The organism is Bradyrhizobium sp. SZCCHNS3016, from assembly GCF_032484535.1.
Lineage (GTDB): Bacteria > Pseudomonadota > Alphaproteobacteria > Rhizobiales > Xanthobacteraceae > Bradyrhizobium.
Genome location: NZ_JAUETE010000005.1, coordinates 1 through 56516, shown reverse-complemented (window position 1 = coordinate 56516; position 56516 = coordinate 1). Strand labels below are relative to the sequence as shown.

53 protein-coding genes, 1 tRNA gene and 1 pseudogene (1 of these 55 running past the window's edge) are annotated in these 56516 nt (G+C 65.9%); 35 read left to right on the top strand and 20 right to left on the bottom strand.

Annotation, left to right across the window (positions count from 1 at the left end):
* Positions 1–748: the 3' portion of a bifunctional serine/threonine-protein kinase/universal stress protein gene (locus tag QW881_RS12090; RefSeq protein ID WP_316158411.1), read on the top strand. 710 nt of this gene lie to the left of the window's left edge; only the last 748 of its 1458 coding nucleotides appear in the window; its start codon lies off the left edge, out of view; it ends in the stop codon at positions 746–748.
* Between the two features lie 49 nt (positions 749–797).
* Here QW881_RS12090 and QW881_RS12085 read toward each other — a convergent pair whose 3' ends face one another.
* The 3 genes from QW881_RS12085 to rpe are packed head-to-tail and all read right to left on the bottom strand — an operon-like array spanning position 798 to position 2874.
* Positions 798–1628 carry a bifunctional allantoicase/(S)-ureidoglycine aminohydrolase gene (locus QW881_RS12085; protein ID WP_315759225.1) on the bottom strand — a complete coding sequence of 277 codons (831 nt, stop codon included), beginning with the start codon at positions 1626–1628 and terminating at the stop codon, positions 798–800.
* Positions 1629–1671: 43 nt separating this feature from the next.
* Positions 1672–2157, bottom strand: coding sequence for an ureidoglycolate lyase (locus tag QW881_RS12080; protein WP_315759226.1), 486 nt, complete (start codon positions 2155–2157; stop codon positions 1672–1674).
* 15 nt (positions 2158–2172) lie between these two features.
* On the bottom strand, positions 2173–2874 hold the full coding sequence (gene rpe / locus QW881_RS12075) for a ribulose-phosphate 3-epimerase (protein WP_315759227.1): 702 nt from the start codon (positions 2872–2874) through the stop codon (positions 2173–2175).
* Between the two features lie 226 nt (positions 2875–3100).
* On the opposite strand from rpe, the gene QW881_RS12070 reads away from it, so the two are divergent.
* Positions 3101–3868: an EF-hand domain-containing protein gene (locus QW881_RS12070; RefSeq protein WP_315759228.1), complete on the top strand. Its 768-nt coding sequence runs from the start codon at positions 3101–3103 to the stop codon at positions 3866–3868.
* A gap of 2 nt (positions 3869–3870) precedes the next feature.
* On the opposite strand, the gene QW881_RS12065 is transcribed toward QW881_RS12070, so the two are convergent.
* Entirely contained in the window at positions 3871–4869 is a 999-nt protein-coding gene (locus QW881_RS12065) for a P1 family peptidase (RefSeq protein ID WP_315759229.1), read from the bottom strand.
* Between the two features lie 168 nt (positions 4870–5037).
* Positions 5038–5403: pseudogene (locus QW881_RS12060) on the bottom strand (response regulator); the annotation flags it as partial.
* Positions 5404–5596: 193 nt separating this feature from the next.
* Here QW881_RS12060 and QW881_RS12055 point away from each other — a divergent pair.
* Positions 5597–5998: a response regulator gene (locus QW881_RS12055; protein WP_315750016.1), complete on the top strand. Its 402-nt coding sequence runs from the start codon at positions 5597–5599 to the stop codon at positions 5996–5998.
* A 150-nt stretch (positions 5999–6148) separates the two neighbouring features.
* Here QW881_RS12055 and QW881_RS12050 read toward each other — a convergent pair whose 3' ends face one another.
* From QW881_RS12050 to QW881_RS12015, 8 genes are all read right to left on the bottom strand, one after another.
* Complete coding sequence (locus QW881_RS12050) at positions 6149–7267, bottom strand: branched-chain amino acid ABC transporter substrate-binding protein (RefSeq protein WP_315737407.1); 1119 nt, start codon at positions 7265–7267, stop codon at positions 6149–6151.
* A 161-nt stretch (positions 7268–7428) separates the two neighbouring features.
* Positions 7429–8160 (bottom strand): ABC transporter ATP-binding protein, encoded by a 732-nt coding sequence (locus QW881_RS12045; RefSeq protein ID WP_315737408.1) that lies wholly within the window; start codon positions 8158–8160, stop codon positions 7429–7431.
* Positions 8157–8990 (bottom strand): ABC transporter ATP-binding protein, encoded by an 834-nt coding sequence (locus QW881_RS12040; RefSeq protein WP_315759230.1) that lies wholly within the window; start codon positions 8988–8990, stop codon positions 8157–8159. Before QW881_RS12040 ends, QW881_RS12045 begins: the two co-directional genes overlap by 4 nt.
* Positions 8987–10315 (bottom strand): high-affinity branched-chain amino acid ABC transporter permease LivM, encoded by a 1329-nt coding sequence (gene livM / locus QW881_RS12035; protein ID WP_315759231.1) that lies wholly within the window; start codon positions 10313–10315, stop codon positions 8987–8989. The genes QW881_RS12040 and livM overlap by 4 nt, the downstream gene beginning before the upstream one ends.
* Before the next feature lie 13 nt (positions 10316–10328).
* Positions 10329–11246, bottom strand: coding sequence for an ABC transporter permease subunit (locus QW881_RS12030; protein ID WP_315737411.1), 918 nt, complete (start codon positions 11244–11246; stop codon positions 10329–10331).
* Positions 11247–11847: 601 nt separating this feature from the next.
* Complete coding sequence (locus tag QW881_RS12025; protein WP_315759232.1) at positions 11848–12960, bottom strand: hypothetical protein; 1113 nt, start codon at positions 12958–12960, stop codon at positions 11848–11850.
* A gap of 10 nt (positions 12961–12970) precedes the next feature.
* Positions 12971–14941, bottom strand: coding sequence for a glycosyltransferase (locus QW881_RS12020; RefSeq protein WP_315759233.1), 1971 nt, complete (start codon positions 14939–14941; stop codon positions 12971–12973).
* Entirely contained in the window at positions 14941–16146 is a 1206-nt protein-coding gene (locus QW881_RS12015) for an HlyD family secretion protein (protein ID WP_315759234.1), read from the bottom strand. The genes QW881_RS12020 and QW881_RS12015 overlap by 1 nt, the downstream gene beginning before the upstream one ends.
* Positions 16147–16664: 518 nt before the next feature.
* Between QW881_RS12015 and QW881_RS12010 the strand changes: the two genes are divergently transcribed.
* Positions 16665–17210, top strand: coding sequence for a hypothetical protein (locus tag QW881_RS12010; RefSeq protein WP_315737415.1), 546 nt, complete (start codon positions 16665–16667; stop codon positions 17208–17210).
* A 22-nt stretch (positions 17211–17232) separates the two neighbouring features.
* Here QW881_RS12010 and pcaD read toward each other — a convergent pair whose 3' ends face one another.
* A complete protein-coding gene (pcaD, locus tag QW881_RS12005) occupies positions 17233–18015 on the bottom strand; it encodes a 3-oxoadipate enol-lactonase (protein ID WP_315759235.1) in 783 nt (260 codons plus the stop codon).
* Positions 18016–18246: 231 nt separating this feature from the next.
* Here pcaD and QW881_RS12000 point away from each other — a divergent pair, with 231 nt between their 5' ends.
* From QW881_RS12000 to QW881_RS11915, 18 genes are all read left to right on the top strand, one after another.
* Positions 18247–18693, top strand: a complete 447-nt coding sequence (locus QW881_RS12000; RefSeq protein WP_315759237.1) for a carbon monoxide dehydrogenase subunit G — start codon at positions 18247–18249, stop codon at positions 18691–18693.
* Positions 18694–18824: 131 nt separating this feature from the next.
* Positions 18825–19310: a (2Fe-2S)-binding protein gene (locus QW881_RS11995; protein WP_006612357.1), complete on the top strand. Its 486-nt coding sequence runs from the start codon at positions 18825–18827 to the stop codon at positions 19308–19310.
* Positions 19311–19358: 48 nt separating this feature from the next.
* The gene (locus tag QW881_RS11990) at positions 19359–20216 is read left to right on the top strand and encodes a xanthine dehydrogenase family protein subunit M (RefSeq protein ID WP_315759238.1); all 858 of its coding nucleotides are present in this window, start codon (positions 19359–19361) and stop codon (positions 20214–20216) included.
* Positions 20217–20247: 31 nt separating this feature from the next.
* Positions 20248–21156, top strand: a complete 909-nt coding sequence (locus tag QW881_RS11985; protein ID WP_315759239.1) for a MoxR family ATPase — start codon at positions 20248–20250, stop codon at positions 21154–21156.
* A 171-nt stretch (positions 21157–21327) separates the two neighbouring features.
* Positions 21328–22533, top strand: a complete 1206-nt coding sequence (locus tag QW881_RS11980) for a VWA domain-containing protein (RefSeq protein WP_315759240.1) — start codon at positions 21328–21330, stop codon at positions 22531–22533.
* 13 nt (positions 22534–22546) lie between these two features.
* A complete protein-coding gene (locus QW881_RS11975) occupies positions 22547–22870 on the top strand; it encodes an XdhC family protein (RefSeq protein WP_315737422.1) in 324 nt (107 codons plus the stop codon).
* A 2-nt stretch (positions 22871–22872) separates the two neighbouring features.
* On the top strand, positions 22873–23574 hold the full coding sequence (locus QW881_RS11970) for an XdhC family protein (protein ID WP_315737423.1): 702 nt from the start codon (positions 22873–22875) through the stop codon (positions 23572–23574).
* Complete coding sequence (locus QW881_RS11965; protein ID WP_315759241.1) at positions 23571–25175, top strand: molybdopterin-binding/glycosyltransferase family 2 protein; 1605 nt, start codon at positions 23571–23573, stop codon at positions 25173–25175. Before QW881_RS11970 ends, QW881_RS11965 begins: the two co-directional genes overlap by 4 nt.
* Before the next feature lie 227 nt (positions 25176–25402).
* Positions 25403–25807, top strand: coding sequence for a DUF4189 domain-containing protein (locus tag QW881_RS11960; protein ID WP_315737425.1), 405 nt, complete (start codon positions 25403–25405; stop codon positions 25805–25807).
* Between the two features lie 125 nt (positions 25808–25932).
* On the top strand, positions 25933–26346 hold the full coding sequence (locus tag QW881_RS11955) for a DUF2000 family protein (RefSeq protein ID WP_315759242.1): 414 nt from the start codon (positions 25933–25935) through the stop codon (positions 26344–26346).
* Between the two features lie 122 nt (positions 26347–26468).
* On the top strand, positions 26469–27494 hold the full coding sequence (gene adhP, locus QW881_RS11950) for an alcohol dehydrogenase AdhP (protein ID WP_315759243.1): 1026 nt from the start codon (positions 26469–26471) through the stop codon (positions 27492–27494).
* Positions 27495–27591: 97 nt separating this feature from the next.
* The gene (locus QW881_RS11945) at positions 27592–28872 is read left to right on the top strand and encodes an alpha-glucosidase/alpha-galactosidase (RefSeq protein WP_315759244.1); all 1281 of its coding nucleotides are present in this window, start codon (positions 27592–27594) and stop codon (positions 28870–28872) included.
* Positions 28873–28995: 123 nt separating this feature from the next.
* Entirely contained in the window at positions 28996–29670 is a 675-nt protein-coding gene (locus QW881_RS11940; RefSeq protein WP_315759245.1) for a TetR/AcrR family transcriptional regulator, read from the top strand.
* A complete protein-coding gene (locus QW881_RS11935) occupies positions 29667–30458 on the top strand; it encodes an efflux RND transporter periplasmic adaptor subunit (protein WP_315759246.1) in 792 nt (263 codons plus the stop codon). The genes QW881_RS11940 and QW881_RS11935 overlap by 4 nt, the downstream gene beginning before the upstream one ends.
* Positions 30455–31393, top strand: coding sequence for an ABC transporter ATP-binding protein (locus QW881_RS11930; protein WP_315759247.1), 939 nt, complete (start codon positions 30455–30457; stop codon positions 31391–31393). The genes QW881_RS11935 and QW881_RS11930 overlap by 4 nt, the downstream gene beginning before the upstream one ends.
* The gene (locus tag QW881_RS11925; RefSeq protein WP_315759248.1) at positions 31390–32547 is read left to right on the top strand and encodes an ABC transporter permease; all 1158 of its coding nucleotides are present in this window, start codon (positions 31390–31392) and stop codon (positions 32545–32547) included. The genes QW881_RS11930 and QW881_RS11925 overlap by 4 nt, the downstream gene beginning before the upstream one ends.
* Positions 32548–32586: 39 nt before the next feature.
* Positions 32587–33903, top strand: a complete 1317-nt coding sequence (locus QW881_RS11920; protein ID WP_315759250.1) for an adenylate/guanylate cyclase domain-containing protein — start codon at positions 32587–32589, stop codon at positions 33901–33903.
* A 92-nt stretch (positions 33904–33995) separates the two neighbouring features.
* Positions 33996–35681 (top strand): tannase/feruloyl esterase family alpha/beta hydrolase, encoded by a 1686-nt coding sequence (locus QW881_RS11915; protein WP_315759252.1) that lies wholly within the window; start codon positions 33996–33998, stop codon positions 35679–35681.
* Positions 35682–35685: 4 nt separating this feature from the next.
* Here QW881_RS11915 and QW881_RS11910 read toward each other — a convergent pair whose 3' ends face one another.
* Both QW881_RS11910 and QW881_RS11905 read right to left on the bottom strand, forming a co-directional pair.
* The gene (locus tag QW881_RS11910; protein ID WP_315759253.1) at positions 35686–36147 is read right to left on the bottom strand and encodes a DUF488 domain-containing protein; all 462 of its coding nucleotides are present in this window, start codon (positions 36145–36147) and stop codon (positions 35686–35688) included.
* Between the two features lie 15 nt (positions 36148–36162).
* Positions 36163–36987, bottom strand: a complete 825-nt coding sequence (locus tag QW881_RS11905) for a DUF72 domain-containing protein (RefSeq protein ID WP_315759254.1) — start codon at positions 36985–36987, stop codon at positions 36163–36165.
* A gap of 157 nt (positions 36988–37144) precedes the next feature.
* Between QW881_RS11905 and QW881_RS11900 the strand changes: the two genes are divergently transcribed.
* From QW881_RS11900 to QW881_RS11890, 3 genes are all read left to right on the top strand, one after another.
* The gene (locus QW881_RS11900) at positions 37145–37345 is read left to right on the top strand and encodes a hypothetical protein (RefSeq protein ID WP_315737437.1); all 201 of its coding nucleotides are present in this window, start codon (positions 37145–37147) and stop codon (positions 37343–37345) included.
* A 264-nt stretch (positions 37346–37609) separates the two neighbouring features.
* Positions 37610–38743 carry a glycosyltransferase family 2 protein gene (locus tag QW881_RS11895; RefSeq protein ID WP_315759255.1) on the top strand — a complete coding sequence of 378 codons (1134 nt, stop codon included), beginning with the start codon at positions 37610–37612 and terminating at the stop codon, positions 38741–38743.
* Positions 38740–40257 (top strand): glycosyltransferase family 39 protein, encoded by a 1518-nt coding sequence (locus tag QW881_RS11890; protein ID WP_315759257.1) that lies wholly within the window; start codon positions 38740–38742, stop codon positions 40255–40257. Before QW881_RS11895 ends, QW881_RS11890 begins: the two co-directional genes overlap by 4 nt.
* Positions 40258–40265: 8 nt before the next feature.
* Here the strand turns inward: QW881_RS11890 and QW881_RS11885 are convergent, their stop codons facing one another.
* Positions 40266–41066, bottom strand: a complete 801-nt coding sequence (locus QW881_RS11885; RefSeq protein ID WP_315759258.1) for an FkbM family methyltransferase — start codon at positions 41064–41066, stop codon at positions 40266–40268.
* Positions 41067–41720: 654 nt separating this feature from the next.
* Between QW881_RS11885 and QW881_RS11880 the strand changes: the two genes are divergently transcribed.
* The 6 genes from QW881_RS11880 (at position 41721) to QW881_RS11855 (ending at position 47696) form a co-directional block, all read left to right on the top strand.
* Positions 41721–42881, top strand: a complete 1161-nt coding sequence (locus tag QW881_RS11880) for a DUF2778 domain-containing protein (RefSeq protein WP_315759259.1) — start codon at positions 41721–41723, stop codon at positions 42879–42881.
* 1198 nt (positions 42882–44079) lie between these two features.
* Positions 44080–44268 carry a hypothetical protein gene (locus QW881_RS11875; RefSeq protein WP_315759260.1) on the top strand — a complete coding sequence of 63 codons (189 nt, stop codon included), beginning with the start codon at positions 44080–44082 and terminating at the stop codon, positions 44266–44268.
* Positions 44269–44311: 43 nt separating this feature from the next.
* A tRNA-Asp gene (locus QW881_RS11870) sits at positions 44312–44386 on the top strand.
* Between the two features lie 39 nt (positions 44387–44425).
* The gene (locus tag QW881_RS11865; protein WP_315759261.1) at positions 44426–44962 is read left to right on the top strand and encodes an HNH endonuclease; all 537 of its coding nucleotides are present in this window, start codon (positions 44426–44428) and stop codon (positions 44960–44962) included.
* A 667-nt stretch (positions 44963–45629) separates the two neighbouring features.
* Positions 45630–46970, top strand: coding sequence for an RtcB family protein (locus QW881_RS11860; RefSeq protein WP_316158412.1), 1341 nt, complete (start codon positions 45630–45632; stop codon positions 46968–46970).
* A gap of 153 nt (positions 46971–47123) precedes the next feature.
* The gene (locus tag QW881_RS11855) at positions 47124–47696 is read left to right on the top strand and encodes a 2OG-Fe(II) oxygenase (RefSeq protein WP_316158413.1); all 573 of its coding nucleotides are present in this window, start codon (positions 47124–47126) and stop codon (positions 47694–47696) included.
* Positions 47697–48025: 329 nt separating this feature from the next.
* On the opposite strand, the gene groL is transcribed toward QW881_RS11855, so the two are convergent.
* Both groL and groES read right to left on the bottom strand, forming a co-directional pair.
* Positions 48026–49666, bottom strand: a complete 1641-nt coding sequence (gene groL / locus QW881_RS11850) for a chaperonin GroEL (protein WP_315714737.1) — start codon at positions 49664–49666, stop codon at positions 48026–48028.
* An 88-nt stretch (positions 49667–49754) separates the two neighbouring features.
* The gene (gene groES, locus QW881_RS11845; protein WP_008966485.1) at positions 49755–50069 is read right to left on the bottom strand and encodes a co-chaperone GroES; all 315 of its coding nucleotides are present in this window, start codon (positions 50067–50069) and stop codon (positions 49755–49757) included.
* Positions 50070–50448: 379 nt separating this feature from the next.
* Between groES and QW881_RS11840 the strand changes: the two genes are divergently transcribed.
* The 3 genes from QW881_RS11840 to QW881_RS11830 all read left to right on the top strand — a co-directional run bounded on the left by QW881_RS11840 (position 50449) and on the right by QW881_RS11830 (position 53741).
* Positions 50449–50733 carry an usg protein gene (locus QW881_RS11840; RefSeq protein ID WP_316158414.1) on the top strand — a complete coding sequence of 95 codons (285 nt, stop codon included), beginning with the start codon at positions 50449–50451 and terminating at the stop codon, positions 50731–50733.
* A 186-nt stretch (positions 50734–50919) separates the two neighbouring features.
* On the top strand, positions 50920–51498 hold the full coding sequence (locus tag QW881_RS11835; protein WP_316158415.1) for a cupin domain-containing protein: 579 nt from the start codon (positions 50920–50922) through the stop codon (positions 51496–51498).
* 221 nt (positions 51499–51719) lie between these two features.
* Positions 51720–53741: an acyltransferase family protein gene (locus QW881_RS11830; protein ID WP_316158416.1), complete on the top strand. Its 2022-nt coding sequence runs from the start codon at positions 51720–51722 to the stop codon at positions 53739–53741.
* Here the strand turns inward: QW881_RS11830 and QW881_RS11825 are convergent.
* On the bottom strand, positions 53679–54926 hold the full coding sequence (locus QW881_RS11825) for a NupC/NupG family nucleoside CNT transporter (RefSeq protein WP_315759266.1): 1248 nt from the start codon (positions 54924–54926) through the stop codon (positions 53679–53681). The genes QW881_RS11830 and QW881_RS11825 overlap by 63 nt on opposite strands.
* Positions 54927–55043: 117 nt before the next feature.
* Here QW881_RS11825 and QW881_RS11820 point away from each other — a divergent pair, with 117 nt between their 5' ends.
* Positions 55044–56270, top strand: coding sequence for an MFS transporter (locus QW881_RS11820; protein ID WP_315759267.1), 1227 nt, complete (start codon positions 55044–55046; stop codon positions 56268–56270).
* Positions 56271–56516: the final 246 nt, after the last annotated feature.

Here is a 56516-nt window from a genome sequence, read left to right as displayed (position 1 = left end):
GCTCAAGCCGGACTATCCACCGTGGCTGCAGGAGATCGTGCTGCGCTGCCTGGAGATCGAGCCGGTGTGGCGCTATCCGACCGCGGCGCAACTCGCCTTCGATCTCGGCCATCCCGACCAGGTCAAGCTCACGGCGCGTTCGGCGAAGGTGACGCGCGATCCGATCACCACGGTGTGGCGCCGCCGCTTCAACCGCGGCCTGGTGCAGCCGGAACAGAAATCATCCGACGTCGCGGCGCAGATCGCCTCCAGCCCGATCGTGGCGGTCGCGATCGACACCGTGGAAGGCGGCGAGGAGCTCAACGGCGCGCTGCGGCTGACGGCGCAGCGCATCCTCGCCACTTTGCCCGCGGCGCGGCTCGCCTGCGTCAACGTGCTGAAGCTCGGGCGCCTCACCATCGACCGCACCCTGGACGAGGAGGGCAACAACAAGCACATCGACCGCATGGTCGCGCTGAAGCACTGGGCGACGCCGCTCAAGCTCGACGCCAGCCGGCTGACGGTGCACGTGCTGGAGGCCGTCGATCCGGCCGCCGCCATCATCGAGTTCGCCGAGGCCAACCAGGTCGACCACATCATCATCGGCGCCCGCCGCGATTCCGTGTTGCGCTCGCTGCTCGGCAGCGTCTCGGCGAAGGTCGCCGCGGAGGCGGGCTGCACCGTCACGGTGGTGCGCACACGCCACGTGGTGCGCGAGGCGGATGAGGAGGATGACGACGCGCCGGCGAAGGCGGTGTCGGGGACGTGAGCGTCAGAGTTGAGATTGAAGTCCGGTTCCGATCGCGCGCCCGCGCCTCTCACCGGAACGGTCGCAGCTTCATGTGCCGGTTGGCGTCCTTGTAGAGCAGATAGCGGAAGCGGCCGGGGCCGCCGGCGTAGCAGGCCTGCGGGCAGAAGGCGCGCAGCCACATGAAGTCGCCGGCCTCGACCTCGACCCAGTCGCGGTTGAGCTTGTAGACCGCCTTGCCCTCGAGCACGTAGAGCCCGTGCTCCATCACATGCGTCTCCAGGAACGGGATCACGGCGCCGGGCTCGAAGGTGACGATGTTGACGTGCATGTCGTGGCGGACGTCGAGCGGATCGACGAAGCGCGTGGTGGCCCAGCGGCCCTGCGTCTCCGGCATCGCGGCAGGGGCGATCGTCGCCTCGTTGGTGACGAAAGCCTCGGGCACGGGGATGCCGGGGACGGCCTCATAGGCCTTGCGGATCCAGTGGAAGGTCGCGGGCGCCGGGCTGTCGTTGCGCAGCGTCCATTTGCCGGCCGGCGGCAGGAAGGCGTAGCCGCCATGGCCCAGGCGATGCTCTTTGCCGGCGATGGTGAGCAGGATCTCGCCGCCGACCACGAACAGCACGCCCTCGGCCTCCGGATCCGGCTCGGGCTGGGAGCTGCCGCCGCCGGGCGAGACCTCGACGATGTATTGCGAGAACGTCTCCGAGAAGCCCGACAGGGGGCGCGCGATCACCCAGGTCCGCGTCTTGTCCCAGAACGGCAGCGCCGAGGTGACGATGTCACGCATCACGCCTTTGGGGATGACGGCGTAGGCCTCGGTGAATACGGCGCGGCCGGTAAGAAGGTCGGTCTGCGGCGGGTGGCCGCCCTGCGGCACGAAGTAGTTCGGCTTGTCCATCGTCGTCTCTCCTGCGCACGGATCAGCCTGCGCGCGCCACCATTCAGGGGATGCTTAGAAACAGCGGCTGCTCGAGCCACAGCTCCTCGAGATTGTCGGGGCTGATGCGGTCGACCACCATGAAGCGCGAGCCCTCATCGAACACCAGCAGCGGATGGTGCCAGACGTTGCGGGCGTAGTTGACGCCCTGGCGTCCGTTGGCCGTGAAGGCGCGGTAGCTCGCGGGATCGCGCGGGTCGTCGCAGACCAGCACCAGCCACGGTCGGTCCTGCAGCGGCATGAACAGCTGCGTGCCGAGCGGATGCCGCTCCATCAGCTTGATCTCGATCGGTTGCGGCCGCGGCTTGGCCTCGAACAGGCTGATGTTCACGGCTGTGCCGCCCGACGTCACGTCGATCGCGGCGAGGCCGTTGCAGCGGCGGGCGAAGCCCTGGTTGATCTCGATGGGTTGGGCGCCGTCGGTCTCGACGACGTCGCCGAAATCAGCAAAGGCCGCCTTGGTCAGCGGCTGCGGCGTGAGCGTGTGCATCCCGCCCCGCGTGCCTCAGATCGCTTCGCCGCGCGCCGACGCGGCGGCGCTGCGGATCGCGGAGATGTTGCTGCGGTAGGCCTCCGTCGTGCCGCCCTTGAATACGGCGGAGCCGGCGACGAAGGCGTTGGCGCCGGCCGCGGCCAGCGCGCCGGCATTGTCGCGGCCGACGCCGCCATCGACCTCGATATCGATCGGCCGGCCTGCGGTCATCGCGCGCAGATCCTGGATCTTGCCGATCGCCGAGGGAATGAAGGCCTGGCCGCCGAAGCCGGGATTGACCGACATGATCAGCACGAGGTCGACGAGGTCGAGCACGTATTCGATCACGTTGAGCGGGGTCGACGGGTTGAGCGAGACGCCGGCCTTCTTGCCGAGCGCGCGGATCGCCTGCAGCGAGCGATGCAAGTGCGGACCGGCCTCCGCATGCACCGTGATGTGGTCGCAGCCGGCCTTGGCGAAGGCCTCGAGATAGGGATCGCACGGCGTGATCATCAGATGCGCGTCGAAGATCTTGGTCGTATGCGGGCGCAGCGCCTTGATGACGTCGGGGCCGTAGGAAATGTTCGGCACGAAGTGGCCGTCCATCACGTCGAGATGGATCCAGTCGGCGCCGGCGGCATCGACGGCGCGCACCTCCTCGCCGAGCTTGGAGAAATCCGACGCCAGGATCGACGGCGCAATGACGAGCGGGCGCGGCGTGAAGGACTGTGTCATGGGCGGCTGTTCCAGTGCGATCGGGATTGTCGCCGTATCATGCGGGCGCGGTTGCGGCAACGCGAGCGGGAAAAATCTGCCGAGGGCGGCATGAACTGCCGGGTTTGGGCATCCGCAACATCGCGAAATATCCGGACATATCAGCGGTTTGGCGCTGGCACGGGGATTGCGACGGAGAGATCCGACGTTGTTTCGCCGCGCATTGCGGCCACCTCGGAGTTTCGCCATGTGGTTTGCATTGGGGGCCGCCTCGTCGGCCCTGGAAGCCCTGCAGTCGCTTGGGTCGACGAAGTCCGGTTCCGGCAAATCGGGCAATGCCGGCGGCGGCGTGTTCAGTCTGAACGGCGGCAGCTCGAGCAGCTCCGGCAATTTCAGCCCGTGGTCGAGCTCCGGCAGCAGCAGTTCGGGGCAGATCGCGCCGGAGACGATGAACGCGCTGCTCGCAGCGCAGAGCCAGTCCGGCACATCGGGTGCGAACGCCTCGACCAGCCCGCTGCAGGACCTGTTCTCGCAGATCGACGGCGACGGTGACGGCAAGATCACAAAGTCCGAATTCGAGACCGCGCTCGGCGCCGGCGGCACCAACCTCGCCAATGCCGACAAGGTATTCGGCAAGCTCGACAGCAACAGCGACGGCAATGTCAGCATGGACGAACTGACATCGGCGCTGCAGGGCGCGCGCGGCCGCCGTGGTCATCATCATCGTGCTGGAGCCGGGGAGGCTGGCAGCTCCGGCAATTCGTCAGGGGCAGGGGCGGACGCGCTGATGCAGGCAATGTCGGGCGCGTCGAGCTCCTCGTCGACCAACAGCGACGGCTCGACGACGACCACCATCACCTATGCCGACGGCTCCAAGGTGACGCTGACGACGCCGGCGGCCACCACCGCGTCGAACGCCGCCACGTCGTCCTACAATCTGATCGAGAAGCTGATCCAGCGGCAGTCGAAGATGCTGTCGGCCTCGACGTCCTCCACGACCGCGGTGAGCGCCTAGGCTCAGCCGCCGAAGCGGCCTTGCCAGGACGGCAGCGCGCCGGCGAACGGCAGCGGTCTCGCGTGATAGACGCCGCGTGCGATCGCGCGGGCCAGCACATTGGCCGCGACCATGCCGAGCTCGCTCAGCTCGACCAGCGGCTCGATCGGCTTGGCGCAAGTCGCCGCCGTGAACACGATGTCGCCGTCGAGCGGCAGATGCACCGGATAGATCGCGCGCGCCATGCCGGTCTGCGCCATCATCGCGAGCCGCTTGGCCTGCGCCTTGGTCAAGACGGCGTCGGTCACGACGAGGCTGATGGTCGTGTTCTCGGAGGCTGACGCCGCCGGGCCGCCCTTGATGCACATCGCCAGCATATCCGGCGTGAACGCGGCCGGCAGGCCGCGGCCGCCGAACTCGCCGTCGACCTCGTACGGCGCCGCCCAGAACCACGGGCCGTCGCCGACCGTGACGCTGCCGACGGCATTGACCACCGCGATGGCAGCGACCTTGATCCCACCTGTCGTCGTCGCCGCCGCCGAGCCGAGCCCGCCCTGCAGGTTGGCCGTGGTGGCGCCGAGCCCGGCACCGACGCTGCCCAGCGCGAAGCTGGTATCGGCGGCCGCTGCGGCCGCATAGCCGAGCTCGCGATAGGGCGCGTAGCGGCCCCAGGCCTTGTTGCCGCCGTTCAAGAGGTCGAACACGATCGCGCCGGGGACGATCGGGATCAGCGCGTCGCGCACGGCAAAGCCGCGACCCTGTTCCGCCAGCCAGGCCTGGATGCCGCTCGCGGCCTCCAGCCCGAACGCCGAGCCTCCCGACAGGGCGATGCCGTCGACCCGCTCCACCGTATTCGCAGGATCGAGCAGCGCATCCTCGCGCACGCCGGGTCCGCCGCCCCGGATGTCGATCGCGGCCACCGCCGGCTGATCGAACAGGATCGCGGTCACGCCGGACGCGAGCGCTGCGTCCTGGGCATGGCCCACGCGTACGCCCGCGATGTCGGTGAGGAGGTTTTGCACGGTCGCCCTCGCGGCAGGTGATGATGCTGGATGGATAGCGCGGCTGGCGCGAGGGCTCAATGCGACACCCGCGCGTCCTCGTAGCCCGGATGAGCGCAGCGATATCCGGGCTCTCACGCGCTGTCTCGGTGAAACCCGGATATCGCTGCGCTCATCCGGGCTACGGCCTCACACCTCCAGCGCAATGCGGATCATGCGAGCGAGCTCGGGCTTGCGGTAAGGCTTGGGCAGCAGCACGCCGGCGTCGAGGCGGCCGCGGTGCACGATTGCGTTCTCGGTGTAGCCCGAGGTGAACAACGTCCGCAGCGCCGGCCGCCGCACCCGTGCGGCGTCGGCGAGCTGGCGGCCGTTCATGGCGCCGGGCATGATGACGTCGGTGAACAGCAGGTCGATCTCCGGATGGCGCTCCAGCACGTCGAGCGCCTCGGCGGCATTGGCTGCAGCCAGCGTGGTGTAGCCGAGGCTGCCGACCTGGGCGATCACGTGCTGGCGTACCAGCAGATCATCCTCCACGATCAGGATCGTCTCATTGCCGCTGCGCGTCCGGCGCGCGAAAATTTTCTTTATTCCAGTAAAGGTTGTATGGTACCAGATCGCGACGTTCTGTAGAATGAGTCGATAGTTGAAGTAACTGCACCTTTACCGCCAATGGGATAAATATACTGGTAGTTGTGCTCGATTTCCTTCTAGGTTGTAGGCTGTCCAACGGAAAATTCTGGAGAAGTTGATGCCACGGATTCTGGTGGTCGACGATCAGAAGGATGTGCGCGCCATGATCTGTATGGTGCTGCGCGTCAATCAGTTCGACGTGGTCGAAGCGGGAACCGCTGCGTCCGGACTGCAGTTGTTCCGCGACCAGGCGTTCGATGCCGTCATCGTCGACATCTATCTCGATGATTCCAACGGGCTCGATCTGGTCAGCAGTATGCGCGCGCTGGTTCCCGACGTGCCGGTGGTCGCCGTCTCCGGCATGACCGCCTTCGATGGCGCGTCGATGTCGGACGAGCTGACCCGTGTCGTTTACCTGCAGAAACCGTTCCGCCCGGCCGAGCTGATGCGTGCCGTCGAAACGGCCCGTGCGGCAGTGGCGGCGAAGGGAGCCCCATCGCTTTCGGCCTGTGCCGGCTGAGCCGGCCTGTTACTTACTCTCCGTACGACGTGGCTCCCCACTGTCCTGCAGGCGCTTCAACGACGAACCAAGCTCTCAGCAGAACGCCCCGGTCCAGGACCGGGGCGTTTGCATTTTGCTGATGATGATCGAAGCGGATCAGGAGTTCTATCAGGAGCCCTTGCCGCCGAGTTCGGCGTAGCCGCCCTTGGCGTCCCACTTGTAGACGACGTAGTCGATCTGCTTGATGTCGCCCTTGGCGTCGAAGCCGAGCTTGCCGAGAACGGTGTCCCACTCGCCGGCCTTGATGGTGTCCATCACCTTCTTGGCGTCAGTGGTGTTGGCCTTCTTCACCGCCTGCGACCAGACCTGGATCGCGGCGTAGGTGTAGAGCGTGTAGCCCTCGGGGTCGATGTTCTTGGCCTTGAACTTGTCCACGATCGCCTTCGCGGTCGGCTTGTTGCGCGGCTCGGGGCCGAAGGTGAACAGCGTGCCTTCCGCGGCCGGGCCGGTGATCGAGGCGAACTCCTTGTCGTTCATCGCGTCGCCCGCCATCAGGATGGTCTTGAGACCCTGGTCGCGCATCTGGCGCAGGATGAGGCCGGCTTCCTGATGATAGCCGCCGACATAGACGAGATCGATGTTGTCACGCTTCAGGCGGGAGACGATCGCGTTGAAGTCCTTGTCGCCCTTGTTGTAGGACTCGAACATCTTCTCGGTGACGCCGGCCTTGTTGAGCGCCTTCTTGGTCTCGTCGGCGAGACCCTTGCCGTAGGTGGTCTTGTCGTTGAGGATCGCGATGTTCTTGCCCTTGAAGTTCTTCGCGATGTAGTTGGCGGCGACGAGACCCTGCTGGTCGTCGCGGCCGCAGACGCGCGCCACGTTCCACAGCTTGCGCTCGGTGAACAGCGGGTTGGTCGACGCGGGCGTGATCTGCAGGACGTTGCTGTCGGCATAGGCCTCGGAGGCCGGGATCGACGACGACGAGCAGAAATGGCCGGCGACGAACGGAATGCCGGAGCCGGCGAGCTTTTCGGCAACCGAACGCGCCTGCTTCGGATCGCAGGCATCGTCACCCACCTGCAGTGCGAGCTTTTTGCCGAGCACGCCGCCGGCAGCATTGAGGTCGGCTACCGCCATCTCGGCGCCGTTCTGCATTTGGCGGCCGAAGGCCGATTCACTGCCGGTCATGGGGCCGGCCACGGCGATGTTGATGTCTTCGGCGAAAGCAGCGGTCGAGAGCGCCAGCGATGCGCCCAGAGCCAAGCCGATGAGTTTGAGTGGTTTCATGAGAAATCCTCGCGGGGGGGGGTAGGTCGACACGGAACGGCCCGAACGGCGGGCCGCAGACCGCGCGCATTGTGGCTGATTTTCCGGCGAAGTCACCGGCAATTTTCGACGACACCTACGAAGGACTAATGTCATTTCGGCCGGATTTTGAGGGCTCCGCCTCAGTGGCGGCCGCCCTCCAGATAGGCAGCGCGGATCTCCGGCCGCTGCAGCAGCTCGGTGCCGGTGCCCGACAGCGTAATCAGGCCGTTGACCAGCACGTAGCCGCGATGGGCGAGCTTCAGCGCGTGATTGGCGTTCTGCTCGACGATCAGCACGGTCAGACCGTCTTGGCGGTTGAGTGTCCGAATGGCGTCGAAAATCTGGCGTGCGATCAGCGGCGCCAGGCCGAGCGAGGGCTCGTCCAGCAGCAGCAGCCGCGGCCGGCTCATCAGCGCGCGCCCGATCGCCAGCATCTGCTGCTCGCCGCCGGACAGCGTGCCGCCGCGCTGGTCGATGCGCTCCTTCAGGCGCGGGAACAGCGCGAATACGCGCTCCAGCATGCTGGCCCGCTCCGCGTCGGTCGTCTCGCCGGCGTCGGCGCCCATCTGCAGGTTTTCCGCGACGCTCATGCGCGGAAAGATGCGGCGTCCCTCCGGCGACTGCGCGATGCGCAGCTGCGCGATCTGATGCGTCGGCACCTGTGTGATGTCGTTGCCGTCGTAGACGATGTTGCCGGAGCTCGCGCGCGGCCGCCCGAAGATCGACATCATCAGGGTCGACTTGCCGGCGCCGTTGGCGCCGATCAGCGCGACGATCTCTCCGGGCTTGATGTCGAGATCGACGCCCTTGAGCGCTTCGATCTTGCCGTAGGAGGCACGCAGGCTGCGGATTGCGAGGAGGGACGCGCTCACGCCTCGGCCTCCATCACGGCTGCGGCCTCTTCCTCGTCGGTGCCGAGATAGGCCGCGATGACCTTGGGATCATCCCTGATCTCGCGCGGCGTGCCTTCCGCGATCTTGACGCCGTAGTCCATCACGACGATCCGGTCGGAGATTTCCATCACGACGCTCATGTCGTGCTCGATCAGCAGGATCGACGTGGCGTGATCGGCTCGGATCGACAGCAGCAACTCGCTGAGGGCCGCACTCTCGCGCGCGTTGAGGCCGGCGGCCGGTTCGTCGAGGCAGAGCAGGGCCGGTGAGGTGCACATCGCGCGCGCGATCTCCAGCCGACGCTGGTCGCCATAGGCGAGATTGCCGGCTGCGTCGTCGGCGCGGTCGATCAGCCCGACGCGCTTCAGCCAGAACACGGCCGCATCGATCGCGTTCTGCTCGGCCGCGCGCCACGAGGGCACGCCGAGCAGCCCGAGCACCGTCATGCCGGACGCGCGCATCAGCGCGTTGTGCTGCGCGACCATCAGGTTCTCGAGCGCCGTCATGCCCGGAAACAGCCGGATGTTCTGGAACGTCCGCGCCACCTTGGCCTGCTTCGAGATGTTGAAGTCCTTGAGCTTCTGCATCTCGAATTGCGCGCCGTCATCATGGGTCAGGCGGATGACGCCGGAGGTCGGCTTGTAGAAGCCGGTGATGCAGTTGAACACGGTGGTCTTGCCGGCGCCGTTGGGGCCGATCAGGGCCGTGATCTGCGTGCGTTGCGCGGTGAACGACAGCGCATTGACGGCGACGATGCCGCCGAAGCGCATGGTGAGATTTTCGAGTGCGAGAATGGGAGCGGAGCTCATCCGTGGCCTTCCTTGACGAGGTCCGAAGAGATGCTCTTGGATTTTTCCAGGAATACGGTCGGCGCGCGATGGCCGACAATGCCGCGCGGCCGCCAGATCATCACCAGCACCATGGCGAGACCGAACACCAGCATGCGGTAGCCCTCGAGGCTTCTGAACAGCTCGAAGCCGCCGATCATGGCGAGCGCCGCCAGCGCCACGCCGAGCTGCGACCCCATGCCGCCGAGCACGACGATGGCGAGCACCAGCGCCGATTCCTGGAAGGTGAAGGATTCCGGGCTGATGAAGCCCTGGCGCGTGGCGAAGAAGGCGCCGGCGAAACCGCCGAACATCGCGCCGGTCGCAAATGCGGTCAGCTTGGTGGTGGTGATGTTGATGCCGAGCGCGCGGCAGGCGACCTCGTCCTCGCGCAGAGCTTCCCAGGCCCGGCCGATCGGCAGCCGGCGCAGCCGGATGGTGACCCAGTTGGTCAAGAGTGCCAGCGCCAGGATCAGATAGAACAGAAACACGATGCGATGCGTCGGCGAGAACGGGATGCCGAGCATCGATGCAAGGCCGCCTTCGCCCGGTGTGAGCGGAATGCCGAACAACGTCGGTCGCGGAATCCCGGAGACGCCGTTGGGACCGCCGGTCACGTCCTGCCAGTTGATGAGGACGAGGCGGATGATCTCGCCAAAGGCCAGGGTGACGATGGCGAGGTAGTCACCGCGCAGCCGCAGCACCGGAAAGCCGAGCAGCACGCCCCAGAATGCGGCGAGAATACCGGCGAGCGGCAGGCAGACCCAGAACGACAAGCCGAAGGTGGTCGAGAGCAGGCCGTAGGAATAGGCGCCGACCGCGTAGAACGCGACGTAGCCGAGGTCGAGCAGGCCGGCGAGACCGACCACGACGTTGAGGCCCCAGCCCAGCATGACGTAGGTGAGGACCAGGATGCCGAGGTCGAGAATATAGCGCTGATTGTAGAAGATCACCGGCACCAGGAAGGTGAAGATCAGCAGCGCCGGCGCGAGATAGCGGCCGGCTACCGACATGCCGCTCTGCACGGACGGCGGCACGAAGCTGCCGAGGCCGCCGCGCGGTCCGAGCCACAGCCGCAGCAGCTCGACCGCGATCGAGCCGACGAACACCGCCACAACCAGGCTGGCGAGGTCGCCAAAGCGGGTCCAGTATACGAGCTGGCCGCTCTGCCCCGCTTCGGTGCGGACGCCGACCATCAGGGAGAACAGACCGAGAGCGACCAGCGCACTGAGAAAGGCCTTCTTGAGGATGAAGGCGGCTCCGACCGGTTCGGAGCCTTTCGACGAGGCGGGAAGGGACGCGCTCACGCGGACTCCATCTTCAGACTTTTTCGACTTCGGGCCGGCCGAGCAGGCCGGTCGGCAGGAAAATCAGCACGACGATGAGGATCGAGAATGCCGCGACGTCCTTGTACTCCACCGAGAAATAGGCCGACCAGAACGTCTCGATCAGTCCGATCGCGAGGCCGCCCAGCATCGCCCCCGGCAGCGAGCCAATGCCGCCGAGCACCGCCGCCGTGAACGCCTTGATGCCGGCGACGAAGCCCATGAAGAAATCGACCAGGCCGTAATACAGCAGGTACATCATGCCGGCGACGGCAGCGAGCGCCGCGCCGATCACGAAGGTCATCGAGATGGTGCGGTCGACGTCGACGCCGAGCAGTGCCGCCATGGTCTGATCCTGCTCGCAGGCGCGCATGTCGCGGCCGAGCCGCGTGCGGGATACCAGCCAGGTGAACAGCGCGAGCAGAACGATGGTGGTGATGACCACCACGATCTGGATGTTGGAGAGCTGGACGACGAAGCCGCCCGCACCCTCGTGCAGGGTATAGCCGCCGGTGATGATCGGCGGCACCGGCTTGACGCGCGCGCCCTGCGACACCTGCGAATAGTTGGTGAGCACGAACGACATGCCGATGGCGGACAGCATCGGCGCCAGGCGGAAGGAGTGCCGCAGCGGGCGATAGGCGATGCGTTCGACGGTCCAGCCATAGAGCGCCGTGATGGCCATCGAGACCAGCAGCACGATCAGCAGAATTACCGGAACCGCAGTCAGGCCTAGCGACACCAGGACCAGGAACGAGATCAGCGCGATGAAGCCGCCGATCATGAAGATGTCGCCATGGGCGAAATTGATCATGCCGACGATGCCATAGACCATGGTGTAGCCGATGGCGATCAGGCCGTAGATCGAGCCAAGGACGAGGCCATTGATGAGCTGTTGCGCGAAATAATCCATGAACTGCCGTGAGTGAGACTGCCGATACCGGTTCGCAACGCGGCGGGGGCCTTGCAGAGCAGGTGCTGGTATGCCTAGAGATCGCACCCGCGCCCAAGGCGACGCGTGGGCCAGTACTAACAGCTAGGAACCGGGTGCCGCAACAGCGTGCAGTGCCACAATTGCGGGCTTATCCCGCCTCCTTTGACAGCGCGGTTCCCATGCCTTCCTCGGGTCCGGCCATCGCCATCAAATGACCACCGCGGAACACAGCACCTAGCGCCGAAGGGGGGGCTCTCGCACTGGTTGCGCGCGGTAGCGAAGCGAGAACCCCATGAGCAGGCTGGCGGACAAGAACCAGGGGCACCAGAGTCCGGCCGAGAGACCGATCCGGCAAGATGAGGGACACGGAGGGGCAGCCGCGTCCCGGCCAGCAATACCAGGACCCGCGTCTGCAGGACCGCTGGTTGGCGTGGACTCTGGAGGATTCGCTTTCAGTTCGGAGTCCCTCGCCGCCGCTCGTGCCAGCCGCCGAGGCCAATGATGGCGACGGAGGCGCGAGCGATGAGCGCCGCAACCTTCGGCGTCAAGCGCATCGAGCTGATCGTGTCGCTGGCGCCGCTCATATGCCGCTACCGTAGTCTTCCGGCGGGCTACGCACTTTTGCCATCAGCTTCGACTGAAGCCTGACCAAGGCGTCGCGCAGCCGCGTCGCCTCATCGTACCGGGTTTCCCGAGCCACCAGGCCGGAATACGGATCTTTCACCATGGTCTCGGCGGCCTGGGCAAGACGGCGCATCGGCGTCGCCACCCATTTCGCGGCGAAATTGAGCAGCACCAGGATCGAGAACACGCCACCGGCAACGTTGAACCAAAACGAGCGCACGAGCTGGCGGGTCGGCGCCATCGCGGCAACGGCGTCCTGCCGGATCAGAAGGGACCAGCCGAAGCTCGGCAGATCGGCGGACTTCACGGTCGGGAACGCGACGGTGAAATAGTCCTTGCCGTCGGGCCATCGCTCGATGAGTGCGACCGGGGCCGCGCGGCTTGCGGCCTGCGCCGAGCCGATCGTCAACTGCTTGCCGACGAGATCCGGCGGGCCGAACAGCACGATGCTCTCGCGCGACAGCAACACCAGATCGATGTTGCTCGACGCCAGCGCCGCGACGGATTCGATCACCCATTTCCAATCGATCTGGGCCCCGATGACGCCGGCGGGGGCGCCGTCGTGCATCAGCGGAGCCGACATGGCGATCAAGCGGTCCGGTCCCGAAGCGGCCTGCAACATCCGGCTCAGGGCCTCTGGTTCGCGGTCTTCGACCGCCGTCGGCCCCCCGAGACCCTGCCGGAACCAGCGCAGGCCGGCAACGCTTTGTCCTTCCAGCACCCGGTCCTTGCTCGCGATGACCGTGCCGCCGGGGTCGGCGATGCCGAGCCAAGCATAGCGCTGCTCGAACTGGCTCATGAACTGGATCTGTCGGCGCGCCTCGGCGATGTCGGCGGCGTCGATGATCGCGGCGAGCCGCGACAGGTCGATCCACGTGCCGTCCAGCTGTCGCGCCAGCAGGTTTGCGCTGAGCTCGCCGCGCGTCCTCAGTTGCTCGATCGCGAGCTCCTCGCCGCGCCGCTGCAGCGACGCCGAATAGAGGATGGCAACGGCCAGCGCCGTCACGACGATCAGTGTCGTGCCGCCGAGGAACACCGCCGTCTGTAAGCTCCACCGTCGCCTCGTCATCGTCTTCTCCTCAATCGGCCACGGCTCGCGCGAGTGCCTTCAGCATGCGGCCGAGATCGCCGCTGTCGGCGCCCGGCACTCCGCTCGCGGTGTGCAGCCGCTCGATGATCTGGGCGCGCTGCTGCGGCGTCACCGTAAATATGAGCCGGTAGCCGTCGTTCGTCGGAGCCGCGACCTTGGCCGGGATATCGCCGATCAGGGGCAAAGTGAGCGTGCCGATGGCGCCGGTCGCAAGGCCGACCGGACCGCTGACGCGTGCGCCGCCGGGGCCGAGATTGACGATCCAGCCGCGTTGCGGCTCGCCGTCGACCGTCAGGGTTATCGGCTCGACGATCTGGCGTTGCGGCCGGTTGTAGCGTGGACGGTCGATGCACACGGCGATCGCCACCGACAGCACCAGAATGTTGTAGATCGTCCAGAACATCACGACGATGACGCCGTCTCCCGCGGTCCCCGTGGTATTGAAGACGAAATCGGACGTCAGCGACACGATCATGCCACCGATCGTCAGCGCCATCAGGATCAGGAAGGGCCGCATCAGCGGCCATTGGACGATGATCTTGGCGCGATCGCCGCCCTTGGCGGTCACCGAGAATTTGTGCGGACCGGGGGAGAGCAGGCCGAGAGCGGCGGCGCGGAGCACGGGCCAGGCGGCGACGATCTGCGAGACATCGTTGACGATCGGAATGAACAGTCCCTTGGACAGCCAGTTCAGCGTGTACATGATCGAGAGATAATAGGGGCCGTAATACCGGATGATGTCGGCGATCGAGGCGTTCACCACCGTCACCCCGCCCCACCAGTAGAGCAGTGGACAGATCAGCGCGGCGAGGCGGAACGGATAGGTCGACGTCCAGTAGAGCAGCGAGTCGAGCACGCTGAGCCGGTGGAAGAAACCCAGACCATGGGAGCCGAATGGATTGTAGACGTTGCGCACGATCTGCATGAGGCCGAGGCACCAGCGGCCGCGCTGCGTGACGTATTCCGCAAGGCCTTCCGGCGCCAATCCCTCCGACAACGCCTCGTTCAGGTACACGGTCTGGTAGCCGTGCGCGGACAGGCGCAGTGTGAGCAGGAAATCCTCGGTGACGCTCTCGGTCGGCACGCCGCCGATCATCTCCACGGCGTAGACGCGGAATATCGAGGAGGTGCCGCAGCACATTGCGATGCCCCAGGCGTCGCGCGCCGGCTCGACGTTGTCGAAGAAGTGGCGCTGCTCGTCGGGATAGGCCGCGCCGATGCCGAGATTGTGCTGGATCGGGTCCGGGTTGAAGAAGTGCTGGGGCGTCTGTACGAGGCCGACAGCCGGATCGTGGAACAACGCGAGCGTCCGCTCGACGAAGTCAAGATGAGGCACGAAGTCGGCGTCGAGAACGGCGACGAAATCCGGCCGGTCCGCATCCGCCGCGCGCAGCCGCAAGGCATTGTTGATGTTGCCGGCCTTGGCGTGCGACTTGTCGGTACGGGCGACATAGCCGATGCCGTGCTCGGTGCAGTAATCCCGGAGCCAGGCCCGGCTGCCGTCGTCGAGGACGAAGACGCGCAATGCCGCATAGGTGATCGCCTTGGCGCCGACGATGGTTCGCTCCAGGACCTCGAGCTGCTCGTTGTAGGTGGTGATGAAGATGTCGACCCGAGGCGGCGGCCTCGGAAGCCACCAGCCGGCATGGCGATCAGCCTCCGTCGTCCGCTCCTTGGTCCTGGTCAGGATCAGGAAGGCGAAGGACGACGAAACAACGGTGAGCGCTTCGAGAATGGCGAAGCCCCAGCTGAGGATCCCATCCGGCGTGAGGCCGGGCGGAGCAAGGGTCTCGGTGAAGCGCCAGGCGACATAGCGCCAGGCCAGCAGGATCGAGCCGCTGAGGAGCAGGGTCCGCCAGTACCATATCTTCGGGTCCAGGAGGGGCAACGCCAGGACGCGCAGCCCTACGATGATCGCAACGACTGCGAACGCGGACAGGAATGGTGACAGCGTCGGCATCAGTAGCCGTACCGGGCGACGAAGCCGCGCAATGCCGCGATCGGTCCGCTGGTGAAGATCACCCGGCCGGTGCGCCCGATGGCGCAGGACAGATCCGGCTGCTTGGCGAGATCTGGCACCGCAACGGTGACGTCGAAGCGCTGCAAGTGCTGCGGCGTCGGGCCGACGGCGAGATTGGCGTAGAGTTGCGAGGCGCCCGAGCCGCCGAGACGTGTCACCGTCCCATCGAATATCCGGTCGTCTCCGAACAGACGGAACTGCACCGGGGCGCCGATCGACAGGCTGGCGTAGAGACTTTCGGGAACGCTCGCGGTCACCACGAGACTGTTGCAGTCCACCAGCTTGACGAGATCCTGACCGCGACGGGCATATTCGCCGTCGTCGACGAGGAAATCCCAGGCCATGCCCGGGACGCGGGCCCTCAGCGTCGCCGAGGTCAGTCGGTTGATCCGGACGCGTTCGGCGTTGATCTGCTGCTCGTATTGGACCAGGCGGGATTGGATCTGCTGCTCGTCCACGGCAAGTTCGGCGAGGCGCAGGTCGAGCTCGTGAATGCGCTGCATCGAGAACGGCACGTCGTTGTAGGAGTCGCCGATGAAGACCCCCGATTGCGCGGAGCCGAGCTCGGTCTCGACATAGTTGGTGCGCTGTTTCGCGCTTTCCAAATCCTGCTTGGCGATATCGAGCGAGGCGCTGGCCTGGTCGAGGCCGGCGACCGTCTGGACCCCGCGTTCCTTCAGCTCGTTGGCCCGCGTGAAGGTGAGATCCGCGAGCTTCAGCCGGGCGGCCGCGGCATCCTCCGCTGCCTTGGCCTCGGCGATGCGCGCCGCGATCTGGCGGACGCGGCCGGTCTTGTAGTTAGCCGACTGGGCCGCGAAGGCGGCCCGCGCTTGCTCGAGCGCCGAACGCTGCGCCGGAACCCGCTTGAGCGCGATCTTCTGCTCGTCACGGTCGCGCTCGAGATTGAGTAGGCGCGTGGTGTCGAACCGGTCGTCGACGATCTCGGCCATGAGTTCCCCGGCGTTGACCCTGACGCCGATATTGCTCACCCCCAGCGTCACGCGGCCTTCGATCGGCGCGCGCACGACGTAAAGCCGGGCATTGACGGTCGCGTCGCCTGAAGTTCCGGCGAAATGCTCGCCGACCAGGATGTAGAGGCCGCCGGCCAGCAGGAGGATGCCGATGAAGATCCGAGCCAGTCTCATGCAGTACTCCCGCTCGGCGGCTGCCTGCCGCATCACGATCGAGCTGTGCGAAACGCAGCAGCACTCGTCTTAAGATAGTATGACATTGTCAAGCTACTTTGACGCTAGTCAAAGGCAACGATGGTGCGGCGCACATAATTGCGGTGCAGCGGCCATCGACGCGATCGGACTGCCGGCGCATCGATGGTGACCCCGATGCAGGCGTCGGTTACGGCGATCATTCAGCGGAGCAGCCGCATCGCGGTGCTGAAGACGAAGCGGGCGCGCAATGTCGGATGCGATGCAGATGTTCGAGGAGGCGTTGATGGCCGGGAAGGCCGCCGTCACGCGGGAAGTCGAGGCCTGATCGGCGAGGTCATCGGCACGGTCTCTTGGACGGTGACCGTTAGTGGATCGCGCCCGTCGCCACCCTGTTAAGGTAAACGAATGGTTTAAATTGCCGGGCGCGTTTGCCGCGCGTTAGCTCGTCTGGAAATCGGTCGGGCGGGCGGTTTGTGGGATGGAAAGGTGGGCGTGACATGATCAAGGATTGCGTGATCAGGAATTGGCGGCTCAGTTGTGTCAACGGTGTGCTGCTGGCGCTCTATTTCGTGCCCGCCTGGACCATCATCGCGTTTCAGATCATGGTGTCGCCGATCCAGGGGCTGTTCGCGCGGCCCAATATTGCGGTGGCCTTGTTCATCAGCGACTACCTGCAGCTGTCGGGCATCGAGACGGTCCGCGCCGCCTGGCTGCTTGCGCTGGCGCGACTGACGGTCGCAGGCTTCTTCGCGATGTTTCTGGTCCTGATCCTGGTTCCGCGGGTGCGAAAGGTGGCCGGCTATGTCGAGGCGCTGTCGATCGGGCTCGCTTTCGGCAGCATGCTCGCCTTCTTCAGCATGATCATGGCCGCCAAATTCGGGGAGCCCCAGGCACTGCGTCTGCATGCCACGGAACTCCTGATGCTGCTCGGCACGGCCATCGTCATGCTGGTGGAGAAGCCGTCGACGCAAGCCTCGCCGTCCTCCGCATCCGCTCCGCCGAAGATGGGGCCCACGGCGACGCCGGCGCCGCAGCAGGCGTAACGCCCTGATCCATCGCGGTGCGTCAGCGCTGGGTCAGAAAGCCCAGCACGGCATCGTTGAACTGGCCCGCCGCTTCGACATTCGAGATGTGCGCGGCATCGACGATGGTCATGCTGGCGCCGGGGATCCGGCTGCGGATCGCTTCCGCCATCGCGATCGGCGTCGACTTGTCGTAGCGGCCGGCCACGACGAGGGTTGGGCTTTTGATGGCCGGCAGGTCCTCGCGCAGGTCCAGCGCCCGCAGTGCTTTGCAGCAAGCGAGATAGCCCTCGACCGGGGTGGCCACGAGCATTGCCTTCATCCGGTCGGCAACGTCGGGATTGTGATCACGAAACTCCTGAGTCAGCCAGCCGGCGATGACCGTGTCGGCGATTCCAGCGAGTCCGCTGTCCTCGACCGCCTTGATGCGGGCGTCCCAGATTGCCGGATCGGGGTAGTAGCAGGTGGTGTTGGCGAGCACGAGCTTGCCTACACGTTCAGGAGCGTGGGCCGCGAGCCACTGCCCGACCATGCCGCCCATCGACACGCCGCACCAGTGCACCTTCTCGATGTTGAGGTCGTCGAGAATCGCCAGCGCATCGCGGCCGAATCGCTCGATCGAGTAGGGCCCGGGCGGCACTTGCGACTTGCCATGACCGCGCCGGTCATAGCGGATCACGCGGAACACCTGCGTGAAGGCGCGCATCTGCGGCTCCCACATCTGCAGCGTCGAGCCGAGCGAGTTCGAGAGCATCAGGGTCGGTCCGCCGTCGCGGCCCTCGACGGTGATATTCAACAGACAGCCGTCGGCATCGATCATCGGCATAGGCGGAATCCTTGTCGCAGGCGGCCGCGCCGCCGGAGGAATCGTGCAGATTCGATGGCGAACTAACCACCCCCACCGCCGTCTGCCAATCAAAACTCAACGGCGGCGAGATCCGGAATGCTGCGGTGCTCCGGCTTTTCTGCAACGCTTCCGGTCGCTGCTCGCCCTTCCTTTTGGACGTTCGGTGCTTTACTTGAATGCCTCTAACCGCGCCAATCGGGGGAGATGCACATGGCAATGACGATGACGGGCGAGGTCCAGCTGGCCGCTCCGCGAGAGCAGGTCTGGGCCAAGCTAAATGATCCGGAGGTGCTCAAGGCCTGCATTCCCGGCTGCGAGGAACTGGAGAAGACCGAGGACGGTGGCTTCCGTGCCGTCGCCAAGATGAAGGTCGGACCGGTCTCCGCGCGCTTCAAGGGCAAGGTCACCTTGAGCGATCTCGATCCGCCGAACGGCTACAAGATCTCCGGCGAAGGTGAGGGCGGCGTCGCGGGATTCGCCAAGGGCGGTGCGGTCGTTGCGCTGGCGGACAAGGACGGTGGCACGCTGTTGACCTACAATGTCGAGGCACAGATCGGCGGCAAGCTGGCGCAGCTCGGCCAGCGGCTGATCAACGGCACCGCCAAGAAACTCGCCGACGAATTCTTCGCCAACTTCGCCAAGGCCGTTCAAGGCTGACCGCAACCGACCCATGCGCGGCCGGGGGCGAGGTTGCCCGCCGCCGGGAGCGCCCATATGATGGTTTTCGACCGATTTTGCTGGGCTGCGCTGCAGTGCAACGCTGTCGCGCGGATAATAGAGAGTCCTGAATGGCCAAGATTTCCATGATTGTGAACGGTAATCCCGTCACGGCGAACGTCGACCCGCGGACGCTGCTGGTGCAGTTCCTGCGCGAGAATCTGCGCCTCACCGGCACCCATGTCGGCTGCGACACGTCGCAATGCGGCGCCTGCGTCGTCCATCTCGATGGCAAGGCGGTCAAGTCCTGCACGACATTGGCCGTGATGGCCGATGGTCATGAGGTCAGAACGATCGAGGGGCTCGCCGCCGACGGCGCGCCGCTGCATCCGATGCAGGAAGCGTTTCGCGAGCACCATGGCCTGCAATGCGGTTTCTGCACGCCCGGCATGATCATGACCGCGGTCGATCTCGTCCATCGCAAGGGACATGAGCTCAGCGAAGAGACCATCCGCGAGGAGCTGGAAGGCAATCTCTGCCGCTGCACCGGCTATCAGAACATCGTGCAATCGATCGCCGCCGGCGCCAAGGCGATGGCCAAATCGGACCTCGCCTAAACGTCTGACCTCGCCCCAGTCGGCCCGCTGCGCACAGGACATTTCCCCATGTACGAATTCAAATATCATCGGCCGGCGACCGTGCGCCAGGCCGCCAATCTCCTCACCAAGAACGAAGACGCCAAGCTGGTCGCCGGCGGCCACACGCTGGTGCCGGTCATGAAGCAGCGGCTCGCGAGCCCGCCGCATCTGGTCGATCTCTCCCATGTCGAGGGGCTCGATACGATCGAGGTGAAGGGCCGCAACCTGGTGATCGGCGCGATGGCGCGTCATGCCGACGTCGCCAACTCCGCAACGGTCGGCGAGGCCATTCCGGCGCTCGCACATCTGGCGAGCCTGATCGGCGACCCCGCGGTGCGTCATCGCGGCACCAGCGGCGGTTCGATTGCCAACAACGATCCGACCGCGGACTATCCGGCAGCATGCCTCGCGCTCGGCGCCACCATCGTCACCAACAAGCGCAAGCTGAAGGCCGAGGAGTTCTTCCTCGGGCTGTTCACGACCGCGCTGGAGCCGGACGAGATCATCACGAAGGTGAGCTTTCCGCTGGCGAAGAAGGCAGCTTACGTGAAGTTCCGCAACCAGGCCTCGCGCTATGCGCTGGTCGGCGTGTTCGTCGCCCGTCGTCCCTCGGACGTGCGCGTCGCCGTGACCGGCGCCGGCGGCAATGGCGTGTTTCGCGTCACTGCTTTCGAGGAAGCGCTGCAGAAGCGTTTCTCGCCGAAGGTGCTGGAGGGAATTTCGGTCTCGGCCGAAGGCCTCAACAGCGACATTCACGGCAGCGCCGAATATCGTGCCCATCTGATCGGTGTGCTGGCGCGCCGCGCGGTGGATGCGGCCAATGCCGGCGCCAAGGTGTCAACCGCATCGGAGGGAGCCGCCGAACCGGAGGCTCCGGCTTCGTGACGGACGCGTGAGGAAGGAAGCGGTCTCGCCCATGAGTTCTCCGGCCCTGCCAGCATCGGTCGACGCGATGCTCGAATTGTTGTCCTCGCGCGGCTATCTGGCCGAGCGATCGCTGGCGACGGTGACCTATCTGTCGCTGCGGATGGGCCGGCCGCTGTTCCTCGAGGGCGAGGCCGGCGTCGGCAAGACCGAGATTGCCAAGGTCTTGTCGGCCGCGCTCGGCCGCAAGCTGATCCGGCTGCAGTGCTACGAGGGTCTCGACGTCGCCTCCGCCGTCTACGAATGGAATTCAGCGGCGCAGATGATCGCGATTCGGCTGGCGGAAGCGGGCGGCGAGGTCGACCGCGATCAATTGACGTCGGACATCTTCGCCGACCGCTATCTGATCAAGCGCCCGCTGCTGCAGGCGCTGGAGCCGGATGTCGCAGGCGCGCCGGTTCTTCTCATTGACGAGCTCGACCGCGCGGACGAGGCGTTCGAAGCCTATCTGCTGGAGATACTCTCCGACTTCCAGGTCACGATCCCGGAGTTCGGCACCGTCAAGGCGCCGCATCCGCCGATCGTCATCATCACCTCGAACAGGACTCGCGAGATCCATGACGCGCTGAAGCGGCGCTGCCTGTATCACTGGGTCGATTATCCCTCCGCCGAGCGCGAGCTCGCCATCGTCAAGACCCGGCTGCCCGGCATCTCGCAGCGGCTGTCGCAGCAGATCGTGCGCTTCGTGCAGGCGCTGCGCGACCAGGACTTCTACAAGTCGCCAGGGGTCGCCGAGACCTTGGACTGGGCCACGGCGTTGACCGAGCTCGATGCGCGTTCGCTGAATGCCGAGGTCGTCGGCGACACGCTGGGCGCGCTGTTGAAGTATCAGGACGACATCGCCCGCATGCAGGGTGATGCGTTGCAGAAGGCGATCAAGGACGCGACCAGCGAGACTTGAGCCGCGGTCGCGTCACAGCGAAGGTCGTCATTCCGGGATGCGTGCGCAGCACGCAGGCCCGGAATCCATAACCACGACCGTGAGTATGGATTCCGGGCTCAGCCCTTTGGGTTGCCCCGGAATGATGAACTCAGTTTGAGGCACGTCCCGGAATGACGAGGGGATAGACCGATGCCCACGCCCATCAATCACCTCGCGCCGCCGACCGGCGGCATCGCCGACAACATTGCGGGCTTTGCGCGGGCCTTGCGCGCCGCCGGCCTTCCCGTCGGGCCGGGCGCCGTCATCGATGCCATGACGGCCCTCGAAGTCATCGACATCGGCAAGCGGTCCGACGTCTTCACCACGCTCGAATCGATCTTCGTCAAGCGCCACGAGCATGCGCTGATCTTCGCCCAGGCCTTCGACCTGTTCTTCCGTCCCGCCGAGGAATGGAAGTCGATGCTCGATTCGGTGCCGTTGCCGGACCACGCCAAGAAGAAGCCGCCGCCGGCCTCGCGCCGGGTCCAGGAGGCGATGTCGCGGCCGCAGACCCATGAGGAGCCGAAGGCCCAGGAGCAGGACCTGCGGCTGTCGGTGTCCGACCGCGAGGTGCTGCAGAAGAAGGACTTTGCCCAGATGAGCGCGGCGGAGATCGCCGAGGTCGCGCGCGCCATCGCCAAGATGCGGCTGCCGCAGGCCGAGCTGAAGACCCGCCGCCACACCGCCGATCCGCGCGGCCATCGCATTGACATGCGCAAGACGCTGCGTCAGGCGCTGCGCACCGAGGGCGAGATCATCAACTTCCATCGCCTGGGGCGGATCGAGAAGCCGGCGCCGATCGTGGCGCTGCTCGACATCTCCGGCTCGATGAGCGAGTACACCCGCCTGTTCTTGCATTTCCTGCATGCCATTACCGATGCGCGCAAGCGCGTCTCGGTATTCCTGTTCGGCACGCGGCTGACCAACGTGACGCGGGCGCTGCGCCAGCGCGATCCCGACGAGGCGCTGGCGAGCTGCTCGGCCAATGTCGAGGACTGGGCCGGCGGCACGCGGATCGCCACCTCGCTGCAGACCTTCAACAAGCAGTGGGCGCGCCGCGTGCTCGGGCAGGGCGCGATCGTGCTCCTGATCTCCGACGGGCTCGAGCGCGAGGCCGACAGCAAGCTCGCCTTCGAGATGGACCGGCTGCACCGCTCCTGCCGGCGGCTGATCTGGCTCAATCCGCTGCTGCGCTATTCCGGCTTCGAGGCGAAGGCGCAGGGCATCAAAACCATGCTGCCCCACGTTGACGAATTCCGCCCGGTACATAACTTGACCTCGATCGGGACGCTGATCTCGGCGCTGTCGTCGCCGCTGCCGCCGCATCAGCGCAGCGCGATCCGGCCCGCCGCCTGAGAAGGAGATAGTCATGCTCAACCGCGACGAAGACATCCTCAAGGCCGCCGAGGATTGGCACAAATCCGGTCACGGCGTGGCGCTCGCCACCGTGGTCGAGACCTGGGGCTCGGCGCCGCGCCCGGTCGGGTCCAACCTCGTGATCAACGACGAGGGCACGTTCTTAGGGTCCGTGTCCGGCGGCTGCGTGGAGGGCGCTGTCGTTACCGAGGCGCTCGACGTGATCACCAGCGGCCAGCCCAAGATGCTGGAGTTCGGCGTTGCCGACGAGACCGCCTGGAATGTCGGCTTGTCGTGCGGCGGCACCATCCGCGTCTTCGTCGAGAAGGTGGGCTGATCATGCAGCTCGCCACGCTGGCCGAACTCAATGCCGAACGCGCCGCGCGCCGCGCGGCCATTCTCGTCACCGACGTCGCCTCCGGCGAGCAGCGTCTGGTCAAGGCCGCCGACATCGCCGCCGATCCCTTGCGCAACGAGCTCGCAACGCAACTGCGGATGGGCAAGAGCGGCATGGTCGAGGTGGGCGGCAAGCGGTTGTTCCTCAACGTCTACGCGCCGACGGCCAAGCTCGTGATCATCGGCGCCGTCCATATCAGCCAGGCGCTGGCACCGATCGCCAAGTCGCTCGGCTATGACGTCACCGTCGTCGATCCGCGCACGGCCTTCGCCAGCCCCGAGCGCTTCCCCGACGTGCCGCTGATCGCTGAATGGCCCGACGTGGCGCTGCCGCCGCTCAATGTCGATCACTACACGGCCTTTGTCGCGCTGACGCATGATCCGAAGATCGACGATCCGGCGCTGTTGCACGCGTTCTCGCGCGACTGCTTCTATATCGGCGCGCTCGGCTCACGGAAGACGCATGCCAAGCGCGGCGACCGCCTGCGCGCCCAAGGCGCCAGCGACGCCGACATCGCCCGCATCCATGCGCCGATCGGGCTCGCCATCGGCGCGGTGTCGCCGTCGGAGATCGCGGTCTCGATCATGGCCGAGATCACCGCCACGTTGCGGCTGCCGGCCAAGGAGAAAGAGCAGGCGGCATGAAGTTCGGTCCTGCCAGTCCGACTGAAGCGATCGGCGGGGTGACCGTGCACACCCTGCGCAAGGGATCGTTGGTGCTGAAGAAGGGCACGCTGATCGGTCCCGCCGAGGTCGAGGCGCTGGCCCGAGAGGGCGTCAAGGAGATCGTGGTCGTCCGGCTCGAGGCGGGCGATGTCTCGGAGGACGAGGCGGCTGCCGACGTCGCGAAGGTCGTCGCAGGCAAAGGCATTCACGTCGATCGCGCCTTCACCGGGCGCGCCAATCTGTTCGCGGCGCAGGCCGGCGTGCTGATGATCGACCGCGCCGCCGTCGAGCGCATCAACGGAGTCGACGAGGCCATCACCTTTGCGACCTTGCCGGCCTTCAAGCCGGTGGTCGAAGGCGAGATGGTCGGCACCGTCAAGCTGATCCCGTTCGGCGTCGAAGGCCGTCTGCGCGATGCCGCCGTCGCTGCGGCGGGCAGGGGTGCGCTCAGCATCGCCTCCTATGTGATCAAGCGCGTCGGCGTCGTCTCGACGCTTCTGCCGGGGCTCGCACCCAAGGTCATCGACAAGACGCTGCGCGTCACCGCAGAGCGGCTCGCGCCGGCCGGCGCCACCATCATCGCGGAGCGCCGCGTGCCGCACGAGCAGGCCGCGCTGGCCGCTGCGATCAGGGAGCTGTTGGCGCTGGGCGCCGAGCTCGTCATCGTGTTCGGCGCGTCCGCGATCGCCGACCGCCGCGACGTCATTCCCGCCGCGATCACCGGCATCGGCGGTGAGATCGAGCATTTCGGCATGCCGGTGGATCCCGGCAATCTGCTCTTGATCGGTAGCGCCGCCGGCGTGCCGGTGCTCGGCGCCCCCGGTTGCGCCCGTTCGCCGGCGGAGAACGGTTTCGACTGGGTGCTGATGCGGCTGCTCGCCGGCATCAAGGTCACCCGCGCCGAGCTCACGGCCATGGGCGTGGGCGGCCTCCTCATGGAGATCGTGACACGGCCGCAGCCGCGCGCCAAGCCGGAGGCCGAGGGCGAACGCAAGGTCGCCGCGGTCGTGCTGGCTGCGGGACGCTCGACCCGCATGGGAGGGCCGAACAAGCTGCTGGCCGAGCTCGACGGCAAGAAGCTGGTTCGCATCGTGACCGAGCAGGCGCTGGCCTCCAAGGCCGGTGAGGTCATCGTCGTCACCGGTCATCAGGCCGAGCTGGTCGAGCAGGCGCTGTCAGACCTCAACGTCCGCTTCGTCCGCAACCCGGATTTCGCCGGCGGCCTCGCGAGCTCGGTGAAATCAGGCATTGCCGCGGTGCCTGAGGGCGTCGATGGCGCGGTCGTGTGCCTGGGCGACATGCCGATGGTGTCCTCGGATCTGCTCGACCGTCTGATCGGCGCGTTCGCGCCCGATCGCGGCAATTTGATCGTCGTGCCCGTGTCCGAGGGACGCCGCGGCAACCCGGTGCTGTGGTCACGCCGCTTCTTCGCCGAGCTGATGACGCTGGACGGTGACGTCGGCGCGCGGCACCTGATCGCCAAGCACACCGAGGCCGTCGCCGAGGTGCCGGTCGACGGCAACAGCGCCTTCCTCGACATCGACACGCCGCAGGCGCTGGAAGCCGCGCGGCGCGGCTGACGACCGTAGCCCGGATGAGCGCAGCGACATCCGGGTTCACACGCGCAGCTCGTGAGACCTGGATATCGCTCCCGCCTTGCGCCCTTTCGGGCGCCGGCGTCCGCCCATCCCGGCTACGCACGATGCACGCTCCCCATGGTCACGAGACGAGCCCTCAACCTCCCATTCACCAAGTTTCAACGACCCCCGGCTAGATTTGCCGACATTGGGCCTCGGGGGAGGAAAAAGTGATCGCTTCGACTGCTGCGCGCCGTGTCGCGCTGTTTGCATTTGGATTGACCGTTCTCGTTGGCGTTGCGCGCATCGCGAGCTACGGCGCCATCAGCCCGGCGCATGCCGCCGGCGCGTTCGCCATTGGCCGGTGCGCCGCCTATGGCCAGGCGTTCGACTATCCGGCGGAGCATCTCGCCAAGGCCGCGGCGCTCAAGCAGTGCAAGGGCGACTGCACCGCGGTGACGATGAAGAAGGCCTGCGCCGCGTTCGCGGTCGATCTCACCAATCCCTGCGGCGCCCACGGCTATGCTGTTCGGCCGACGATCTCGACCACGCTCAACGAGGCGACCCGGGAATGCTACAAATATGGCGGCAAGGAATGTGTCATCCGCGCCTGGGTGTGCGACGCCAAGGGCTGATCTGAGCCTGATGTCTCAGAGGATGGGCTGCCGGGGTTGCTCGTCCGCGCTTTCATTTCGATGCTTCACCTCGAGAGCGGCTCGGCTATTCTGAGCGTTCGATGACATCGAACTCTGGAAGTGGCATGCAATTCGACACCAAGATCGCGCTGATCATTCGCAACGATCTCGAAGCCTGGCAGAAGCTGAACGTCGCGGCGTTTCTTTCCAGCGGCATCGCCGCTGCATTTCCCGAATGCATCGGCGCGCCTTATGAGGACGGCTCGGCAACCCTGTATCACGCGTTGATCGGGCAGCCGATCCTGATCTACGGCGCGCCGGATCGTGCAGCGTTGGCGCGTGCTCTGGATCGCGCGCTGTCGCGCAGCGTGAAGCCGGCGCTCTACACCGAGGACATGTTCAAGACCACGCATGACGAGGCCAACCGTGATGCCGTGAAGGCGGTGGCGCGCACCGATCTCAATCTGGTGGGATTGGCGTTTCGTGCGGAGCGCAAGGTGGTCGACAAGGTCGTCGACGGACTCAAATTTCACGCCTGACAGCCACGGGCACATTGCGCTGTCATCAAACTGTTACTTCATGCAGCGGCGCGGCTTGATGCCGATCAAGACCGGAATACGCCGACGTCGTTAGTTTGCGCCGCGACATGAGGAGCAGACAGATGCAGACCATGAAAGCCGCCGTCGTCAAAGCCTTTGGCAAGCCGCTGGTCATCGAGGACGTTCCGATTCCTGCGCCGGGGCCGGGCGAGCTTCTGGTCAGGGTGAAGGCGTGCGGCGTCTGCCACACCGACCTTCATGCCGCCTCCGGCGATTGGCCGGTGAAGCCGGTGCCGCCGTTCATCCCCGGTCACGAGGCGGCCGGCATCGTCGCCGCGCTCGGGCCCGGCGTCACCGACTTCAAGGTCGGCGATGCCGTCGGCGTGGCGTGGCTGCACGATGCCTGCCTGCGCTGCGAATATTGCGAGACCGCGTGGGAGACCTTGTGCGAGCACCAGCACAACACCGGCTATAGCGTGAACGGCGGCTTCGCCGAATACGTGATCGCATCCGCGGCGTTCGCCGCGCGCCTGCCGGCCAATGTGGACTTCGCCAAGATCGCCCCGATCCTCTGCGCCGGCGTCACGACCTACAAGGGGTTGAAGGAGACCGACACGCGGCCGGGCGAGTGGGTGGTGGTCTCCGGCGTCGGCGGCCTCGGTCATGTCGCGATCCAGTATGCGAAGGCGATGGGGCTGAAGGTGATCGGTCTCGACATCGCCGAGGACAAGCTGAAACTCGCGCTGGAGGCCGGCGCCGAGCACGCCGTCAACGCGCTCGACAAGGATGCCGTGGAGCGGGTGATCGCAATCACCGGCGGCGGCGCGCATGGCGTGCTGGTCACCGCGGTGTCGACGTCGGCATTCGCCCAAGCGCTGCACATGGTCCGCCGCAAGGGGACGGTCAGCCTGGTCGGCTTGCCGCCGGGCGAATTCCCGACGCCGATCTTCGATGTCGTGCTGAAGCGCATCACCGTGCGCGGCTCGATCGTCGGCACCCGGCGTGATCTCGACGAAGCCATCGCGTTCGCCGCGGACGGCAAGGTGACGGCCGAGGTGACCACGGCGCCATTGTCGGAGATCAACACCGTCTTCGACCGCATGAAGGCCGGCAAGATCGACGGTCGCGTGGTGCTCGACTTCGGCTGATCAGCAAGACCGATTGACGCGCCGCCGTGCCCAACATTGGGGCGGCGGTTTGATCTGGATCAGGCATGGGGACGCGCGGCGCTGGCACAAATTGTTCATGGCAGCCGTCACCAAGATCGTCTTCCTCGGCGCGAGCAGCGCGTCCTTTGGACTCAGCGTGTTCCGGGACCTGTTCTCGACGCATGATCTCGCGGGTTCTACACTCGTGCTGGTCGGCCGCGACCCGACCCGGCTTGCCCGGTCGGAAGCATTGGCCCGGCTGCTCAACGACCTCTCCGGCGCCGGCCTCAAGATCGAGGCGACCACGGATTGGCGCGCGGCGCTCGACGGCGCCGGCTTCGTGATCCATGCCACCGCGATCGACCGCAACCGCCTATGGAAGCTCGATTTCGAGGTGCCGCGCAAATACGGCATCCGTCACACGCTGGGCGAGAATGGCGGGCCGGGCGCATTGTTCTTCACGCTGCGCACCTTGCCGGTCGTATTCGACTTCGTGCGCGAGATGGAGCGGCGCTGTCCGGACGCGCTATTCATCAACTTCTCCAATCCCGAGAGCCGCATCATCCTCGCGCTGGGGCTTCACAGCCGCCTCGCGCATATCGGCCTGTGCCACGGCATCTTCATCGCGCGCAGCCAGGTGGCTTCCATTCTGGGACTGGCCGAGGAGCGTGTGGACGTGTGGGGCGCCGGGCTCAACCATTTCCAATGTCTCATGCAGATCCGGGATCGCGACACCGGGGCCGATCTCTATCCACTGCTCCGCGAAAAGGCTGGGAGCCACGACCCCAAGGTCGCGCCGCTGACGCGGGCGCTGTTGCGCGACTTCGGCTTCTGGCTGGGCTGCGGCGACGGCCATGTCGGCGAGTATCTCGCCTATGGCTGGGAAGCGGGCGAGGGCGGGTACAACTTTGCAGGGGACGAGGCGGAGCGGGCCAGGCTGATCCGGCAGATCGACGAGGTCCTGGCGGGCAGAGCCGGCATGCCGGGCTGGTGGCGAATGCCGTCCGGAGAGCGCGCGGTCACCGTCATCGGCTCGGTGCTGCACGATCGCAGGCAGGTCATCGAGTCCGGCGTCGTGCAGAATCGTCACGTCATTCCCAACCTGGCTGCTGAGGCTGCTGTCGAAGTGCCTGTTGTCGCGGATCGCGGCGGCATCCATCCGGTTTCGCTGGGCCCGATTCCAGATGCCGTCGCCAAGCTGATGTCGGTCCAGGTTCAGGTTCAGCAACTGGCGGTGCAGGCGGCCATGACTGCCTCCAAGGACCTCGCGTTGCAGGCGCTGCTCATCGATCCCGTCGTCAACTCGGCCGCCGCTGCGCGCCAGATCGTGGACGAACTCTGGGAGATCAATCGGCCTTACATCAGGTCCTGCGCGTGATCGCGTCGGCTTCGTCTGACGAGGGGGCTCCGCGCGCTCTCGGGTAGGGCTTCTGACGCGCGCCGAGGACCAGCCTCTGCAAGGTCTCTTTACAATGACTGACCAGTCAGTCATAGTTGTTCGATGCTGAAACCTTCGAAATTGTCCGGGAGCAGAGTTGCGCCCGTCAAGCCAGCGGACGCGGGAGCTCCCGCGTCGCGCCGGGCGGATCGCTCCGCCGAGCGCCGCGCGGCGATCGTGCAGGCGGCGATGGACGAGTTCATCGCCCGAGGCTTCGCGGCGACCCGGCTGGACGACATCGCCAAGCGGGCCGGCGTCGCCAAGGGCACCATCTATCTGCACTTCAAGGACAAGGAATCGATGTTCGAGGAATTGATCCGGACCGCGATCGTGCCCTTCGTCGGCCGTCTTGCCGCACCGCCGCCTGCCGGCGGCTCGGTGCGCGACATGGTCGAAGCCCTGGCGCGGATGTTTCTCCAGGAGGTCGCCGGCACCCGGCGCGGTGATCTCGTGCGGCTCATCATTTCCGAGGGGCCTCGTTTTCCCGCGATTGCCGACTTCTACTACCGCGAGGTCGTTTCCCGCGGTCTCGTGGCCATGCGCGCCCTGATCCAGCTCGGGATCGCCAGAGGCGAGATATGCGAGCCCAAGCTGGTGCAACACCCGCAACTGATGATCGCGCCGATGATGGTTGCGGTGCTCTGGAAGAGCCTGTTCGAGCGACATGCGCCGCTCGACGCCGAAGCGATGCTGCAGACCCATCTCGATCTGATCTTTGGCGCGAGGAGGCCGACATGAGTCTGCTGCACTGCCTTGCCGTGCTGGTCACGGCCTTCACGTTCAACGGCTGCAAGGAGACGCGCGATCCCGGCTATCAAGGCTGGGTCGAGGCCGACATGATCTTCGTCAGCCCGGACGAAGCGGGCCGGATCACGACGCTGAACGTGCATGAGGGCGACGTGGTCAAGGTCGGTGATCCCTTGTATTCGGTCGACGACGATCTGCAGCAGGCCGATCTCAACCAGACCAAGGCGACGCTGGCCAATGCGCAGCAGACCTATGACCGCGCCGCGGCCCTGAGCAAGACGGGCGCGGGGACGCAGGCGACGCTCGACTCCGCCGTTTCGGCGCTGCGCGTCGCCGAGGCCCATCTCGTGACCTCGCAGACGCGGCTGGCACGGCGCAAGGGCGTGGCGCCGGTCGCGGGCACCATCCAGCAGATCTACTTCCGCGAGGGCGAGATGGTCGCGGCGCAACGGCCGGTGCTGTCGATCATGCCGCCGGGCAACATGAAGCTGCGCTTCTACGTGCCCGAGCCTGATCTGCCGAAGCTCGCGATCGGTGACGAGGTCCGCGTCATCTGCGACAATTGCGCTGATGATCTGACGGCCAGAATCTATTTCCTCGCGACCTCGGCGGAATATACGCCGCCGGTGATCTACAGCCTCGATGAGCGCAACAAGCTCGTCTATCTGATCCAGGCGCGGCCGTTGCGGCCGGACGCGCTGCGCGTCGGCCAACCCGTCAGCATCTATCCGCGCTCCAAGACGCCTGATCCGAAGACCCCGGTGGCGGACAAGCAATGAACGGAACGGGTCCCGCCGAGATCGCGATCGACGTCCAGGGATTGACCAAATCCTTCGACGGCCGCGAGGTCGTGCATGATCTGTCGATGCAAGTGAAGCGCGGCTCGATCTACGGCTTTCTCGGCCCGAACGGCTCGGGCAAGACCACGACCATCCGGATGCTGTGCGGCCTGCTGACACCCGACGGAGGCGAGGGCACCTGCCTCGGCTTCGACATCCGCCGCGATGCCGACAAGATCAAGCGCCTGGTCGGCTACATGACGCAGCGCTTCAGCCTCTATCAGGACCTGTCGGTGCGGGAGAACCTCGAATTCGTCGCGCGCCTCTACGGCATGCCCAATCCGCGCCAGGCCGCGCGCGACATGGTGCAGCGGCTCGGGCTTGCCGGCCGCGAGCGGCAGCTCGCCGGCGAGTTGTCGGGCGGCTGGAAGCAGCGGCTGGCGCTCGGGGCCTGCACCCTGCCGAACCCGCAATTGCTGCTGCTCGACGAGCCTACAGCCGGCGTCGATCCCAAGGCGCGGCGCGATTTCTGGAACGAGATCCACGCGCTCGCCGGCGAAGGGCTGACCGTGCTCGTCTCGACCCACTACATGGACGAGGCCGAGCGCTGTCACGAGATCGCCTACATCGCCTATGGTCATCTGCTGGCGCACGGCACGGTCTCCGAGGTGATCGCGCAATCGGCGCTTACCACATACACGGTGAGCGGCGATGATCTGCGCGAACTCACGGCTGATCTCACCGGCAAGCCGGGTGTCGACATGGTGGCGCCGTTCGGCACCAGCCTGCACGTGTCCGGCCGCGACCGCAACGCGCTGGACGCCGCGATCGCGTCCTGGCGCGACAAGGCTGATCTGCATTGGCAGCCCGCCGCGCCCTCGCTCGAGGACGTCTTCATCGACCTGATGAACCGCTCACGGGACAACTTCCAATGAGCGACGCGGCCGTCCACCAGGCATCTCCCGAGTCCCGCTTCGGCTTCTGGCGGCGCACCTACGCGATGCTGGTCAAGGAGTTCATCCAGCTCAAGCGCGACCGGGTCTCGTTCGCGATGATCGTGATGATCCCGGTGATGCAACTGATGCTGTTCGGCTACGCGATCAACACCACGCCGCATCATCTGCCGGCGGCGGTGCTGCTGCAGGAGGACAGCGATCTCGGCCGCTCGATCCTGAAGGCGATGGAGAACACCGCGTATTTCCGCTTCACCCGGGAGGTCAGCAGCGTCGCCGAGTTCGACGATCTCCTGCTGTCCGGCAAGGTCCTGTTCGGCGTCGAGATCCCGCGCGGCTTCGAGCGCGCGGTCCGCCGCGGCGACCGACCGGCCTTGCTCGTCGCGGCCGACGCGACCGATCCGGTCGCGGCGTCATCGGCGCTGTCCTCGCTCGGCATGATCGTGCAGACCGCGCTCGCGCACGATCTCTACACCGGCAATCCCGTCACGACGCCGTTCGAGATCAGGGCCCACGCGCGCTACAACCCGGCGGCCTCGTCGCGGCTCAACATCGTGCCGGGCCTCGTCGGCACCATCCTGACCATGACCATGCTGATCTTCACCGCGCTCTCGGTGACGCGCGAGATCGAGCGCGGCACGATGGAGAGCCTGCTGTCGATGCCGATCAAGCCGGTCGAGGTCATGCTCGGCAAGATCATCCCCTATGTCATGGTCGGCTTCCTGCAGGCGACGATCATCATCGGCATCGGCGTCCTGTTGTTCGGCGTTCCGATCATGGGCAACCTGCTGTTGTTGGCGCTGCTCTCGACTCTGTTCATCGCCACCAACCTCTCGATCGGTTACACGTTCTCGACGCTGGCGCAGAACCAGCTGCAGGCGATGCAGCTCTCGATGATGTTCTTCCTGCCGAGCATCCTGTTGTCCGGATTCATGTTTCCCTTCCTCGGAATGCCGCAATGGGCGCAAGTGCTCGGTGAATGCCTGCCGCTGACGCATTATCTGCGCATCGTCCGCGCCATCATGCTCAAGGGCTCGACGCTCCAGAACCTGCAGCATGATACGATCGCCCTGTTCGGTCTCATGCTGTTCGCCATGACGGTCGCCGTCCTGCGCTTCCGCCGCACCCTCGATTGAGGCACAATGGCGACCGGGAGCAGGAACGGCTGAGGCAAGATGCAGATCGTGGGAGGAGCAGGACAGGCGAACGAAGCGCCGGCGGCAGCGCCGGCCGAGTTCGACCAGGCGCTGATGCGTCAGACGTTGAACACCGAGCTGCTGCGCGTGAGGGCGCTGATCGCCACTGCGGCTCTGTTTCTCGTGATGTCGGTGCTGGTCGAAATCTTCGAGCCCAGGATCTCGGAGTGGATCTGGCCGAGCCGGATCGGGGTCCTCTACGTCTACGCGATCATCGTCGCATTCATCAGCTTCGAGACTCTCATCCTGTTCAGGATCAAGGCGGACATCCGCCACGGCCGGGACGTGCCGGTGATCTGGCGCTATGTCAGCGCCCTGGTCGAGACCTCGCTGCCAACGTTCGTCCTCATCCTGCAGATCGAGGGCATCGGCCACGACAAGGCGCTGGGCTTCGGCGCGCCGCTGGTCTATTTCATCTTCATCGTTCTCTCGACGCTTCGTCTCGATTTCTGGCTGTCGAGCTTCACCGGTCTGGTTGCCGCGGTGGAGCTGCTGGTGGTGGCGTTGTTCGACCGGCCTTCGATCGATCTCAGCCAGAATCCGGAGATCTACTATCACGGTGAGCGCAGCTTCATCATCCTGTTGTGCGGGATGCTCGCCGGTGCCGTCAGCGTGCAGCTGCGACGCCAGTTCGCGGCGAGCATCGAGGCCGCGTCGGCGCGCGACCGCGTCACGGATTTGTTTGGCCAGCACGTCTCGCCCCAGGTCGTCGAGCGCCTGATGAAGGAGGGGACGGCGGAGGCGCGCGACATCCACGAGGTCGCGGTGATGTTCGTCGACTTCCGCGGCTTCACCGCGGCGGCGCGGTCGAAGACGCCGCAGCAGGTTGTCGATCGCCTCGATGGCGCGTTCGCGGTGCTGGTCGAGATACTCGAGCGCCATGGCGGTATCGTGAACAAGTTCCTCGGCGATGGCTTCCTGGCGCTGTTCGGCGCGCCGTTCGAGTCGCGCGATGCCGCCGTGCAGGCGGTCGTGGCTGCGCGCGAGATGGTGGCCGCGATGGAGCGCGTCAACGCGATGTCGTCTTGGCCGCTGCGGATCGGGATCGGTCTTCATCTCGGCGAGGTGGTCGCCGGCAGCATCGGCTCGCCGCGGCGCAAAGAGTACACTGTCATCGGTGACACCGTGAACTTCGCCTCGCGGCTGGAGGCGCTGAACAAGGAGTTCGATTCGCAACTCCTGATCTCGAGCGAGGTGCGGCAGGCGGCCGGCGAGGGGGCGCGCGACGCCGTCTTCCACGGCGCGGTGTCGGTGCGCGGCTACGACCGGCCGTTCGAGATCTGGCAATTGCACTGACGCAGGCGACCCGTCGCGCGATGTCGGAGATTTACATTGGATGGTCTCCGCGTTTAACTGCCCCCAACGAGAAGCATCATCAGGGGGAACGCATGATCCGAACCGGGGCGTCGTTTTTGGCCGCAGCAGGCATCGTGTGCGCAGCCGGCCTGGAGGCGGTGCGGGCTGAGGATGTTGCCTGTAGCAAGGTGACGGCCGAGGCGTTGAAGGTTCCGGGGCTGGCCTTGACGGGATCGAAGCTGCAGGAGGCCGCCGACGGGCTGCCGCGGCATTGCATTCTGTCCGGCAAGGTCAACGAGCGCACCGGCGTCGACGGCCATGCGTATGCGATCCAGTTCGAGATGCGGCTGCCGGAGACGTGGAACGGCCGCTTCCTGCACCAGGTCAATGGCGGCAATGATGGCGTCGTGGTGCCGGCGCTCGGCGACAAGGCCGACGGTCTCGTCGGTGGCGGTGTGACGCCGCTCGCCCGCGGCTTTGCCGTGCTGTCGTCGGACAGCGGCCACTCCGGTAACGATCCCGCCAACAAGCCGCGCGGGCTTGCGTCCGGCTCAGCTTTCGGGCTCGATCCGCAGGCGCGCCGCGACTACGGCTATTCGGCCGACATCACGCTGGCGCCGATCGCGAAGGCGATCATCTCGGCGCATTACGGCAGGAAGCCGGACTATTCCTACATCGCCGGCTGTTCTAATGGCGGCCGCCACACCATGGTGGCCGCCGAGCGCATGCCCGAGCAGTATGACGGCTTCCTGGTCGGCAATCCCGGCTTCAACCTGCCGCGCGCTGCCGTGCAGCACGCCTGGGACGTGCAGGCGCTGACCAAGGCCGACGTCGACATCCGCAAGTCGATCACGCGGGAGGATGCCAAGCTGATCGCTTCCAAGATCACGGAGGTCTGCGACGGGCTCGACGGCGCCAAGGATGGGCTGACGGCGAACCTGAAGGCGTGCCAGAAAGCGTTCAATTTCGACAGCCTCCGCTGCGCCGCTGGTGCGACCGAGGCCTGCCTGCCGGCCGCCAAGGTCGATGCTTTGAAGAAAGTCTTCGCGGGCCCGCACAATTCGAAGGGCGAGCCGCTGTATTCCGACTGGCCGGTGGATGGTGGGGTCGGCACCGGCAACTGGCGCGCCTGGAAGGTCGAAAGCCCGGTGGCGCCGTGGAACAACCTTCCGATCATTGCCACCATGGGCGGCGCCTCGCTCAACTACATCTTCTCGACGCCGCCGGTCGAGATCGAAGGCTCGCCCGACAAGCTCGTCGAGAAGCTGCAGACTTATGATTTCGACAAGGACGCACCGAAGATCTACGCCAAGGAAGGTCCATTCACCGAGTCTGCAATGGACTTCATGGCCCCGCCCGCGGTCGACAACCCGACCCTGCCGGCGTTCCAGGGCGGCGCCCGCAAGATGCTGATCTATCACGGCCAGGCCGATCCGGTGTTCTCGATCAACGACACCGTCCGCTGGTACGAGAAGCTCAATGCCAATGTGCAGGGCAAGGCCGATACGTTCGCGCGGCTGTTTGCGCTGCCCGGCGAGACCCATTGCGGCGGCGGCGTCACCTTGGAGAAGTTCGATGCGCTGGGCGCGCTGATGGACTGGGTCGAAAAGGGCAAGACGCCGGAGGCGATCACGGCCTCGGTCAATGCGGCCAACAAGGAGCTCCCATCGACATGGAGCCCGCAGCGAACGCGGCCGCTGTGCCCGTGGCCAAAATTCGCCAAATACGTCGGCGGCGACATCGAGCAGGCGTCATCCTTCACCTGCGCAGTGGAGTGAGGCGTCAGACCTGCGGCGCGACCAGGTTCTTCACCTTGACCTGATCGCGGTCCTCGATGATCTCGGCGATCCATTGCCGGTGGCAATGAGCGTGGTCGCGCTCGTAGCAGAGCAGGCAGACGGGACCGGCGCTCTTCACGAGCGAGGCCAACTCGTCCATCTGCTCCTTCGCCTGCGGCGTCTTCAGATGCGCGCTGTAGATCTTGTGCAGCGTGTCGTAGTGGCCGCTGCGGGCGGCCTCGCGGCCCTCCTTCGGCGTGCCGAGCCCGCGCAGATGCACATAGCCGATGCCGCGCTCGTCGAGCCCGGCCGCAAGCTGGCTCTTGGAGAAGCCCGGCCGGCGCGAGGCCGCCACCGCGCGCACGTCGACCAGCAGCTTGACGCCGGCGGCCTGCAACTCATCGAGCACGGCCTTGGCCGGCGTGTGCTCATAGCCGATGGTGAACAGGGTCTTGCTCGTGGCCATCATGCGCCTCCTGCCTCAGCTCACGCGCTCGATGAGCTCCATCGCGCCAGCCGGCGCGCGTACCTTGCCCTCGTGGATGACATAGGCGAACACGTCGCGCGGCATCTTTTTCGTCGGCTTGTCGTCAACCCGTGGCAGGTCGTCCGGTTCGCCGCCGCCGGCCCACAGTTGCAATCGCTTCGCCCAGGCGTCGAGCTGCTTCGGCGGATAGCAGGTCGCAAGCTCGTCATTGCCCTTCTGCAGTCGGGCGTAGACGAAGTCACCCACGACATCGGCGATCGCCGGATATTTGCCGTGCTCGGCGAACACGACCGGCGTTGCAAACTCGCGCAGCAGTGCGACGAAGCCGGGTACGCAGAAACTATCATGGCGGACCTCGACGACGTGGCGCAGCTTGCGGCCGTCGAGCTCGCGCGGCAACAGCTCGAGGAACTTGCCGAAATCGGCCTCGTCGAACTTCTTGGTTGGCGCGAACTGCCACAGCACCGGGCCGAGCCGGTCGCCGAGCTCGAGCACGCCGGTGTCGTAGAAGCGCTTCACGGAATCGCCGGCCTCGGCGAGCACGCGGCGATTGGTGGCGAAGCGCGGCCCCTTCAGCGAGAAGATGAAGCCGTCCGGCACCTCGCGCGCCCATTTGCGGAAGCTCTCCGGCTTCTGCGAGCCATAATAGGTGCCGTTGATCTCGATCGAGGTCAGCTTGGAGGCGGCGTATTCGAGCTCCTTCGATTGCGGTAGCTTGTCCGGATAGAACACGCCGCGCCACGGCGCGAAGGTCCAGCCGCCGATGCCGATGTAGATGTGGCTCTTGGATTGCGAGGCGCGTGCAGGGGCTTTGCTCACGGACCGATTCCGATGCTGATTGCCGAGGGTGTTGCGGTAGGGAGACGATAGTCAACCGGGCCGGTTCTGACCAGTTCGGCGCTGTTGCGCCGTCGCTCTTCCCGTGCTCCGGAGCCTCGTGTATCCAGGGCACGGGCCGGGAAGGGGAGATATGGCAATGAGAGCGGAATCGGTCGGCGGCCTGCTGGGGGCGATCGTCGCCGCTGCCGTGCTTGCGGCAGCCTTCTACTATGTTCCCGTGGGGCCGATGGCCCGTCAGATGCAGCCGGCCAAGGTCGAGGTGCCGCCGACCCCGGTGCAGACGGTTCCGGTGGCTCCGGCCGTGCGCGGACCCGTGGTCCGTGAGGTTCCGAACTAGGCCGGCCAGGGCCCCTTGCAATCCAGCCGAGGCGCCCCATCTTGGTCGGGACGGTGACGTCGAGCTGTAACGGCTCCGGCACCGAGACGACCACGGCAGAGCGGTTGCGCCGGATGTACGTGCACCCTTTGTTTGTGGTCGTTGGCATTTTGGGCCCCTCGTTTGAGAGCGATGCAAGCCGGCACCACAGTCCGGCCTTTTTGAGCCCTCCTTCAGCCGTTGCGCTTGGCAGTGTGGAACGCGGCAGATATACGCATCCGCACCATGAACGATGTCCTCCGACCGGCCATGCCCGCGCCGCCGCAAACCGCTGATATTCCGATCGTTTCGGTGGTCGTCCCGACGTTCAACGAGCGCGACAATGTCACCACGCTGTACCGGCGGCTGGAGGCGGCGTTCAAGGACGTGCCGTGGGAGGTCGTATTCGTCGACGACAACTCCCCGGACGGCACCTGGCAGGTGGTGCGCGAATTGTCGCGTAGCGACAAACGCGTCCGCTGCATCCGCCGGATCGGCCGTCGCGGACTGTCCGGTGCCTGCATCGAGGGCATCCTGGCCGCCAGCGCGCCCTATGCCGCCGTGATCGACGCCGATCTGCAGCACGACGAGACCCAGCTGCCGAAGATGCTGGCGCTCTTGCAGAGCGGCGCTGCCGAGCTCGTCGTCGGCAGCCGCTATATCGAGGGCGGCAGCGCCGCGAGCTTCGACAGCAAGCGGGCTGGGGCCAGCGCCTTCGCCACCGAGATCGCGCGTCGCACTCTGAAGGTCGAGGTCAACGATCCCATGAGCGGCTTCTTCATGATCCGCCGCGACCGCTTCGAACAGATCGCGCCGAAGCTGTCGACGCAGGGCTTCAAGATCCTGCTCGACATCATTGCGAGCGCCGAAGGCGGCCTGCGCACCGTCGAGGTGCCCTATACGTTCGGCTCGCGCCTGCATGGCGAGAGCAAGCTCGACTCGATGGTCGCCCTCGACTTCCTCGGCCTCGTGCTGGCCAAGATGACCAACGACGTGGTGTCGTTGCGCTTCCTGCTGTTCGCCATGGTCGGCGGCACCGGCCTCGTCGTGCATCTGGCCACGCTCTTTCTTGGTCTCAATGCGTTCGACATGCCGTTCGCGGAGGCGCAGGCGCTCGGTGCCTTCATCGCGATGACCTCGAACTTCATCCTCAACAACTTCCTCACCTATCGCGACCAGCGGCTGAAGGGCTTTGCCATTCTGCGCGGCTTGCTCGCGTTCTATCTGGTCTGCTCGGTCGGCCTGCTCGCCAATGTCGGCGTCGCCTTCTCGGTCTATGACCAGGAGCCGATCTGGTGGCTGGCGGGCGCGGCCGGCGCGCTGATGGGCGTGGTCTGGAATTACGCGATCTCCGGATTGTTCGTCTGGCGCAAGCGATGACCTCTGCGGCCGTCGCCGACGACGCCCGGCTGGTCCGCAATGTCTGGCTGACCATCATAGGTCTCGTCGTGCTCAGGCTGATCGCCGCGGCGGTCACGCCGATCACCTTCGACGAAGCCTATTACTGGATGTGGTCGAAGCATCTCGCCGGCGGCTACTACGACCACCCACCGATGGTTGCGGTCGTGATCCGGCTGGGCACGCTGATCGCCGGAGACAGCGTGCTCGGCGTGCGCGTCGTCTCGGTCCTGCTCGGCCTGCCGATGAGCTACGCGGTCTATCGCACCGCCGAGATCCTGTTCGGCGGCGTGCGCGTGGCGGCGACGGCGGCGCTGCTGCTCAACGTCACGCTGATGGCGGCGGTCGGCACGCTGATCGTGACGCCCGACGCGCCGCTGCTGGTGGCCTCGAGCTTCGTGCTGTTCTTCTGTGCCAAGCTGCTGGAGACGGGCAGGGGCATGTGGTGGCTCGCGGTCGGCGCGGCCGTCGGCGCGGCGCTGCTGTCGAAATACACATCGCTGTTCTTCGGTGCGGCGATCCTGATCTGGCTGGTCGCCGTGCCGAAGCTGCGGCACTGGCTGGCCTCGCCCTGGCCCTATCTCGGCGGCGGCCTGGCGTTCGCGATGTTCTCGCCGGTGATCCTGTGGAATGCCGATCACCAATGGGTGTCGTTCATCAAGCAGCTCGGCCGCGCCAGGGTCGAGGAGGTTCGTCCGGTCTACATCGCCGAGATCATCCCGACGCAGTTCGCCTTCGCCACGCCGCTGGTTTTCATCCTCGGCGTGATGGGCCTCTATGGGTTGGCCCGGCGCAGGGCAGGGGACGCGGCGGCCCGCGTCCTGATCGAGGCCATGGTCTGGGTCATCGTCGCCTATTTCGTGTGGCATTCGCTGCATGCCCGCGTCGAAGCCAACTGGTTCGCGCCGATCTATCCGGCCTTCGTGGTGGCTGCCGCTGCGGCGGCCCGTCTTGTCGCCTGGTCCCCGCGCGAGCAGCGCACGGCGGACTTTTGCCTGCGCTGGGCCGTGCCCGCCGGCGTCGTGATGTTCGTCGCGCTGATCGTGCAGGCCAACACGGGCCTGCTGTCCGGTTATCGGCGCGATGCCACCGTCCGCAGCGTCGGCGTCGGCTGGCGCCCCCTGGCTGCCGAGATCGAGGCAGCGCGCGTGCGCGCCGGCGCCTCCTGCGTGCTGGCGATGGATTATGGCACCACCGCCTGGCTGTCGTTCTATCTTCCGCCCGGGACCTGCGTGCTGCAGCCGATCCAGCGCATCCGCTGGGTCAATTTTCCGGAGCCGGATCCGGCGCAGTTGGCGGGCACGCATCTGCTCGTGGACGAGGTCCAGATCGCATCGCGGTTCTACGTCAGCAATACATTCGGCCGCGTCGAGAAGATCGGCGAGGCCGAACGCAGGCGTGGACCTTTGACCATCGAGACCTATGCCTTCTATGCGCTGAGCGAGCCCAAGCGGGAGGTGCTCGACCGCACCCCGCCGCCGGAGCTGCAGCGCTGACGCCCGCTTCAGGGCTGCTGCGGGATGATGTCCGCCAGCGCCTTGTCCCGCGCATGAATTGCGACCATGTTGATGCCAGCATCGATGGTCTTGTAGCCGCGGCAATCCAGCCATTGCCGCAGCTGCTCCGCATCGGTCTTGATCTTCTCGATCAGCATGATCGGCGTGCAGCGTTCGATCGTCGCCGCCGCGCCTTCGAGCGCCTCGATCTCCATGCCCTCGACGTCGAGCTTGATCAGGTCGCAGCGCGGCAGATTGAAATCGTCCAGCGGGAGCTTGCGCACCTCGACGGTGTTGTCCGCATAGTCGATGGCCTGGCCGATGAACTCGGTGTTGGGACGCTGGCGCAGCTCGAGGCTGCCGAAGCTCGATGGGGTCAGGTAGTTCGGGCTTGGGATGTTGAGCACGCCGCGCTCCGACGAGACTGCGGCATGGATGGCGATCGCATTGAAGCAGTTGTTGATCGCGATGTTGCCGGCGAGCGCGTAGTAGATCCGTTCTTGCGCCTCGATCGAGAGCACGGATCCCCAGCCGGTCATCGCCTTCGCCCATTCGATGGTGTGGACGCCGATATTGGCACCGCAGTCGATCGCGACGGCGCCATCGCCATGGTGCCGGCGGCGCAAGCCGAGCAGGCGGACGGCGAGCTGCACCTCGCCCGGATCGAAAGCCCCCGTGTCGAGGATCTGATAGCCGACGCCGTAGCCCCGGTTGGCGTCGACCATGCGATAGTCGAGCCGGTTGACGATCATCGTCCCGTGATTGCTCGCGGCCAAGACGAAGGCCAGCTTCCGGTCGGGGATCTGCATGGAGTCCTCTCGTGTCGTGTTCGGCAGGGAGCGGACGCGGTACGATTCGCCGGCAGAGTGTTGCCGAGAATCGTTCCCTACCATACCGCCGCCGGTGTCCACAGCGCGGAAAGTCCCGGTTTGCTACGGATGCGGTCCACCTGTGGCTGCCGTCGCCATCGCGTCTTGGACCACGACCGTCCTGATCCGATTGCCGCGGAGACCGGGCGACATGCGATTGTACGTGACCAATGCTTTCAGCCGCGTCGAGAAGATCGGCAAGACCATGTCCGAGCAGGGGCCTTGAACAAGTGAAAACTACGCCCTTTCCCTCGTCGGCACGCCCAAACGTGAGGTCATCGATAACGACCCTCTGACAGAGCTCAATCGTTAACGCGGCCTGCGATGTTTTACGGATTCCGGCGGCCGTCGAATGCTGCTCCTCAGGAATGGCCTGGGGCGGTAATATTGCTTTTGGCTGGAATTTTGCCCTGTTTTTGCCCTGTTTGCCGGCAAAACAGACGTCCATGGTTAACCCGCCCTTAATCCGCCAAAACTTAATCAGCATTTAACTAAAAGTCGCCCTAATGAAGCTCTGTGCTTCTGCGAGATGCAAAGCGGTTGTCCGTGGCGCATCGAGCGAGAGTTATCGAGTATTCGTTCGGGCGTGAGTGAATGAGTAACAGTCGAGCTGCGTTGGCCGCACGAAATCGCAGGAAGTCTTCCCTGATCGCGTTGTCTCACAAATTGATCGGTGGCGCGGCAATCGCATGCCTGATCGGAGGCTGCGCTGTGACGGTCTATACCAAGATCATCGCGGCCGACGCCTATCCGACCCTGGGCAGCATCGAGCAGGATGAGCCCGTCGTGCGCCCGGCGCCGCGGCTTGCGACGCGGAGCGCCGCCGATGCGGTGGGTGAGGCCTTCTCGGCATTCCCGGAATCTCCGCCCGTCACCACGGTCGCCGCCATCACGCCGCAGCTGTTCAACGACCGCTTCGGCGCGGCCGTGCCGCAGGGCGTCGCCTCGAACGCCGCGAACGGCGCGCCGCCGCTGCCCAAGCTCGCCGAAGCCGCGCCCAAGCAGATCGAGGCCAAGTCGATCGAAGCCAAGCCGGCCGAGACTGCGAAGGTCGCCGAGGCGCCGAAGAAGGATGCCCGGCCACCGATGCAGTTGGCGCTCGCCAATGCCAAGCCGGCCGCGCAGCCCGCGACGCCGGCGCAGGCCGCCGAGGCCAATCCGCCGAAGAGCAGTGGCTTCTCGCTGCGCGCGATGACCGAGCGCGCCAAGGCGGCGGTGCTGTCGATCGCCGGCGACCGGCATTCGATCCAGGAAAAGCTCTGGGGCAAGCCGGAGAACCAGGATGGCGGCCTCCTGGCCTATGCCTCGGCTGATTCCAACATCACCGCCAGCATCGCCAAGGATCCGACCCGCGGCGGCCGGCCGCCGTATGATTTGAGCACCGCAGTCTACGACATCTCGGCCAAGGCGGTGTATCTGCCCGACGGCACCAAGCTCGAGGCACATTCCGGCCTCGGCGACAACCTCGACAAGCCGAGCTCGGAGAAGATCAAGATGCGCGGCGTGACGCCGCCGCACATCTACGAGCTGAAGCCGCGCGAGGCGCTGTTCCACGGCGTGCCGGCGCTGCGGCTCAATCCGATCGGCGGCGAGGACGCCATCCACGGTCGCAACGGCCTCCTGGCCCACACCTTCATGCTCGGGCCGAACGGCGACTCCAACGGCTGCGTTTCGTTCCGCGACTACTACGCGTTCCTCGATGCCTACAAGAACAAGGGCATCCGCAAGCTCGCCGTGCTCTCGCGCATCGACTGAGGCGCAGCCGTTACGGAGTAGGGTGGGCAAAGGCGCCCATTCCGCGCGTGCCACACGAATATTTGTAGTTGGCGCCGTGCCCACCGTTTTGCCGAGGAGAGGGCTGATTGACGGTGGGCACGCTGCCGCCTTCGTCGGCCACTTTGCCCACCCCACAGGTCCTGCATCGACAAACAACGCCGTCGCCTGGCGTTGAGCCGGGGCCGGAATGAGATCCGTTTCACGCTTCAAAAAGCACGGCCATGACTGCGCATTCTCGCGGCGCCTGGCGCCCGAGTGCTGCTCGTAAACTGGCCCTCCGAAATCGGAAGAGGGCGCGGGGAATGCCGGGTGAGGGCCTCACCCATGGCCCGCCTGCAGAAGAAAAAGCAGGCGGCAGTCACCACAGGTTCAGCCGCATCATCCGGCATTCCCCGCGCGATGGCCTTACGGCTTATACGTGGTCTCCCTGGTGCGCCGGGTTTTCTGGCCACCATCGGTCGGAGCATTCGTCTCTCCGACCTTGACACCAGCATCGGGGTGCCAGGACATCACGACTTCGCCGTGCGCACCGGATCGTTCGTCCGCGTGATCAGATCACGCTGCAACCCGACGCGCCCACCGCATCCCGCCCTCCACGTTCATGACGATCGCGAAGCGCCCCTCTCATGAGGACGGGACCGGCATAGAATGCACGGTTTCTGATTTTTGGAAACAGGAAAATGTTCGGGGTTGGCGGTGAGCGAGGCGATCCCATTGACCCAGCTCGACAAACGAATTTTCGCGCGCACGCGTTTTCGACCTCTCGCATGGCCGATTGCGGCCTTGTAGCCCGCCATAATGCGCAACTGATTTGCCCGACGACCAATCTGGTCGTTGCAAATCTGTCGCGTCACCGGAGGCGCGCCGTCATGGCTTCTCCCTCCGGCCTTGACGGCTTCGGAAAATTCTGCGCATAGCTCTGCCCCATCGAAATTGACGCGCCGTTCGCCGGCGCGCTCTTGAGGACCACGACCGTGTTGAGCCTACGCTCACATCTCGCGAACGCCCCCGCCAACGAACGACCGCTTAACTGGTCGCGCGATTGGTCCGGCATGGGCGTCGCCTGTCAGGGTCCGAATGATCTCGTGCTGTCCCTGACGACATCGGGACGCGAAATTCCAGCACAAGCGTAACCGGCGGCGGGATCTCACCCTCCGCAGACATAGCGGAGGGTCTGATGACCCGCATGATGAGCCCAGATTCCGAGACAGTCGACCACGCCCGAGCGCTGTGCTCGCCGGTGGCGCTCGCCTTCGTGCGCATCGTCATGACGTGCCGCGGCGTCAGCGAGGCACGGGCTCGCCAGATCTATCTCGACTACATCAACGGCGTTCAGCCGGAGCACGCTCCGGTCGCGTTCGACTGATTGACGATGACCATGCCCGGTGCAGTCCGGGCGCGATGACATGGCCTATGTTCCCGTCTGGTGAAGGGACCGGATTGTCGATCCGGGAAGGCGGGTTCGATTCCCGTCATGGGCGCCAACACGACCGGGCAGATGAAGCGAAGAGAGGAGGTCGACGATGTCAGCAACAAACCCGGCGCTGGTTCTCAACGCCGACTTCCAGCCGCTGAGCTATTTCCCGCTGTCGGTGGTCTGCTGGGAGGACGCGATCAGGGCCGTTGTCGGCGAGTCGCACGTCGTGGTCGCAGAGTACGACCGCGTCGTGCGGAGCCCGAGCGTCACCATGCGGCTGCCGTCGGTGATCGCGTTGCGCGATTACGTCAGGCCGGCGACGCGCGTCCCGTTCACGCGCTTCAACGTGTTCCTGCGCGATCGCTTCGAATGTCAGTACTGTGGTGGCCGCTATCTCCACGGCGAGCTGACCTTCGATCACGTCGTGCCGCGCGTCGACGGCGGCGAGACGTCGTGGACCAACATCGTCGCCGCCTGCAGTCCCTGCAACGCGCGCAAGGACCGGCGCCATCTCAAGCCGCGGCGGCCGCCGTTCGAGCCGGCACGGCACGAGCTGATGGCCGCGCAGCGCCTGTTTCCGCCGAGATTCCTGCACGTGACCTGGCAGGATTATTTGTACTGGGATGTGGAGCTCGAGCGGTGAGCGCCGTGTAGCACGGATGAGCGGACGCCGAAGCCCAACGGGCTTCGGCGGAGGCGACATCCGGGGTCTCGCGTGCCACTCGTATGAACCCGCATGTCGCTGCGCTCATGCGGGCTACGACTACTCGTCATGCTGAGCTGCAACGATCTTGCCGTCATTCCGGGGCGCGCGCAGTGCGAGCCCGAAGCCATAACCATGACAATTCGTGACGTGCGTCGGCGGTGCTAAAACGCCACGAAGTTATATCAGCTACGTACGGCTCACTTTACAAACGTGAAAAATCCTGTAAGAGCACGCGCCAACTTATCCGGCGGACATCCGCCAGCGAGAGAGCCATGCCGATTTCGACCCCACGTCAGATAGAGGACAGCGCGCTGCCGCAACTGCGGCGCCGTGATTGCGTCCTGTGCGTGCCGGCAGTCTCCGCGGGGAGCGCGCTGTCCCGTCACAATCAACTAGCAGCGTAGCGAGGCAGCGGGATCGTCCCTCTGTCTTGAACGCCAGAGAGACGATCCGCCAGGCTGATGTCCCATCCGGGACACTCCGATCAGATCCGTCTCTCTGTTTGCACCACCGGACTTGCGCGGCGTCACGCCGTGCAAGCCCCGATCATTGCAGCGCCACGCCGGCGCGGCAGGGTCATGCATGAACGAGTGAGGAGGATCACATGCGAGCCGATCCCTATCAGGAGCGCGCGAGGCAATTGGCGATCGAGGCCGGGCTTGATCCGGATGCGCGGGTCGAGCGGCCCGGGCAGCGGTCGATGCCGCTGTGGTGCACATTCCGCGACGCCGCGCGCCAGGAGCAGCTGGCGCGCGAGGCCACGGCGCTGGGCGACACTGTCGCGAGCCGGCCACAGGCCGCGCAGTATCAGAACAGCCCGCTGAAGGTGTTTGGCCGTCACGAGGATGCGACCATCGCGCAGATGAGGAGCTGCATGGCGGTCGGCAACGCTGTTGCCGGCGTGATCTGTGCTGACGGCCATCTCGGCTATGCCCAGCCGGTCGGCGGCGTGATCGCCTATGAGAAGCAGATCAGCATCTCCGGCGTCGGCTTCGACATCGGCTGCGGCAACATGGCGGTGCAGCTCGACACGCCGTTCAGCGCGATCGAGGACAAGGTCGGCACCATCATAAAGGATGTCGCCAAGGTGATCTCGTTCGGCGTCGGCCGCAAGAACGCCGAGCGTGTCGACCATGAACTGTTCGACGATACCGAAGCGTGGCGCTGCTCCGACATGGGCGAGTACCGGCAGAAGGCCGTTGGACAGCTCGGCACGGTCGGGTCGGGCAACCACTATGTCGATTTGATGCGCGACGAGGCCGGCTTCGTCTGGATCGGCGTGCATTTCGGCAGCCGTGGTCTCGGCCACACCTCGGCGACGCGCTACCTCAAGGCCGCCGGCGGCAAGGACGGCATGAACGTGCCGCCCGCCGTGGTCGACGAGGACTCGGAGGTTGGGCAGCGCTACATCGCCGCGATGCAGCTCGCCGGGCGCTACGCCTATGCGGGACGCGAGTGGGTGACCGAACGCGTGCGCCAGATCATCGGCGGTGCGGTCACCGACAGCGTGCACAACCACCACAACTATGCCTGGCGTGAGACCCATGACGGGCGTGACCTGTGGGTGGTGCGCAAGGGCGCCACGCCGGCCTTCCCAGGCCAGCGCGGTTTCGTTGGCGGCTCGATGGGCGACGACGCTGTCATCATCGAGGGCGTGGAGTCGGAGGAGGCCAAGGCCTCGCTGTACTCGACGGTGCACGGCGCCGGGCGGCTGTTCGGGCGGCGAGAGGCCAAGCGGCGCTTCACGCGCGCCGAGATGGACGCCTGGCTGCAGGGCCGCGGCGTCACCCTGATCGGCGCCGATCTCGACGAGAGCCCGATGGCCTATCGCCGTCTGCCCGAGGTGCTGGCCGAGCACGCCGGCTCGGTGAGGGTGGTGCATACGCTGCGGCCGTTCGCCGTGGTGATGGCGGGCGAGAGCGAGTTCGATCCGTTCAAGGATTGAGCGCGCCCTCGTAGCCCGCATGAGCGCAAGCGACATGCGGGTCCGTACGTGCAGTTCGTGAGACCCCGGATGTCGCTCCGGCCTGCGCCCGCAAGGCGCCGGCCTTTGCTCATCCGGGCTACGCGATTGCGCAACGATGACGGAGACACGATCATGACCGAGATGACCTGGCACGCCGACAATATCGAGACGATTGCGAACTTCTTCTCCACTGCCGAGTGCGAGGACTACATCCGCTTGGGCGAGCAGATGGGCTTCGAGGAGGCGACGTTGTTCGCGCCGCGCAGCGTCAAGGACTATCGCAACAACGATCGCGTCATCGTCGACGATACCGAGCGCGCGCAAGGGCTCTATCAGCGGCTCGCCGGCCATCTCGCACCGTCGTTCCAGCATCGCTGGCAGCCGGTCGGGCTGAACGAGCGGCTGCGGCTGTATCGCTATGATGTCGGACAGAAGTTCGAATGGCATCGCGACGGCCATTTCGAGCGTGACGATGGCGAGCGCAGCCAGTTCACCTTCATGATCTATCTGAACGATGATTTCGAAGGTGGCACGACGTCGTTCTGCGACGACACCGGCCTGATGCCGGATGGTCCGTTGCACATCACGCCGGAGAAGGGCGTGGCGCTGCTGTTCCATCACCCGATCATGCATCGCGGCGATCCCGTGACGAAGGGGCGCAAATTCGCGCTGCGGACGGACGTGATGTATCGGCGGAGCAGGTGAGGGGGCGCGTCGCACAAGGCGCGCGCTCTCCGTTCGTCACTCCGGGGCGCGCGTAGCGCGAGCCCGGAATCCATAGCCACAGGCCGTCGCGTGGTGCGAGGTGCTTGTGGCGTCTGTCTTCGACCAACCACCGCTCGGGCTATGGATTCGGGGCTCATTCGCGCTGCTCCAAAATGGCTTCGCCATTTTGCGCTTGAACGCCCCGGAATGACGGCGGAGAGGAGTTTAGCGACGAAGCCCGCATGAGCCCCGGCGACATTCGGGCCCCGGCGAAACAAAAAGGGCGCGGCTTTCGCCGCGCCCTTCGTATCTCTTGAGGGGGCTGGACCTTAGAAGTCCATGCCGCCCATGCCGCCGCCCGGAGGCATTGCGGGGCCGCCGGCGTTCTTCTTCGGCAGCTCGGCGACCATGGCTTCGGTCGTGATCAGCAGCGCAGCCACGGAGGCGGCGTTCTGGATCGCGGCGCGAACCACCTTGGTCGGGTCGATGATGCCCTTGGAGACCAGGTTGCCGTACTCGCCGGTCTGGCTGTCGAAGCCATAGGCGTACTGGTCCTTCTCCAGGATCTTGCCGACGATGACCGAGCCGTCCTCGCCCGCGTTGATCGCGATCTGGCGGGCCGGGGCGGAGAGCGCCTTGCGGACGATCTCGATGCCGGTCTTCTGGTCGTCGTTCTTGGTGCGCAGGCCCTTGAGCTGCTCGGAAGCACGGAGCAGGGCGACGCCGCCGCCCGGCAGGATGCCTTCCTCGACAGCCGCGCGGGTCGCATGCATCGCGTCATCCACGCGATCCTTGCGCTCCTTCACCTCGACCTCGGTCGCGCCGCCGACGCGGATCACCGCGACGCCGCCCGCGAGCTTGGCCAGACGCTCCTGCAGCTTCTCACGGTCGTAGTCCGAGGTGGTCTCCTCGATCTGCGCCTTGATCTGCTGAACGCGCGCCTCGATGTCGGCTTTCTTGCCGGCGCCGTTGACGATCGTGGTGTTCTCCTTGTCGATCATCACCTTCTTGGCGCGGCCGAGCATGGAGAGGTTGACGTTCTCGAGCTTGATGCCGAGATCTTCCGAGATCGCCTGGCCGCCGGTCAGGATCGCGATGTCCTGCAGCATGGCCTTGCGGCGATCGCCGAAGCCCGGAGCCTTGACGGCCGCGACCTTCAAGCCGCCACGCAGGCGGTTGACGACGAGCGTAGCGAGAGCTTCGCCCTCGACGTCCTCGGCGACGATGACCAGCGGCTTGCCGGTCTGCACCACGGCCTCGAGCAGCGGCAGCAGCTCGTTCAGCGACGACAGCTTCTTTTCGTTGATCAGGATGTAGGCGTCATCCATCTCGACGCGCATCTTGTCGGCGTTGGTGACGAAGTAGGGCGAGATGTAGCCGCGGTCGAACTGCATGCCCTCGACGACGTCGAGCTCGGTCTCCAGCGACTTGGCTTCCTCGACGGTGATGACACCCTCGTTGCCGACCTTCTTCATGGCATCGGCGAGGAACTTGCCGATCTCGGCGTCGCCGTTGGCGGAGATGGTGCCGACCTGGGCGATCTCGTCGTTCGACGTGACCTTCTTGGAGTTCTTGACGAGGTCCGCAACGACCGCCTCGACCGCGAGGTCGATGCCGCGCTTCAGATCCATCGGGTTCATGCCGGCGGCAACCGCCTTGGCGCCTTCGCGCACGATGGCCTGGGCCAGCACGGTCGCGGTGGTGGTGCCGTCGCCGGCCGCATCAGCGGACTTGGAGGCGACTTCGCGCACCATCTGCGCGCCCATGTTCTCGAACTTGTCGTCGAGCTCGATCTCCTTGGCGACGGTGACGCCGTCCTTGGTGATGCGGGGAGCGCCGAACGACTTGTCGAGGACGACGTTGCGGCCCTTCGGACCGAGCGTGACCTTGACGGCATTGGCGAGAATGTCCACGCCGCGCAGCATGCGATCGCGGGCGTCGACGCCAAACTTAACGTCTTTTGCTGACATATTGGGTTTTCCTGGGTTGAATTGGTCGTCTCACCCTGGGCAGGGCGCCCGCAGGCGCTCCTCAGGGTGAGCGTTGAGCGGGTTGGGCTTAGGCGGCCTTCTTCTTCGACGCGGTGTCGGTGAGCACGCCCATGATGTCGCTTTCCTTCATGATCAGCAGCTCCTGGCCGTCGATCTTGACCTCGGTGCCCGACCACTTGCCGAACAGCACGCGATCACCGACCTGGACGTCGAGCGGGACCAGCTTGCCGCTCTCGTCGCGGGCGCCCGGGCCCACCGCGATCACTTCGCCCTGCGAGGGCTTCTCCTTGGCCGAGTCGGGGATGATGATGCCGCCAGCGGTCTTCTCTTCGGCGTCGATGCGCTTGACCACGACGCGGTCGTGAAGCGGACGGAAAGCCATACAGTCCTCCTAAGCTATTGAGGCGATTGTCAGTTTCTGGAATTTTGGCAGTCGGTGCCGGCGAGTGCCAGCACGTGGGCTGGATTTAGGGGAGAGCATTCAGCCGGACAAGGGCTTGTAGCAGAAAAATTAGCAGTCAACTGCGGGCTCTGCCAAAGCGTTCCGATAGCGTTAACAAGAGCGGAACGAACCATGAAACCCCGTATTAGCACCTGGGCTAAGTGGCTGCTAACGCAGCATTTTTCAACATGTCGTTAAACATTTAAGCTTGAGATGGGTTGAGGACATGCGTCACATTTCTAGGCAGTGAGCGCATCTTTGCCGGGTGGCTCGATCCCGGTTGCCACACCGGACATGCGCTCCAGAAACGGAGGTTGGCATGGTGTCGAAGGTTGAGGTTTCCGAGGACTTTCGGAAACAGGTGCTGGGTTACGGGCTGACGACCGCGCAGATCCTGTATCGGATGCCGGATCACCGCTCGCTGCTGCAGACCTACGTCTGGCAGAACTACGACCTGTTTCCGAAATTCCCGGCGCTGCAGGACTTCCTGGCGTTCTGGCAGGAGAAGATCGAGGGTCCGCTGTACTCGGTCACGGTGGCGCACTCCAAGCTGATCAAGCCGGCCGAGCTGCGCGCCGTCGATGGCGTGTTCGTGCTGCATTGAGGCTGACGCGTAGCCCGGATGAGCGAAGCGATATCCGGGTTCAACGCGGACGCGCGTGAGTCCCCGGATGTCGTTTCGCTCATCCGGGTTAAGCGCTGCCTCGGCCCTGTTGAGGTCGTCGATCGGTCGACCCGCAAAGCGGCAGGTGTGCTATCCTCGCGTGCGAGGACACGCAGGGAGAGCGCCATGGCCAAGAAGAGCCGCACCGCCAAATCAGCATCACGCGCCGCCGCGAAAGCCGCGCCGCGAAAAACCGCAAAGACAAAGCCGACGGCGAAGACCGCCTTCGCGGCGCCTGCCAAGCCGGGTAGGGCGTCGAAACCCTCGGCGCGCAAGGCGCTCGCGAGCAAGGGGCGACCAGTGCCGGCGCCGCGCCGGCGCAAACAGAAGGTCGCCATCAGCCATCACCGCGAGGAGGACTTCAAGGCTGACGGCCTGCGCGCCTATGCTGTTTACCGCGACCTCGGCATCGCCGACGCGACGCACGGGCTGGCGCGCGCGCATGTCATCCGCATGCTGCCGCCGTGCAATCCGCAGGAAGTCTCCAAGCTGCACACCCATGCGGTCGACTTCCAGATGGTCTATGTGCTCAAGGGCTGGGTGAAGAGCTACCTCGAAGGCGTCGGCGAGACGCTGATGCAGGAGGGCAGCTGCTGGACCCAGCCGCCGAAGATCCGGCACATGATCCTCGACTATTCCGACGACGTCGAACTGCTCGAGGTGATCCTGCCGGCCGACTTCAAAACCGTCGAACTGTCGACGTAAAGCCGACAGAAACGGATGGAAACATTCGCGTGCGATGGACGGCGGTCGCATCGCGCGTGTGTGTTGACATCCGGTCTCGCGTCACTGGGACGGATGGGCCGGCGACGAATCCGTAAGAGGTGTTCGCCGCGGGCTTGCGTAAAGGCGTACCCGTCCCGTTGCCGCGCTTCGTCGTCCAGTTCGCTCCCACGATCCCGCGCGCGCTTCGCACGCGCGTATCGATGCAGCCCCGCATCGCCAACGCGGGCGCCGGTTCGGCTTCAGGTGCCGCCCATCGCGAGGACATCGACTGGCTGCGCGCCATCGCGGTGCTCTCCGTTGTTGCATTCCATTTCGAGGCGCCGGCGATCTTCGGCGGCTTCGTCGGCGTCGACATCTTCTTCGTCATCTCCGGCTACCTGATCACCGGCATCATCGCCGCGGAGATGGCGGCGGGCCGCTTTTCGTTCGCGCAATTCTACGAGCGGCGGGTGCGGCGGCTGCTGCCGGCGCTCTACGCCATGGTGGCGTTCGCGGCGATCCCGGCGTCGCAGGACATGCTGGGCTCCGAGCGCGCCGAATTCTTCCGTTCCGCGGCCGCCGTCGTCACCTTCACCTCGAACATCTTCTTCCGGCAGCAGTCCGGCTATTTCGACCACGCCGCGGTCGAGAAGCCGCTGCTGCACACCTGGTCGCTCGCCGTCGAGGAGCAGTTCTATCTGGTGCTGCCGATCATGGTCTGGGCCGTGTTGCTGATAGCGCGCGGCCGCAGGCTGGCGCTGACTTTCACGCTGGCGCTGCTGGCTACCGGCTCGTTCGCGCTCGGTCTGCTGCTGATGCGAGGCGGCGCGTCCGCGAGTGCGTTCTTCCTCAGCCCGCCGCGCGCCTGGGAATTCCTGCTCGGCGGCCTGGTCGCGATTTCTGGACTTCCCGCACCGCGGCCGGGTCTCGCCCAGCGCGGCGCCCGCGCGCTGTCGCTGCTGCTGATGGCGGTGCCGATTCTGGCGCTGCGCCCCGGACCGGGTTTCCCCGGCGTCGACGCGCTCGCGCCATGCCTTGGCGCGGCGCTGTTCCTGTGGAGCGGCGCCGGCGTGGCCAATGTGCCGCGCAGCCGGCTGTCACCGCTCGGCGTGGCGGCGTTCGTCGGCCGCATCTCCTATTCGCTGTATCTGTGGCACTGGCCGCTGTTCGCCTTCGCGCGCTTCGCCAAGCCCGGCCTGGCGCTCGACGGCTGGGAGCGGGCGGCGTTGTTTGCCCTCACGGTCGCGGTCGCCACGCTGTCCTGGCGCTTCATCGAGCGGCCGTTCCGCAATCGCGAGCTCGCAGCGACCCCGCGCGCGGCCTTCGGCCTTGCGGCGCTGGCGAGCCTGCTGCTGCTGGCCGTCAGCGGCGTGGGTCTGTTCCGCGCCGGCGCCGTGTCGGACGCCGACCGCGCGGCGCAGCGGCTGGACGCCTACAACGCCTACGACATGAAGCCGGTCTATCGCTACGGCACCTGCTTCACGACGCCGGACGGGCGCGTGCCCGGGGATTGTCTCCGTCCGGTGAGCGGCAAGGTCAACGTGCTGCTGTGGGGCGACAGCTTTGCGGCCCACTACTATCACGGCCTCGCCGCGAGCATCGATCCGCAGGCCGTCAACGTCATGCAGGCGAGCCAGCCGACCTGCATGCCGACCTTCAGCGCGGAGACGCAGGGGATCGCGGCCTGCCGCGCCCTGGCAAGCCAGATGCGCGACTATTTCGTGACGGCGCGGCCCGATCTCGTGGTGATGTCGGCGGACTGGCTCGAGAACGCCCGCCCGCCGCGCTTTGCCGGCATGGTGCGCGATCTCAGGCTGACGCTGGCGCGTCTCAGCGAGGCCGGCATTCCGGTGGTGCTGCTCGGTCCCTCCGTGCAATTCCGGGCGCGGCTGCCCTCGATGCTGGCGCGCGCCACCTTGCGCGGCATGGCGCCGGATCCCGTTGCGTTCGTCCGGTCCGACATCTTTGCGCTGGATCAGGCGATGCAGGCGGCGCTGTCGACGAGCGAAGGCCTGTCCTACATCTCGATCCTGTCGGCGGTCTGCGAGAACGGCCGCTGTCCGCTCACGGTCGGCGACGTCCCGCTGTCGTTCGATCATGCGCATCTCACGGCGGAGGGTTCCCAGCTCGTGATGGCGAGGATCGTGCCGCAACTGCTGCCGATGATGACCGAGCTCAGCTCACGTCAGCAGGCCGACGATCGCACCCATCAGGCAGGTGGTGAGGGTGCCGGAGACGATTGATTTGAGGCCGAGCGCGTTGATCTCGTCGCGCCGTGTCGGGGCCATCGTACCGAGTCCACCGATCATGATGCCGAGGCTGGCGAAGTTGGCGAAGCCGCACATCGCGTACAGCATGATCAGCCGCGCGCGCGGATCGAGCGCCGTCGCATCGAGCTTCGCCAGCTCGACATAGGCGATCAGCTCGTTGAGGACCGTCTTGGTGCCCATCAGGCTGCCGGCCGTGACGGCCTCTGACCACGGCAGGCCCATCAGCCAGCACACCGGCGCCATGACGAGGCCGAGCAGCCGCTGCAGCGAGATGTCGGCGCCGCCGATGGCGGGCAACAGCGACAGGATCGCGTTGGCGAGATGCACCAGCGCGACCAGCACCAGCAGCAGCGCGACGATGTTCATCAGCAGCTCGAGCCCGGCGCTGGTGCCCTTGACGATCGCGTCCATCGTCGAGGTGGCCTGGGTCTCCTCGCCGAGCGCGCCGCCGGTGAGCTGCTTCGACGTCTCCGGCACCATGATCAGGCTGATCAGGATCGACGCCGGCGCGCCGAGCACCGAGGCGATGACGAAATGCGCGGCGGCATCGGGGATCAGCGGCGCAAGCAGCGTGGCGTAGAGCACCAGCACGGTGCCGGCGATGCCGGCCATGCCGCCGGTCATGACGAGAAACAATTCGCTGCGTGTCATCTGCGCCAGATACGGCCGGATGAACAGCGGCGCTTCCACCATGCCGAGGAAGACATTCGCGGCGGTCGACAGGCCGACGGCGCCGCCGACGCCGAGCGTGCGCTCCAACAGCCAGGCCATGCCGCGCACCAAGGGCGGCAGCACCCGCCAGTAGAACAGCAGCGTGGTCAGCACGCTCATGACCAGCACGATCGGCAACGCCTGGAAGGCGAGCACGAAATCGGCGCCGGGCGCCTTGAGGTCGAAGGGCAGGGCGCCGCCGCCGACATAGCCGAAGACGAAGGAGGTGCCGGCCCGCGAGGCCGACGAGATGGCGCCGACGACCTCGTTGATGGCGCCGAAGGCGCGGGCAACCGCGGGGACCTTGAGCAGGACGAGCGCGGTCAGGATCGTGACCACGAGGCCAAGCGCGGCCTGCTTCAGCGACACCGCGCGCCGGTTCTCGCCGAGCGCCCATGCGATCGCGAGCAGCGCGACGATCCCGAACCCCGATTGCAGCTGCAGCATCAGATCCCCCGACCCCCGTTTCATTATGAGCGCAGGGAACAGCCGCGCGCAATGCCGTGCGGCCATGCGGGGCTTGCGATTGACAAGCAGTTGGGCCTGCGTCACGCAGGCGCCATCATGTCGTCCACCGTCCCGATCGGCGCGCGCGATCTCTTGAAGCAAAGCGCGTTCCTGTTCTTCCTGTCGTCCCGCAGCCTGTCGCGCTTTGCGAGCCAGATCGCCGCAGTGGCGATCGGCTGGCAGATCTACGATCTCACCGGGCGCGCCTTCGATCTCGGCCTGGTCGGGCTGATCCAGTTCCTGCCGACGGCGCTGCTGGTGTTCGTCGCCGGCAGCGCCGCCGACCGATTCCAGCGCAAGCGCGTCGTGCAGCTCTGTCAGCTCATCGAGGCGCTGACGGCGCTCTATCTGTGCTGGGGCGCCTACGCCGGTCAGCTCGGCGAATTCGAACTGTTTGCTGCGATCTTCGTGCTCGGCATTGCCGGGGCGTTCGAGAGCCCCGCGACCGCGGCGCTGCTGCCGCTGATCGCCCCGGCAGGCACGCTGCAGCGGGCGAGCGCACTGTCGAGCGGGGCCGCGCAACTCGCGACCATCGCCGGTCCCGCCATCGGCGGCTTCGCCTATGCGGTCGCGCCGGGTCTACCCTATGGCATCATGATGCTGTTCTGGATTGCCGGCATGGGGCTGACCGGCCTGATGCAGGTACCGGAGGACGTTCCGGTCGAGCGGATCGACGGCAGCAAGGCCGACCTGTTCGCTGGCGTCCGCTTCATCCGCGCCCATCCTGCGATTCTCGGCACCATCTCGCTCGATCTGTTCGCGGTGCTGCTCGGCGGCGTCACGGCCTTGCTGCCGATCTATGCGCGCGACGTCCTTCAGGCCGGGCCGTTCGGGCTCGGCGTGCTGCGCGCAGCGCCCGCGGTCGGTGCGCTGGCGATGACGGCAGTGCTGGCGCGCTACACCATCCGGCGGCGCGTCGGCCTGCGCATGTTCCAGGCGGTGATCGTGTTCGGCGCGGCGACGGTCGTGTTCGCCGTCTCGCATGTGATGTGGATCTCGGTCGCTGCGCTCGCCATTCTCGGTGCCGCCGACACCATCAGCGTCGTGATCCGCTTCTCGTTGGTGCAGCTCGCGACGCCCAACGAGATGCGCGGCCGCGTCGGCGCGGTGAACTTCCTGTTCATCAACGCCTCGAACCAGCTCGGCCAGTTCGAGAGCGGCATCACCGCCGCGCTGCTCGGCGCCATGCCCGCAGCTATCCTCGGCGGCGTCGGCACCATCGCGGTCGCGCTTCTGTGGATGAAGCTGTTTCCGACGCTGCGGAAGGTGGAGCAGTTGGAGTAGGAGTCGTGAAGGCACCCTGCCGTAGGGTGGGCAAAGCGGCCGCCCGAAGGGCGGCAGCGTGCCCACCATTTGAGCGGCATCATGAGCGGCCAGACGGTGGGCACGGCGCCACTGCTATCTCGTTTGCCGAGACAGCGCGTCAGCGCCTTTGCTCACCCTACAAACGGTGGCTAGCTGTGGTCTTCCAGGAGGTTGTCCATCCGGTCTGAACCGAGGAAGCTGAGGTTGCGAAGCTTCAGTGTTCCA

Bases quoted from the DNA above. Each gene is read 5' to 3' on its own strand.
- QW881_RS12085 (WP_315759225.1), bottom strand. From the start codon at position 1,628: ATGGACAAGCCGAACTACTTCGTGCCGCAGGGCGGCCACCCGCCGCAG.
- QW881_RS12080 (WP_315759226.1), bottom strand. From the start codon at position 2,157: ATGCACACGCTCACGCCGCAGCCGCTGACCAAGGCGGCCTTTGCTGAT.
- rpe (WP_315759227.1), bottom strand. From the start codon at position 2,874: ATGACACAGTCCTTCACGCCGCGCCCGCTCGTCATTGCGCCGTCGATC.
- QW881_RS12070 (WP_315759228.1), top strand. From the start codon at position 3,101: ATGTGGTTTGCATTGGGGGCCGCCTCGTCGGCCCTGGAAGCCCTGCAG.
- QW881_RS12055 (WP_315750016.1), top strand. From the start codon at position 5,597: ATGCCACGGATTCTGGTGGTCGACGATCAGAAGGATGTGCGCGCCATG.
- QW881_RS12050 (WP_315737407.1), bottom strand. From the start codon at position 7,267: ATGAAACCACTCAAACTCATCGGCTTGGCTCTGGGCGCATCGCTGGCG.
- QW881_RS12040 (WP_315759230.1), bottom strand. From the start codon at position 8,990: ATGAGCTCCGCTCCCATTCTCGCACTCGAAAATCTCACCATGCGCTTC.
- QW881_RS12030 (WP_315737411.1), bottom strand. From the start codon at position 11,246: ATGGATTATTTCGCGCAACAGCTCATCAATGGCCTCGTCCTTGGCTCG.
- QW881_RS12025 (WP_315759232.1), bottom strand. From the start codon at position 12,960: ATGACGAGGCGACGGTGGAGCTTACAGACGGCGGTGTTCCTCGGCGGC.
- QW881_RS12020 (WP_315759233.1), bottom strand. From the start codon at position 14,941: ATGCCGACGCTGTCACCATTCCTGTCCGCGTTCGCAGTCGTTGCGATC.
- QW881_RS12015 (WP_315759234.1), bottom strand. From the start codon at position 16,146: ATGAGACTGGCTCGGATCTTCATCGGCATCCTCCTGCTGGCCGGCGGC.
- QW881_RS12010 (WP_315737415.1), top strand. From the start codon at position 16,665: ATGATCAAGGATTGCGTGATCAGGAATTGGCGGCTCAGTTGTGTCAAC.
- pcaD (WP_315759235.1), bottom strand. From the start codon at position 18,015: ATGCCGATGATCGATGCCGACGGCTGTCTGTTGAATATCACCGTCGAG.
- QW881_RS12000 (WP_315759237.1), top strand. From the start codon at position 18,247: ATGGCAATGACGATGACGGGCGAGGTCCAGCTGGCCGCTCCGCGAGAG.
- QW881_RS11995 (WP_006612357.1), top strand. From the start codon at position 18,825: ATGGCCAAGATTTCCATGATTGTGAACGGTAATCCCGTCACGGCGAAC.
- QW881_RS11990 (WP_315759238.1), top strand. From the start codon at position 19,359: ATGTACGAATTCAAATATCATCGGCCGGCGACCGTGCGCCAGGCCGCC.
- QW881_RS11985 (WP_315759239.1), top strand. From the start codon at position 20,248: ATGAGTTCTCCGGCCCTGCCAGCATCGGTCGACGCGATGCTCGAATTG.
- QW881_RS11980 (WP_315759240.1), top strand. From the start codon at position 21,328: ATGCCCACGCCCATCAATCACCTCGCGCCGCCGACCGGCGGCATCGCC.
- QW881_RS11975 (WP_315737422.1), top strand. From the start codon at position 22,547: ATGCTCAACCGCGACGAAGACATCCTCAAGGCCGCCGAGGATTGGCAC.
- QW881_RS11970 (WP_315737423.1), top strand. From the start codon at position 22,873: ATGCAGCTCGCCACGCTGGCCGAACTCAATGCCGAACGCGCCGCGCGC.
- QW881_RS11965 (WP_315759241.1), top strand. From the start codon at position 23,571: ATGAAGTTCGGTCCTGCCAGTCCGACTGAAGCGATCGGCGGGGTGACC.
- QW881_RS11955 (WP_315759242.1), top strand. From the start codon at position 25,933: ATGCAATTCGACACCAAGATCGCGCTGATCATTCGCAACGATCTCGAA.
- adhP (WP_315759243.1), top strand. From the start codon at position 26,469: ATGCAGACCATGAAAGCCGCCGTCGTCAAAGCCTTTGGCAAGCCGCTG.
- QW881_RS11945 (WP_315759244.1), top strand. From the start codon at position 27,592: ATGGCAGCCGTCACCAAGATCGTCTTCCTCGGCGCGAGCAGCGCGTCC.
- QW881_RS11940 (WP_315759245.1), top strand. From the start codon at position 28,996: ATGCTGAAACCTTCGAAATTGTCCGGGAGCAGAGTTGCGCCCGTCAAG.
- QW881_RS11935 (WP_315759246.1), top strand. From the start codon at position 29,667: ATGAGTCTGCTGCACTGCCTTGCCGTGCTGGTCACGGCCTTCACGTTC.
- QW881_RS11930 (WP_315759247.1), top strand. From the start codon at position 30,455: ATGAACGGAACGGGTCCCGCCGAGATCGCGATCGACGTCCAGGGATTG.
- QW881_RS11925 (WP_315759248.1), top strand. From the start codon at position 31,390: ATGAGCGACGCGGCCGTCCACCAGGCATCTCCCGAGTCCCGCTTCGGC.
- QW881_RS11920 (WP_315759250.1), top strand. From the start codon at position 32,587: ATGCAGATCGTGGGAGGAGCAGGACAGGCGAACGAAGCGCCGGCGGCA.
- QW881_RS11915 (WP_315759252.1), top strand. From the start codon at position 33,996: ATGATCCGAACCGGGGCGTCGTTTTTGGCCGCAGCAGGCATCGTGTGC.
- QW881_RS11910 (WP_315759253.1), bottom strand. From the start codon at position 36,147: ATGGCCACGAGCAAGACCCTGTTCACCATCGGCTATGAGCACACGCCG.
- QW881_RS11900 (WP_315737437.1), top strand. From the start codon at position 37,145: ATGAGAGCGGAATCGGTCGGCGGCCTGCTGGGGGCGATCGTCGCCGCT.
- QW881_RS11895 (WP_315759255.1), top strand. From the start codon at position 37,610: ATGAACGATGTCCTCCGACCGGCCATGCCCGCGCCGCCGCAAACCGCT.
- QW881_RS11890 (WP_315759257.1), top strand. From the start codon at position 38,740: ATGACCTCTGCGGCCGTCGCCGACGACGCCCGGCTGGTCCGCAATGTC.
- QW881_RS11885 (WP_315759258.1), bottom strand. From the start codon at position 41,066: ATGCAGATCCCCGACCGGAAGCTGGCCTTCGTCTTGGCCGCGAGCAAT.
- QW881_RS11880 (WP_315759259.1), top strand. From the start codon at position 41,721: ATGAGTAACAGTCGAGCTGCGTTGGCCGCACGAAATCGCAGGAAGTCT.
- QW881_RS11875 (WP_315759260.1), top strand. From the start codon at position 44,080: ATGACCCGCATGATGAGCCCAGATTCCGAGACAGTCGACCACGCCCGA.
- QW881_RS11865 (WP_315759261.1), top strand. From the start codon at position 44,426: ATGTCAGCAACAAACCCGGCGCTGGTTCTCAACGCCGACTTCCAGCCG.
- QW881_RS11860 (WP_316158412.1), top strand. From the start codon at position 45,630: ATGCGAGCCGATCCCTATCAGGAGCGCGCGAGGCAATTGGCGATCGAG.
- QW881_RS11855 (WP_316158413.1), top strand. From the start codon at position 47,124: ATGACCGAGATGACCTGGCACGCCGACAATATCGAGACGATTGCGAAC.
- groL (WP_315714737.1), bottom strand. From the start codon at position 49,666: ATGTCAGCAAAAGACGTTAAGTTTGGCGTCGACGCCCGCGATCGCATG.
- groES (WP_008966485.1), bottom strand. From the start codon at position 50,069: ATGGCTTTCCGTCCGCTTCACGACCGCGTCGTGGTCAAGCGCATCGAC.
- QW881_RS11840 (WP_316158414.1), top strand. From the start codon at position 50,449: ATGGTGTCGAAGGTTGAGGTTTCCGAGGACTTTCGGAAACAGGTGCTG.
- QW881_RS11835 (WP_316158415.1), top strand. From the start codon at position 50,920: ATGGCCAAGAAGAGCCGCACCGCCAAATCAGCATCACGCGCCGCCGCG.
- QW881_RS11830 (WP_316158416.1), top strand. From the start codon at position 51,720: ATGCAGCCCCGCATCGCCAACGCGGGCGCCGGTTCGGCTTCAGGTGCC.
- QW881_RS11825 (WP_315759266.1), bottom strand. From the start codon at position 54,926: ATGCTGCAGCTGCAATCGGGGTTCGGGATCGTCGCGCTGCTCGCGATC.
- QW881_RS11820 (WP_315759267.1), top strand. From the start codon at position 55,044: ATGTCGTCCACCGTCCCGATCGGCGCGCGCGATCTCTTGAAGCAAAGC.